Annotated in this window: 51 protein-coding genes; 45 read left to right on the top strand and 6 right to left on the bottom strand. The window is 70.8% G+C overall.

All coding sequences use genetic code 11. The features are described 5' to 3' along the window. Window positions 1-179 precede the first annotated feature (179 nt). The 8 genes from ABZ885_RS06645 (at window position 180) to ABZ885_RS06680 (ending at window position 8,183) form a co-directional block, all read left to right on the top strand. Entirely contained in the window at window positions 180-851 is a 672-nt protein-coding gene (locus ABZ885_RS06645) for a hypothetical protein (protein ID WP_360184087.1), read from the top strand. 95 nt (window positions 852-946) lie between these two features. Beyond that, window positions 947-2,152, top strand: coding sequence for a sensor histidine kinase (locus ABZ885_RS06650; RefSeq protein WP_360184089.1), 1,206 nt, complete (start codon window positions 947-949; stop codon window positions 2,150-2,152). Then, the gene (locus ABZ885_RS06655; protein ID WP_360184092.1) at window positions 2,149-2,829 is read left to right on the top strand and encodes a response regulator transcription factor; all 681 of its coding nucleotides are present in this window, start codon (window positions 2,149-2,151) and stop codon (window positions 2,827-2,829) included. The genes ABZ885_RS06650 and ABZ885_RS06655 overlap by 4 nt, the downstream gene beginning before the upstream one ends. A 143-nt stretch (window positions 2,830-2,972) precedes the next feature. After that, window positions 2,973-3,593: a hypothetical protein gene (locus tag ABZ885_RS06660; protein ID WP_360184094.1), complete on the top strand. Its 621-nt coding sequence runs from the start codon at window positions 2,973-2,975 to the stop codon at window positions 3,591-3,593. Between the two features lie 88 nt (window positions 3,594-3,681). Beyond that, window positions 3,682-4,422, top strand: coding sequence for an NAD-dependent deacylase (locus ABZ885_RS06665; RefSeq protein ID WP_360184096.1), 741 nt, complete (start codon window positions 3,682-3,684; stop codon window positions 4,420-4,422). A gap of 118 nt (window positions 4,423-4,540) precedes the next feature. Continuing rightward, window positions 4,541-5,755: a cytochrome P450 gene (locus ABZ885_RS06670; RefSeq protein WP_360184098.1), complete on the top strand. Its 1,215-nt coding sequence runs from the start codon at window positions 4,541-4,543 to the stop codon at window positions 5,753-5,755. Window positions 5,756-5,776: 21 nt separating this feature from the next. Further along, entirely contained in the window at window positions 5,777-6,775 is a 999-nt protein-coding gene (locus tag ABZ885_RS06675) for an ADP-ribosylglycohydrolase family protein (RefSeq protein WP_360184101.1), read from the top strand. Window positions 6,776-6,824: 49 nt separating this feature from the next. Continuing rightward, window positions 6,825-8,183: a serpin family protein gene (locus ABZ885_RS06680; protein WP_360184104.1), complete on the top strand. Its 1,359-nt coding sequence runs from the start codon at window positions 6,825-6,827 to the stop codon at window positions 8,181-8,183. A gap of 63 nt (window positions 8,184-8,246) precedes the next feature. Here ABZ885_RS06680 and ABZ885_RS06685 read toward each other — a convergent pair whose 3' ends face one another. Then, window positions 8,247-9,347: an ADP-ribosylglycohydrolase family protein gene (locus ABZ885_RS06685; RefSeq protein WP_360184107.1), complete on the bottom strand. Its 1,101-nt coding sequence runs from the start codon at window positions 9,345-9,347 to the stop codon at window positions 8,247-8,249. A 77-nt stretch (window positions 9,348-9,424) separates the two neighbouring features. Beyond that, on the bottom strand, window positions 9,425-10,723 hold the full coding sequence (locus ABZ885_RS06690; RefSeq protein ID WP_360184110.1) for a DUF2786 domain-containing protein: 1,299 nt from the start codon (window positions 10,721-10,723) through the stop codon (window positions 9,425-9,427). A gap of 465 nt (window positions 10,724-11,188) precedes the next feature. Here ABZ885_RS06690 and ABZ885_RS06695 point away from each other — a divergent pair, with 465 nt between their 5' ends. Both ABZ885_RS06695 and ABZ885_RS06700 read left to right on the top strand, forming a co-directional pair. Then, on the top strand, window positions 11,189-11,845 hold the full coding sequence (locus ABZ885_RS06695; RefSeq protein ID WP_360184113.1) for a DUF3800 domain-containing protein: 657 nt from the start codon (window positions 11,189-11,191) through the stop codon (window positions 11,843-11,845). A 176-nt stretch (window positions 11,846-12,021) separates the two neighbouring features. Then, window positions 12,022-14,256, top strand: coding sequence for a hypothetical protein (locus ABZ885_RS06700; protein ID WP_360184115.1), 2,235 nt, complete (start codon window positions 12,022-12,024; stop codon window positions 14,254-14,256). Window positions 14,257-14,304: 48 nt separating this feature from the next. On the opposite strand, the gene ABZ885_RS06705 is transcribed toward ABZ885_RS06700, so the two are convergent. Beyond that, on the bottom strand, window positions 14,305-15,954 hold the full coding sequence (locus ABZ885_RS06705; protein ID WP_360184118.1) for a transporter: 1,650 nt from the start codon (window positions 15,952-15,954) through the stop codon (window positions 14,305-14,307). After that, window positions 15,951-16,832, bottom strand: coding sequence for an ABC transporter ATP-binding protein (locus ABZ885_RS06710; RefSeq protein ID WP_360184121.1), 882 nt, complete (start codon window positions 16,830-16,832; stop codon window positions 15,951-15,953). Before ABZ885_RS06710 ends, ABZ885_RS06705 begins: the two co-directional genes overlap by 4 nt. 247 nt (window positions 16,833-17,079) lie before the next feature. Between ABZ885_RS06710 and ABZ885_RS06715 the strand changes: the two genes are divergently transcribed. From ABZ885_RS06715 to ABZ885_RS06745, 7 genes are all read left to right on the top strand, one after another. After that, window positions 17,080-17,718: a DUF1707 and DUF4190 domain-containing protein gene (locus ABZ885_RS06715; RefSeq protein WP_360184124.1), complete on the top strand. Its 639-nt coding sequence runs from the start codon at window positions 17,080-17,082 to the stop codon at window positions 17,716-17,718. Window positions 17,719-18,140: 422 nt separating this feature from the next. Beyond that, window positions 18,141-18,512, top strand: a complete 372-nt coding sequence (rpsL, locus tag ABZ885_RS06720; protein WP_014144289.1) for a 30S ribosomal protein S12 — start codon at window positions 18,141-18,143, stop codon at window positions 18,510-18,512. 2 nt (window positions 18,513-18,514) lie between these two features. Further along, the gene (rpsG, locus tag ABZ885_RS06725) at window positions 18,515-18,985 is read left to right on the top strand and encodes a 30S ribosomal protein S7 (protein ID WP_030055803.1); all 471 of its coding nucleotides are present in this window, start codon (window positions 18,515-18,517) and stop codon (window positions 18,983-18,985) included. 39 nt (window positions 18,986-19,024) lie between these two features. Next, complete coding sequence (gene fusA / locus ABZ885_RS06730) at window positions 19,025-21,130, top strand: elongation factor G (protein ID WP_360184127.1); 2,106 nt, start codon at window positions 19,025-19,027, stop codon at window positions 21,128-21,130. A gap of 233 nt (window positions 21,131-21,363) precedes the next feature. After that, entirely contained in the window at window positions 21,364-22,557 is a 1,194-nt protein-coding gene (gene tuf, locus ABZ885_RS06735; RefSeq protein WP_313764195.1) for an elongation factor Tu, read from the top strand. Window positions 22,558-22,759: 202 nt separating this feature from the next. Continuing rightward, a complete protein-coding gene (locus ABZ885_RS06740; RefSeq protein ID WP_360184131.1) occupies window positions 22,760-23,689 on the top strand; it encodes a glycosyltransferase family 2 protein in 930 nt (309 codons plus the stop codon). Continuing rightward, window positions 23,686-24,120 carry a GtrA family protein gene (locus ABZ885_RS06745; RefSeq protein ID WP_360184133.1) on the top strand — a complete coding sequence of 145 codons (435 nt, stop codon included), beginning with the start codon at window positions 23,686-23,688 and terminating at the stop codon, window positions 24,118-24,120. The genes ABZ885_RS06740 and ABZ885_RS06745 overlap by 4 nt, the downstream gene beginning before the upstream one ends. Before the next feature lie 94 nt (window positions 24,121-24,214). On the opposite strand, the gene rfbC is transcribed toward ABZ885_RS06745, so the two are convergent. Further along, a complete protein-coding gene (gene rfbC, locus ABZ885_RS06750; protein WP_360184135.1) occupies window positions 24,215-24,823 on the bottom strand; it encodes a dTDP-4-dehydrorhamnose 3,5-epimerase in 609 nt (202 codons plus the stop codon). Continuing rightward, entirely contained in the window at window positions 24,820-25,695 is an 876-nt protein-coding gene (gene rfbA / locus ABZ885_RS06755) for a glucose-1-phosphate thymidylyltransferase RfbA (RefSeq protein WP_360184138.1), read from the bottom strand. The genes rfbC and rfbA overlap by 4 nt, the downstream gene beginning before the upstream one ends. Window positions 25,696-25,778: 83 nt before the next feature. Between rfbA and rfbB the strand changes: the two genes are divergently transcribed. The 28 genes from rfbB to rplO all read left to right on the top strand — a co-directional run bounded on the left by rfbB (window position 25,779) and on the right by rplO (window position 43,611). Then, the gene (gene rfbB / locus ABZ885_RS06760; protein WP_360184141.1) at window positions 25,779-26,756 is read left to right on the top strand and encodes a dTDP-glucose 4,6-dehydratase; all 978 of its coding nucleotides are present in this window, start codon (window positions 25,779-25,781) and stop codon (window positions 26,754-26,756) included. Next, window positions 26,753-27,667 (top strand): dTDP-4-dehydrorhamnose reductase, encoded by a 915-nt coding sequence (rfbD, locus tag ABZ885_RS06765; RefSeq protein WP_360184144.1) that lies wholly within the window; start codon window positions 26,753-26,755, stop codon window positions 27,665-27,667. Before rfbB ends, rfbD begins: the two co-directional genes overlap by 4 nt. After that, window positions 27,664-28,983, top strand: coding sequence for a hypothetical protein (locus ABZ885_RS06770; RefSeq protein ID WP_360184147.1), 1,320 nt, complete (start codon window positions 27,664-27,666; stop codon window positions 28,981-28,983). Before rfbD ends, ABZ885_RS06770 begins: the two co-directional genes overlap by 4 nt. Window positions 28,984-29,075: 92 nt before the next feature. Next, window positions 29,076-29,468: a DUF2304 domain-containing protein gene (locus tag ABZ885_RS06775; RefSeq protein ID WP_360184150.1), complete on the top strand. Its 393-nt coding sequence runs from the start codon at window positions 29,076-29,078 to the stop codon at window positions 29,466-29,468. Beyond that, window positions 29,465-30,241, top strand: coding sequence for a glycosyltransferase family 2 protein (locus ABZ885_RS06780; protein ID WP_360184153.1), 777 nt, complete (start codon window positions 29,465-29,467; stop codon window positions 30,239-30,241). Before ABZ885_RS06775 ends, ABZ885_RS06780 begins: the two co-directional genes overlap by 4 nt. A 9-nt stretch (window positions 30,242-30,250) precedes the next feature. Then, entirely contained in the window at window positions 30,251-31,144 is an 894-nt protein-coding gene (locus ABZ885_RS06785) for a glycosyltransferase family 2 protein (RefSeq protein ID WP_360184156.1), read from the top strand. 361 nt (window positions 31,145-31,505) lie between these two features. Next, a complete protein-coding gene (locus tag ABZ885_RS06790) occupies window positions 31,506-33,326 on the top strand; it encodes a phospholipid carrier-dependent glycosyltransferase (protein ID WP_360184158.1) in 1,821 nt (606 codons plus the stop codon). 491 nt (window positions 33,327-33,817) lie between these two features. Next, a complete protein-coding gene (gene rpsJ, locus ABZ885_RS06795; RefSeq protein WP_012785157.1) occupies window positions 33,818-34,126 on the top strand; it encodes a 30S ribosomal protein S10 in 309 nt (102 codons plus the stop codon). 14 nt (window positions 34,127-34,140) lie between these two features. Then, window positions 34,141-34,788 (top strand): 50S ribosomal protein L3, encoded by a 648-nt coding sequence (gene rplC / locus ABZ885_RS06800; RefSeq protein WP_360184161.1) that lies wholly within the window; start codon window positions 34,141-34,143, stop codon window positions 34,786-34,788. A 4-nt stretch (window positions 34,789-34,792) separates the two neighbouring features. Beyond that, entirely contained in the window at window positions 34,793-35,470 is a 678-nt protein-coding gene (rplD, locus tag ABZ885_RS06805) for a 50S ribosomal protein L4 (RefSeq protein WP_360184164.1), read from the top strand. Further along, window positions 35,467-35,790: a 50S ribosomal protein L23 gene (gene rplW, locus ABZ885_RS06810; protein ID WP_104816576.1), complete on the top strand. Its 324-nt coding sequence runs from the start codon at window positions 35,467-35,469 to the stop codon at window positions 35,788-35,790. Before rplD ends, rplW begins: the two co-directional genes overlap by 4 nt. Window positions 35,791-35,833: 43 nt before the next feature. Continuing rightward, the gene (gene rplB / locus ABZ885_RS06815) at window positions 35,834-36,670 is read left to right on the top strand and encodes a 50S ribosomal protein L2 (protein ID WP_360184166.1); all 837 of its coding nucleotides are present in this window, start codon (window positions 35,834-35,836) and stop codon (window positions 36,668-36,670) included. A gap of 11 nt (window positions 36,671-36,681) precedes the next feature. Then, complete coding sequence (rpsS, locus tag ABZ885_RS06820) at window positions 36,682-36,963, top strand: 30S ribosomal protein S19 (RefSeq protein WP_030055821.1); 282 nt, start codon at window positions 36,682-36,684, stop codon at window positions 36,961-36,963. A 59-nt stretch (window positions 36,964-37,022) separates the two neighbouring features. After that, window positions 37,023-37,370, top strand: a complete 348-nt coding sequence (rplV, locus tag ABZ885_RS06825) for a 50S ribosomal protein L22 (protein ID WP_045304593.1) — start codon at window positions 37,023-37,025, stop codon at window positions 37,368-37,370. After that, window positions 37,370-38,194: a 30S ribosomal protein S3 gene (rpsC, locus tag ABZ885_RS06830; protein WP_360184169.1), complete on the top strand. Its 825-nt coding sequence runs from the start codon at window positions 37,370-37,372 to the stop codon at window positions 38,192-38,194. Before rplV ends, rpsC begins: the two co-directional genes overlap by 1 nt. Window positions 38,195-38,199: 5 nt before the next feature. After that, window positions 38,200-38,619 carry a 50S ribosomal protein L16 gene (gene rplP / locus ABZ885_RS06835; RefSeq protein ID WP_030393299.1) on the top strand — a complete coding sequence of 140 codons (420 nt, stop codon included), beginning with the start codon at window positions 38,200-38,202 and terminating at the stop codon, window positions 38,617-38,619. Beyond that, window positions 38,619-38,843, top strand: a complete 225-nt coding sequence (rpmC, locus tag ABZ885_RS06840; protein WP_063348970.1) for a 50S ribosomal protein L29 — start codon at window positions 38,619-38,621, stop codon at window positions 38,841-38,843. The genes rplP and rpmC overlap by 1 nt, the downstream gene beginning before the upstream one ends. Further along, window positions 38,843-39,115, top strand: coding sequence for a 30S ribosomal protein S17 (gene rpsQ / locus ABZ885_RS06845; RefSeq protein ID WP_030055826.1), 273 nt, complete (start codon window positions 38,843-38,845; stop codon window positions 39,113-39,115). Before rpmC ends, rpsQ begins: the two co-directional genes overlap by 1 nt. Before the next feature lie 102 nt (window positions 39,116-39,217). After that, window positions 39,218-39,589: a 50S ribosomal protein L14 gene (gene rplN / locus ABZ885_RS06850; protein WP_030055827.1), complete on the top strand. Its 372-nt coding sequence runs from the start codon at window positions 39,218-39,220 to the stop codon at window positions 39,587-39,589. A gap of 15 nt (window positions 39,590-39,604) precedes the next feature. Then, window positions 39,605-39,916 (top strand): 50S ribosomal protein L24, encoded by a 312-nt coding sequence (gene rplX / locus ABZ885_RS06855; RefSeq protein ID WP_030055828.1) that lies wholly within the window; start codon window positions 39,605-39,607, stop codon window positions 39,914-39,916. Continuing rightward, window positions 39,916-40,485: a 50S ribosomal protein L5 gene (gene rplE, locus ABZ885_RS06860; protein ID WP_209414071.1), complete on the top strand. Its 570-nt coding sequence runs from the start codon at window positions 39,916-39,918 to the stop codon at window positions 40,483-40,485. The genes rplX and rplE overlap by 1 nt, the downstream gene beginning before the upstream one ends. A gap of 4 nt (window positions 40,486-40,489) precedes the next feature. After that, window positions 40,490-40,675: a type Z 30S ribosomal protein S14 gene (locus tag ABZ885_RS06865; RefSeq protein WP_030393303.1), complete on the top strand. Its 186-nt coding sequence runs from the start codon at window positions 40,490-40,492 to the stop codon at window positions 40,673-40,675. A gap of 271 nt (window positions 40,676-40,946) precedes the next feature. Continuing rightward, complete coding sequence (gene rpsH / locus ABZ885_RS06870) at window positions 40,947-41,354, top strand: 30S ribosomal protein S8 (protein ID WP_030232489.1); 408 nt, start codon at window positions 40,947-40,949, stop codon at window positions 41,352-41,354. 22 nt (window positions 41,355-41,376) lie between these two features. Continuing rightward, window positions 41,377-41,916 (top strand): 50S ribosomal protein L6, encoded by a 540-nt coding sequence (rplF, locus tag ABZ885_RS06875; protein WP_360184174.1) that lies wholly within the window; start codon window positions 41,377-41,379, stop codon window positions 41,914-41,916. 3 nt (window positions 41,917-41,919) lie between these two features. Further along, the gene (gene rplR, locus ABZ885_RS06880; protein WP_209414075.1) at window positions 41,920-42,303 is read left to right on the top strand and encodes a 50S ribosomal protein L18; all 384 of its coding nucleotides are present in this window, start codon (window positions 41,920-41,922) and stop codon (window positions 42,301-42,303) included. A gap of 48 nt (window positions 42,304-42,351) precedes the next feature. After that, entirely contained in the window at window positions 42,352-42,975 is a 624-nt protein-coding gene (rpsE, locus tag ABZ885_RS06885; protein ID WP_360184177.1) for a 30S ribosomal protein S5, read from the top strand. Next, a complete protein-coding gene (gene rpmD / locus ABZ885_RS06890; RefSeq protein WP_030300409.1) occupies window positions 42,975-43,157 on the top strand; it encodes a 50S ribosomal protein L30 in 183 nt (60 codons plus the stop codon). The genes rpsE and rpmD overlap by 1 nt, the downstream gene beginning before the upstream one ends. Before the next feature lies 1 nt (window position 43,158). Beyond that, window positions 43,159-43,611: a 50S ribosomal protein L15 gene (gene rplO / locus ABZ885_RS06895; RefSeq protein WP_209414076.1), complete on the top strand. Its 453-nt coding sequence runs from the start codon at window positions 43,159-43,161 to the stop codon at window positions 43,609-43,611. Window positions 43,612-43,634: the final 23 nt, after the last annotated feature.

Genomic DNA, 43,634 nt, shown 5'->3' on the forward strand with positions numbered 1-43,634 from the left:
CCCGCTACGCCACCGCGGGGCCCGGCGGCACCCCGCCCCCGGCCCCTTCGGCGGTCCCGCACCCGGTCCCCCCCGGGGGGGGGAGACCGGGAAACCGCCCGCCCGGGCGAGGCGGCCGCGGGGTCCGGCGGGGGAGGCTCCTCGGCGTCGGAACGAACGGACGTGGAGGGGAGCCGAGGATGAGGCGGGCACTGGGGGCGATGGCGATCACGGGCGCGGTGCTGCTCGGGACGGCGGGATGCATCTGGGACGACGACGAGCGGCGGGACGTCTCGTACGCGGTGACCGAACCGGTGCGGGTGCTGGTGGTCCAGGGCCACACCGGCGGGGTCACGGTGCGCGGCGGAGGCGGGACGGGGGCGAAGGTCACCGAGCACCAGAGCTTCCGGGACGGGGCGCCGCGCAGCAGCCACGAGCTGAAGGACGGCACGCTGACGCTGACCTACGACTGCGACGACTGCGGGGTCGGCTACGAGATCGACGTGCCGGCCGGGACGAAGGTCCGGGTGACGGCCGAGACCGGCGGGGTGCGGCTGACCGGGCTGGCCGGCGAGGTGGAGGCCACGGTCTCCACCGGCGGGGTGGAGGCGAGCGGGCTGACCTCGCCGACGGCGCTGCTGCGGTCCGAGACCGGCGGGATCGAGGCGTCCTTCGCCACCGCGCCGGGGAGGGTCGAGGCCCGGACCGGGACCGGCGGGGTCCGGCTGCGGGTGCCGGCCGGGGACGCCTACGCGGTGGACGCGAGCACCGGGACCGGCGGGGTGGACGTGGCCGTGCCGCGGCAGCCGGGGGCGCCGCGCAGCATCCTGGCCCGGGCCGAGACGGGCGGTGTCACGGTCGGGAACGGGTGAGCCCGGTGGTGGGCGGGGGAGTGCCCGTCGTCCTGCCGGTGGGGCATGATCTTCTCGGCGGGGGTGACCTCCCCGCGTCCGGGGGAGGGACGACGGTGGGACGAGTGGCGCGCTGGTGGGCCCGGCTGGCCGGGGGCAATCCGTACCTGCTGGACGTCCCGCTGGCGGTGTTCTCGTTCGCGGTCTCGCTCTGGTCGGTCTGGAACGACGAGACGGACTGGCCCTGGTGGGTCTACGCGATGACGCTCGGCACCGCCCTGCCGCTGCCCTGGCGGCGCCGGGCGCCGCTGGCGGTGGCCGCGCTCAGCGGGCTGGCATCGGTGCCGGTGTCGGTGCTCGCCCACTCGGTGATGCCGCAGATCCCGGTGTACGCGGTGGTCACCATCTACACGGTGGCGGACCGGGCCCGGGACTGGCAGCGCGGGCTGCTGCTGGGGATCCTGGTGGTCTCCAACATCCTGGGCACGCACTCGGTGAACGGCGCATTCTTCAGCCTGCTGCTGACCATCGGCACCTTCGTCCTCGGCTCGCTGGTGCGCGAGCTGCGCCGGCTGGCGCGGGCGGAGACGGAACGCGCCGAGGAGGCCGGCCGGCGGGCGGCCAGTGACGCGGCACGGGCGGTGGCCGAGGAACGGTCCCGGATCGCCCGGGAGATGCACGACATCCTGGCGCACGCCGTCTCGCTGATGGTCATCCAGGCCGAGGCCGGGCCGCTGGTGGTGCACCGCGACCCGGAGCGGGCGGTCCGGGCCTTCGACACCATCGCCGACACCGGCCGGGACGCGATGGTGCAGCTGCGCCGGGTACTCGGGGTGCTGAAGGAGGAGGGCGCGGCGCCGGAGCTGGCGCCGCAGCCGCGGCTGACCGAGCTCACCGCACTGGCCGAGCGGGTGCGCGGTGCCGGGCTGCAGGTCGAGCTGGAGCTGGACGGCGACGGGAACGGCGCCGGGAGCGGCGGGCCGGTGCCGGCCGACGTGCAGGCGGCGGCGTACCGGATCGTGCAGGAGGCGCTGACCAACACCGTGAAGCACTCCGGTGCCTCGCGAGCCTCGGTGCGGGTGGTCCGCGCGGGGGAGGAGCTGGCGGTGCTGGTGTCCGACGACGGGCACGGGGTGCGGCCGCGGGCCGACCGGGCGGTGAGCGACTGGTCCGGCGGGCGCGGGCTGGTCGGCATCCGGGAACGGGCGGCGGCCTGCGGCGGGCGGGCCGAGGCCGGGCCCGGGCCGGAGGGCAGGGGTTTCCTGGTGAGCGCCCGGCTGCCGTTGGGTGCAGCGGGCCTGGCGGAGAGGGTGGGCGGATGACGCCGATACGGGTGGTGGTCGCGGACGACCAGGAGCTGGTGCGGGCCGGGTTCGGGATGATCCTGGACGCCCAGCCGGACATCGAGGTGGTGGCCGAGGCCTGCGACGGCGCCGAGGCGGTCGAGGCCGTCCGCGAGCACGGCCCCGACGTACTGCTGCTGGACGTCCGGATGCCGGTGATGGACGGCCTGGAGGCGGCCCGCCGGGTCTGCGCCGAGTACCCGGAGACGAAGGTGATCATGCTGACCACCTTCGACATCGACGACTACGTGTTCGACGCGCTGTACGCGGGGGCGAGCGGCTTCCTGCTGAAGGACGTCCGGCGGGACGACCTGGCGCACGGGGTGCGGATGGTGGCCTCGGGCGAGGCGCTGCTGGCGCCGTCCGTGACCAGGCGGCTGATCGGCGAGTTCGCCGCGCGCCGGCCGGGCTCCCCCGAGCGGGCGGTGCGGGCGCCGTCGCGGCTGCTGGAGCAGCTGACCGCGCGGGAGCAGGAGACCCTGCGGCTGCTGGCGCGCGGGCTCTCCAACGCGGAGATCGCGGCCGAGCTGGTGGTGAGCGAGCACACGGTGAAGACGCACGTCAGCAATGTGCTGAGCAAGCTGGGGCTGCGGGACCGGGTGCACGCCGTGGTGTTCGCGTACGAGGCGGGGGCGGTCGTCGCGGGGGAGGGCTGAGGGCCCCGGCCGGGAGCCCCGCCGCCGGGGCTCCCCCGTGCGGGGGAGGGCCGTGATTCGCCGGTGCGGGCGATCCGCGACGAGGCCCGGGGCGGACAGCATCTGCGGTGTCGGAACGGACCTCTCGCAGACGGAGACAGACCATGACCACCTCCAAGCTCGACCGCCTCACCCCGTTCGCCGTCGTCGGCGGCCCCGCCCTGATGGCGCTGTACGGCGGCATCCGGCTGCTGGACGGCTCCCGGGACCCGGGCCCCGGCTGGATGGCCGGCCACAGCCTGATGTTCGCGGGGCTGCTGCTCTTCGGCGTGGTGTTCGCGGCGCTGCGCGGGCGGCTCGTGCCGCGCGGCGCGGCGGGCCGGCTGGTGGCGGACACGGCCGCGGGGGTGGCCTTCGCGGGCCTGGCGGCCTCGCTGGTGCAGATCGGCATCGACCTGTACGTCGGGGCGGTGGCCGTCGACAAGGCGGACCAGCACCGGCTGTTCGACGCCGTCCAGAGCCGGCCGGGGGTGCTGCCGGCGTTCTACTCGGTCGGCCCGCTGCTCTTCTACGTCGGCCTGCTGGCGCTGCTGGTGGCCGCCTCCACGGGCCGGGCGCGGACGCTGCGCTGGTGGAGCCCGGTGCTGGTGCTGGCCGGCACCGTGCTGGCGTCGGCCGACCTGGCCCTGATCCCGGCGACGGCCGCGCTCTACCTGGCGGCGCTGGCCCCGCTGGCCGGCTTCGGCGGGCCGGCCGGGCGCGTCGCGCGGCTCCGGGCATCCTGAACAGCGGGCCGGTGCGCGGCGGGAGTTGACGCGGTGCGCGCGGAATTCCGGTGGCGGGCCGGCCGTCCGGGCCCGTACCGTCCGGGGCATGAACGCGAAGCGCCCGCTGATCGCCGTGCTCACCGGCGCCGGCATCTCGACCGACTCCGGCATCCCCGACTACCGCGGCCCGAACGGCCTCTGGCAGCGCGACCCGCAGGCCCAGCAGCTGGTCACGCTCGGCCCGTACCTGGCCGACCCGGAGGTCCGCCGCCGGTCCTGGCTGATGCGCCGGGACGCGGGCGCGCTCGCCGCCGAGCCCAACGCCGGCCACCGCGCCCTGGTCGATCTGGAGCGCAGCGGGCTGCCGGTGCGGGTGCTCACCCAGAACGTCGACGGCCTGCACCAGCGGGCCGGGCTGACGGCCCGCAAGGTGCTCGAACTGCACGGCACCGCACGGGAGGTGGAGTGCGTGGCCTGCGGGGTGGCGGGGTCGATGGAGGAGGCGCTGGAGCGGGTCGCGGCGGGGGAGCCGGACCCGTCCTGCCGGGCCTGCGGCGGTGTGCTCAAGCCCCGCACGGTGATGTTCGGCCAGGCGCTGGACCCGGTGGTGCTGCAGCAGGCCGACGTCGTCGCCAGGAACTGCGACCTCTTCATCGCCGTCGGCACCAGCCTCCAGGTCTACCCGGTGGCCGCACTCCCGCAGATCGCCCTGGAGTCCGGTGCGCGGCTGATCGTGGTGAACGGGGAGCCCACGCCGTTCGACGAGGCGGCGGCCGAGGTGATCCGCGAGCCGATCTCCACCGCCCTGCCGGCGCTGGTGCAGCGGCTGCTGGCCGAACACGCCTGAAGCCGGCACCCGGAGGCGGAACCCTCTTGAACCGGAGGCGGAACCCTCTTAAAACGGACCGGCCGCGTGCGTACGATGATCACCCCGGCTCCCCCTCACGGCCAGGAGTGATCGACCGATGACGACGACGGCGAAGTTCGACCCCTGGTCGGCGGCGTTCGTGGCCCACCCGTACGACGCGTACCGCGAACTGCGCGAGCACGCGCCGGTGACGTACTACGAGCCCACCGGCCAGTGGCTGGTCGCCCGGCACGAGGACGTCAGCGCGCTGCTGCGGGACCGGCGGCTCGGGCGGACGTACACCCACCGCTTCACCCACGAGGAGTTCGGGCGGCCCGCCCCCGACCCGGCGCACGAGCCGTTCCACACGCTGAACGACCACGGCCTGCTGGACCTGGAGGCACCGGACCACACCCGGATCCGGCGGCTGGTCTCCAAGGCCTTCACCCCGCGCATGGTCGAGGGCCTGCGGCCGACCGTGCAGCGGCTGGCCGGCGAACTGGTCGACGGCCTGCTCGCGGCCGGCGGCGGCGACCTGATCACCGCCGTCGCCGAGCCGCTGCCGGTCGCGGTGATCGCCGAGATGCTCGGCGTCCCCGCGGCGGACCGGCACCTGCTGCGCCCGTGGTCCGCCGACATCACCGGCATGTTCGAGCTCAACCCGACCGAGGAGACCGCCCGCCGGGCCGTCACCGCGAGCATCGAGTTCTCCGACTACCTGCGGGCGCTGATCCGCGAGCGCCGGGCCGACCCCGGCCCGGACCTGATCAGCGCGCTGATCCAGGCCCAGGAGGGCTCGGACGCGCTCAGCGAGCAGGAGATGGTCTCCACCTGCGTGCTGCTGCTCAACGCCGGCCACGAGGCGACCGTCAACACCACCGGCAACGGCTGGTGGGCGCTGTTCCGCAACCCGGGCGAGCTGGCCCGGCTGCGCGGCGACGTCGACGGCCTGCTGCCCACCGCCGTCGAGGAGTTGATGCGCTGGGACACGCCGCTGCAGATGTTCGAGCGCTGGGTGCTGGAGGACATCGAGGTCCGCGGGGTCACCGTCCCGCGCGGCTCCGAGGTCGCCCTGCTCTTCGGCTCCGCCAACCGAGACCCCGCGCGCTTCGCCGACCCGGACCGGCTCGACCTCGGCCGCACCGACAACCCGCACGTCACCTTCGGCGCCGGAATCCACTTCTGTCTCGGCGCCCCGCTTGCCAGACTGGAGCTCACCGAGTCGTACGGCGCGCTGCTGCGCCGGGCGCCGGGCCTGCGGCTGGTCCGCGAGCCCGAGTGGCGCCCGGGCTACGTGATCCGGGGGCTGAAGGAACTGCTGGTCGAGGTCTGAGAGGGCCGGGGGGAGCCGGGAATGGGCAAGGCGACAGGGGCACTGCTGGGGCTGGCGATCGGGGACGCCCTCGGGCGGCTGACCGAGTTCCGCACGGTCGAGATGATCGCCGCGTACGAGGGCCCGGACTGGCGGCGGCTCCCGCTCCCCGGGAAGGCCCTGGTCACCGACGACACCCAGATGACGCTCGCCCTCGGCCGCGGCCTGCGCAGCGCCCTGGAGCGCGGGCCGCTCGGGCCGCTGCGGCTGGAACGGCCGGTCCGCGAGGAGTTCGTGGGCTGGTGGCGCTCGCCGGAGAACAACCGCGCCCCCGGCCGCACCTGCATGCACTCCTGCCAGCGGCTCTCCGTCGGCCGGCGGTGGCAGGAGGCGAGCGACATCGGCTCCAAGGGCTGCGGCGCCAACATGCGGGTCGCCCCGATCGGCCTGGTCCGCGAGCTCGACGCCCGGCAGCTGGCCGGCGCCGCCCAGCTGCAGTCCGGGCTCACCCACGGCCACCCCACCGCGCTCGCGGCCAGCGACCTCACCGCGTACGCCGTCCGCAAGCTCGCCGAGGGCCTGCCGCCGGCCGGGCTGCTCCCCGTCCTGCGCGCGTACGCGCTGGCCAGCCGCACCCGGTACGACGAGTTCTGGCTCGGCGACCTTGCGGCGCACGCCCACGACCACTCCCCGGAGGAGTTCATCGCCCGCGGCTGGGACGAGTGCCTCGGCGTGCTCGACCGGCTGGCCGCGGCGCTCGCCGCGCCGGACGTCGAGGCCGACCCGTGCCTGGCCACCGGCGAGGGGTGGATCGCCGAGGAGGCGCTCGCCACCGGCCTGCTCTGCTTCCTGCTGCTGCCGGACGACCCGGTGGCCGCCGTCCGCCGCGCCGCGTACTCCTCCGGCGACTCCGACTCGATCGCCTGCCTGACCGGCGCCTTCGCCGGCGCCCACCACGGCGCGTCGGCCTGGCCGGCGGACTGGGTGGAGCGGATCGAGTACCGGGACGAGCTCCTGGAGCTCGGCGCGCTCTGGGACTGAGCGCCCGGGGCGGGTGGAACCGGCCGGGGGCCGGGCACGTCGAACCGCCATGACGAGCCGCACGCACGGAACCCGCGCACCACGGTCAGCCCGCCCCGCCCGCCGCCCCGCGGTCCTGCTCCTCACCGCGACGCTCACCGCGGTCCTCGCCGCACCGCTGCTCACCGGCTGCGGCTCCACCGGCGCCGCCGCGCCCGTCGTGGTCCGCGCCTCGGCGACCGCCGCGCCACCGGCCGCCGACCCGGCGCAGGTCGCCGCCACCGCGGCCGCCACCGACGCCTTCGGTCTGGACCTGCTGCACACCCTCACCGCCGCGCCCGACCGGGCCGGCCGCAACGTGGTGCTCTCGCCGTCCGGCCTGGCCACCGTGCTCGCCATGGTGCTGCCGGGCGCCCGCGGCACCACCGCCGACGAGCTCGCCAAGGCCCTGCACACCGGGCTCACCCCGCAGCAGTACGCCCTCGCCACCGGCGCCCTCGGCCGCGGCGTCCCGCCCACCGACGGGCTCACCCTGCGGCAGTCCGACGACCTCTGGGCCCAGCAGGGCTTCCCGCTGAACCAGGACTACCTGGCCACCCTCGCCACCGCCTTCGACACCGGCGTGCACACCACCGACTTCCGCAAGGACCCGGAGGGCTCCCGCAAGGCCGTCAACGCGGCCGTCGAGAAGGCGACCGAGGGCCGGATCAAGGACCTCTTCGGGCCGGACATGATCAACGCGGACACCCGGCTGGCGCTCACCGACGCGCTCCACCTCAAGGCGAAGTGGGCCTCCCCGTTCAGGGCGGCCGAGACCTCCGACCGGCCGTTCCACCGGCTGGACGGTTCGACGCCCGCCGTCAGCACGATGGCCCAGGCCGGTATGTTCCGCTACGCCGAGGGGTCCGGCGGCATCCTCGGCGAGCCCTGGCAGGCCGTCGAACTCCCGTACGCCGACGGCAGGCTGGCGATGGACCTGCTGGTGCCCGCCCAGGGAGGGTTCGAGGCCTTCGCCAAGGGGCTCGACCAGGCCCAGCTCAAGCTGGTCCTGGACTCGCTGGCCGAGCGGTCCGTCGACCTCACCCTGCCGCGCTTCCACTTCGACACGGCCAACGAACTGACGCCGGCCCTGCGCGCACTCGGCGTCAACGCCGCCTTCGACGACGCCGACCTGGGCGGCATCCCCGGGCCCGGCACGTCCGAGCGGCTGAAGATCGGCGCCGTGGTGCAGAAGGCCACCGTCGAGGTGGACGAGGAGGGCACCGTGGCCGCGGCCGGCAGCGGCGTCAGCATCGGGGTGGCGGGGGCGGCCCCCGCCAAGCGGCCCGCGCAGCTGCACATCGACCGGCCGTTCCTGTTCCTGATCCGGGACACCGGCACCGGGCGGCCGCTCTTCCTCGGCCAGGTCACCGACCCGCAGGCCCGCTGAACAGGGCCGCCGAGCAGGGCCGCTGAACAGTCGCTGTGCAGGCCCGCCGAGCAGGGCGGCGGCCTACCAGGCGGGGTAGCGGCCACCGAGCGCCGGATGGGCCGGCTCCCGGCTGCCGAACAGCACCAGCAGGTCGTCCGCCACCCGCAGCAGCGTCTCGTTGCCCTCCACCGCCTCGGTCCAGGCGGCCGGGAGGGCGGCGGCGCCGAACGCCGCGCCGACCAGGTTGCCGCAGACCGCGCCGGTGGAGTCGCTGTCCCCGGAGTGATTCACCGAGAGCAGCAGCGCCGTCCGGACCGGGTCCGGTTCGGTGGTGGCGGCCAGCAGGCAGTACACGGCGATGGCCAGGCACTCCTCGGCGATCCAGCCGAGCCCGACCCGCTCCACCGCCTCCGCCGACGGCTCGGACTCCTGCGCCACCCGCACCGCCCGGGCCAGCGCCTGCACGGTCTCCTTGGAGCCCGGCAGGTCCCGGATCTGCTCGACGGTCAGCCCGACCGCCGTCCACGGCTCGACCCCGTTCGCCAGCCGCTCGACCAGCGCGGCGAACGCGCCCGCCGCCAGGTAACCGGTCGGGTGCCCGTGGGTGAGCTGCGCGCACTGCGCGGCCAGCCCGAACGACTGCTCCGCACCCAGCCGGGCCAGCCCGAACGGCGCCGAACGCATCACCGTGCCGCAGCCCTTGGAGTGCGCGTTGATCGGCCCCGGCTGCCCGACCGGCGCCGGCGCCTCGAACACGGGGTGGTACGACACCCCGGTGAGGCAGGCGTTGCCCGGCGCCCGCCGCGCGTACAGGAACGGCTGCCGCAGCAGCCAGCCGTCGTACGGGCGGGCGAGCGGCTGCTGGTCCGGCGCGCCCTGGCTCTGGGTGAGCAGCCAGCGCCGGTAGGCGCCGTGGACGGCCTCCGGCACCGAGCCGCCGCCGCCCGACCAGCCCCGGACGAAGCCGCGGATCAGGCCCTCGGCGGTGAACAGCGTCATCTGGGTGTCGTCGGTGACCTCGGCGATCCGGCCGCCGGACGGCAGGCCGGTCACCCCGGCCGGGCCGTACTGCTCCCGGATCTGGTACAGCTGCTGGAACTCCACCGGCCAGCCCAGGGCGTCGCCGACCGCCCCGCCGAGCAGCGCCCCGCGCACCCGGTCCGGGTATCCAGGCTCGGTCACCGTCGCTCCCCCTCGTTCGTCCCGGAGTCCGTTCTATCAGGCCCGCCCGCCGACTCCGGATCTCCCCGGCGCGGGTCTCAGCGCCGGATCTCGCCGGCCCGGCCGTGCAGGGCGGCCCGGTCGGCGGCCGCACGGCCGGCCGCCCAGCCCTCGCCGTCGCTCACCCGGACCCGCTGCGAGACCAGCTTCGGGAACATCCGTCCGACCTCCTGGTCCACCGCCTCGGTCCGCGCCGCCAGTGCGGGCAGCAGCCGCTCGTCCGGCACCAGCTGCTCCTCGGTGCCGTCCTCGCGCAGGTGCCGGCCGGCCGCCGCGTCGCTGGTCGCCCGCTCGGTCGCGGCGGCGAGCCGCTCGCGGATCCGCGCCGCGTACGCCACCAGGAAGGAGTGCCGGAAGGACTTGGTGCGGGAGGCGCCGTCCAGGTGCTGGCGCGAGCCGGCCCGGTTCATCGCGTGCGTGGCCTGCACCAGCAGCGAGGTGTACAGCAGTTCGACGCCGTCCAGGTCGCCGTCGAAGCCGATGATGGTGCAGAAACCGAACTCCTTCGCCCAGACCACCCGGCACCGGTTGGCCGCCGCCACCGCGTCCAGCAGCATCGTCTTCGGGCCCTCGTACGGGTTGTCCACGCCGATCCGCAGTGCCGCCGGGGCGTTCCGGTCCGCGCCGGCGGCCGCCAGCAGCGCCTCGTCGATGCTGTGCTGCGCCATCAGCTGCTGGGCCTTGGCGGTGAGCGCCTCGGCCTCCTCCGGGTAGTCGGTGGACTCGGCCTTCGCCAGCAGCGCCCGGATCCGGGACAGCATCCGCGGCTCGCCCGGCACCGGTCCGGAGTGCTGTGGCCGCACCGCCCGCCCGGGGGCCGGGCCGACCGGGGCGACCGGGGGCAGCCGGCCCCAGGTGCGCAGCAGCTCCAGCACCGCGGTGGCCAGCGCGAAGCGGTCCAGCCGGTGCCGGTGGGCGAAGGCGGCCAGGTACGCCTCGTCGCCCTCCCACCAGAGCGACGTCTCCAGCTCGCGCAGCTGCTCGTGCCAGCGCCGGTCGAGCGCCGCCGCCGGGTGCCGGCGCCCCTCGGCGGCGATCAGGTCGACCGCGAGTGCCAGGTGCACCGGCTTCAGCTCCCGCCGCACCACCCGGACCAGGTCGGCCGGCCGCCACCCCGCCGACCAGCACCGGCCGACCGCGGTGTCCGCGTACCCGAGCAGCGCCCGGCTCACCGCCGGCCACTGGGCGGGGGAGGCCGCCAGCAGCGAGGCCCCGGTGTCCAGTGCGAGGTCCAGGGTCTCGTCCGGCGCGGTCAGCACCGCCCCCACCGCCCGCTCCAGCAGCGGCCCGGCGCTCTCGTCCGCGCCGGTCCGCCCCTGCCGCCTGCCCTTGCCCACGGTGTCGCCCGCTCTCCTCGTACCCGCCCTGCGGTCAGGACAGCCTCCCGCCCATGATGCCGGAGGTCGCCACCGAACCCCGTGGGCCGCCTGGCTGACGACGGGCGGTGCATGCTAACCGGAGTTCGATATTCCGTCAGTTTCGTTACCTGGAGCAGGTTTAGCCGATGTCCATCTACTGCTCTCGGTAGTAGGATCACCGGAGAGCGAGCCCTCCGGTGGTTGTGCGCGGCCGGTGCCTGGGAATCGTCCCGGGCGCCTCTGCAGACTGGGCTCCGCGCTGATCTTGCGAACGTCGTTCGATACGGCGGGCCGCTCGATCGAGAGCGGGTCCGGCTACGTCGTCGTCGGAGTGACGTAGCGCGTTGATGAGCCGACGTGCCCCCGGGAACGCGAAAGCGTGGGGGAGGACCCCGACAGTAGGTGTCGGATGAGGTCAATGGCTCGCGGTGGGGGCCTGCCTTCATGCACCAGCAGCCGGTGGACCGGCATTTCTACCTCGACGACTCGGGTGCGCACGACCAGGGGATCTGGCTCTATGCCTGGATGGGCGTACCGGCCTTGGACGAGGCGTGCTTCTTCGACGAGATCGACACGTTCCGGGCCGGCCTGCTGGCCGAGTACGGCATTCCGGTCGAGTTCGAGCTGCATGCGACCAAATTCCTGACCGGTCACGGTCGCCCTGGGGGCAAGGAGCTGGCGGCCAGGTATCGCAAGCACATCGCCCAGCACATGCTCGACCTGCTCGACGCCCAGCCCGACCTGTCCGTCGGCGCGGTCTTCGCGCAGCGGCCTCTCAGGCACCGCCGGCTCATGGACGAGGCTTTCGCCGGGACGCTTCGGCGGATCAACGCGCAGTTGGAGGCGGCCCGGGAGTACGGGCGGTTGGTGATCGACGGCGACGGCACCAACCCGCTGTACCAGGCCGCGTTCGACGAGGTGCGGCCTGCCAGGATCACCGGATTCAAGTTCGTTCCGGCGCACGAGAGCCAGCCCGTCCAGTTCGCCGACCTCATCGCCTACACCGCGTTCCAGTGGTTGGTCCGGGCTCCCAAGCGGGCCTTCATGCACCACTGGTACCCGGCTCATCTGGCCAAGGCGCACGGCCCCGAGCGGGTCTGAAACCGGCCCGGGACGACGAAACCCCGGCACTTGGCCGGGGTTCGTAAAAGCAGACCTGGCGACAGCGTTCACAGTCGCCCGGACCACGACTCCACTGTACCGCCGCCCGATGGCAAAGGCCATGCCATAGATCCCAGGACTTCTAGCCAATCAGCCCGACAGATGAGGGGATTGCCGTGACTGCATCCATTGAATTCAAGGAGCCAGGCCGTTCCGAACAGCAGACCGGCCACCCGCAGCTGCCGGGGCCGCGCGGGCCGGAGAGCCTGAACTTCGTTCTCAAGGGCGAGGAGTTCACCATCAGCGGCTTCGAGCGCCAGCTCCCGGAGCCCTCCTCCGCCACCGGCCGGGGCAAGCTGGTCAGGGCCGGCCTTACCGACCCCGGGACGGCGCTCGACGACGACGGCTGGCACGCGGTGGCCCGCGCCGTCGTCCACCCCGAGGCCATCGCCGCACTGCTGCGCACCCATGCCGGTTCGGCCACCGCGCTGATCGACGAGCATGTCGAAGGTGCGACGCTGCGCTCGATCCACGCCCGGGTATGGCTCACCGAGCTGTTCCCCGGACTGCAGCCGAGGACCGGTCAAGAGGCGCTGCCGATCCCGGACCCGGTCGTCCGGGGGGTGCTGGAAGAGAGCGAGGAGCGGACGGCCGGGCGGCCCCTGGCCACCGTGTCGTATGTGTACAAGAACCCGCAACACCTGCGGGACCACCTACGGCAGACCATCGCCTACACCCGGGAGGCCAATCCGAACCCCTACGATCAGTCCATCCTCGCCCGACGGATCACCCGCGCGGTGATCGCGCATCCCTGCCGGCTGGAGTTCGAGGACAACACGGAGACCATCCACGTCCTGGTGGTCCGGGACGGCATCACTCGGATCACCAGCGCCTGGGCGCTGCTCGCCGGAGACGACGCCACCCCGGGCAAGATCGCCGACGCCGCCACCGACGCGCTGCTAGCCGAGCGGCCCACCCGCCGGAACGCGGCCGAGCGGAGCCTCAGCCAACGGCACGCGCTGGGCCGCCACGACGAGCTCGAGCAACTCCGCGGCGAGTTCCTGCGGGGGCTCGGCGACCCGCCCACCGACCGGGCGGTGCGGATCGGCCAGACGCTGGTGGTGCCGGCGCAGATCGCAGTGGGTCTGCAGGCCTACCCGGGCGGTGTCCTGCCCGACGACGAGCTCTTCGATGACGCGGTGCGGAGCATCCTCGCCGCGGTGCACGTGGAGTTCAAGGGCTGGGACCTGGCCGCGCAGAACGTCGAGGTCGGCTCCCGGGCGCTCCGTCGGGTCCTGCTGTCCAACTCGGTGCAGCGTGCGGCCGGTCAGGTGGACCTCGCCGACGTCGTGGACCTCGCGATCGGCCGGATCCCGCCGAACCAGGTCTCGAGGGTGTTCGGCGACCCGACGATCCCGCCGACAGCCCTGTGGCGCGCTGTCTGCCTGGTGCACGCCCTGACCAGGAGCGAGCTCTACCGCGAGGTGAAGCGCCACGCGATGGACATCAAGGGCACGCGGGCGATGAAGTACGTCGGCTATGCGGAACTGCTGGGCCCGATTGTCGATCACCCCTGGCGCGCGGCGAAGAAGGCCGTTCTCCAGCAGGCCCGCAACGCCTGGGGCAACGGAGGCGTGCTCACCGACGACGTCCGCAACGGGATGTGGGAGCCGGTGCCGACGGCCCGCTTTGCCGATCTCGTCGGGCCCGCGCTGGACGGCGACCTTGATGCCCGGATGACCCTCGCGGTGGCCGGAGGCGTCGCGCTCATCACCGACAAACTGCTGACCCGGAACGTCGGATCCGCGGTCGGCCGAACCGTCCCCTTCCGCGCGGATGTGCACGCCGTGGTCGCGGGACTGTCGGCACCTGGCAACGAAGTGGGCTTCTGGATCCTGGCACACGCCGCCGACCGGTTCGAGCCGGACCGTCAGGCCAAGAATTCGCTGACCGACGCCCAGCTGACCAGGGCTACCGATCTGACGTCGTACTACACGCACATCGACGTCGACATGGCGCAGCCGGACCGGGTGGCGAGGGACGCGACGGGTGTCGAGATCGCACTCGGCCAGTACCGCGTGGTGTCCGTCTCCGACCCCGTGCTCGCCCAGGAGAAGGAGAACGAGAAGCTGACGGAGGCCGGAGGCAAGCCGCTCTCGGTCAACGAGCAGGTCACGCAGGCGCGGGCGGGTCTGCTGCAGTCCCTGGAGGCCGCTACCGACCACTTGAACAACCTGATGGCCCTCACCGCGAGCAGCACGCTGAACGCCTTCGGTTCCAAGGCCGAGTGGGAGCCACTCCACAAGCTCTCGTCGAAGCTCCAGAACGCCATCTACAACGGTGGCACAACCCTCCCCGGCACCGAGATGTACGAAGGGGACGACCCCTACGAGGACGACGAGGAGGAGTAGGCACGGAGGGTGGGCCCGGCCTCGAAGCCGGGCCCACCCGTGCCGGGCTCAGCGTTCGACGGTCTTGGCGAGGATCTCCGGGATGCGCTCCAGCAGGCGCCCGGCCGCGAGGCGGACGCCGAGGAAGGCGAGCAGGGCGCCGTAGAGCGGGCCGGCGAACAGGAGCGGCCAGGCCGGGCCGCCGGTGAGCAGCGCCCAGCCGAGGTAGCCGGTCACCGGGGTGCTGAGCAGCACGGCGCCGAACATCGAGCCGAAGCTGTTCAGCATCACCAGGCCGGACTGGCCGGGGGCCGCGTTGCGCATCGGGCTGCTGTCGGAGGGCATGGTGTACGGCGCCAGCACGCTGAGCACCGCGCCGATCGCGATGCTGGTGCCCAGCAGGGCGAACGCCACGCCCAGCGCGGGGGCCAGGCCGGCCCAGTCGCCGGTGACGGCGGCCAGCACCAGCGCCAGCACGGTCGTGACCGGCAGTGCGTAGGAGAGCACCGCGTAGGCCCGCCCGCGCAGCTCGTCCCGGGCGTCGGCGGGGGTGAGCAGGGTGGCGGCGACCATCCAGAACGCCGAGCCGTCCATGCCGAACAGGTTGATCATCTGCAGGCCGAGGAACATCCCGGTCGCCGCGATCAGGTAGACGCTGGACCAGCCCTGGACCACCGACAGCACGCAGAGCACCACGGTCATCCCGATGCTGGTGAACACGGCGGCCTTGGCCCGCGGCTCCCGCCAGGCGTAGCGGAGGTGGCGCTGCATCACCGCGCCGGTCCGGCCCGCGGGCAGGAAGCCCCAGCCGCGGGAGGACTGCACCCCGCGCGCCACCTCCAGGGTGGAGGCGTCGGCGGTGACCATCAGCTGCTGGAGGCTGGCCCGCCACCAGCGCAGGAGCAGCACCAGCAGCGCGGCGGTGGCGGCGAGCTGGAGCAGTGCCAGGCCGTAGCGGCCCTCGCCGGCGGTGCGGACGGCGTCCACCGCGCTGACCGGCGGCACCCAGCGCAGCACCGAGGCGATCGGCGCCAGCGGGCCGAGGTCGACGCCGGCGCCGGGCCGGCCGAAGACGCTCTGCGAGCCGAGGTTGGCGATCTGGATCAGCAGGGCGAAGAGCAGGCCGCCGAAGATCGCGAAGTCCTTGCCGCGCCGGCTGGAGAGCAGCCGGGCGTTGCCGGCGGCGACCGCGCGGGAGAGCGTCACCAGGCTGACCACGGCCAGTGGGACGCCGGCCACCGCGGCCGCCGCCGAGGCGGCGCCGTTCGCGCCGGACAGCGCGGCGCCGGTGACCAGCACCAGCGAGACCAGCGGGCCGGGCCCGATCAGCGCGGCCAGCACCGAGCCGCGCAGCAGCGGTCCGGGGCGCAGCGGCAGCATGGTGAGCCGGGTCGGGTCGGAGCTCTCGTCGCTGGAGAAGAGGAAGAGCGGCAGCGCGGCCCAGCCGATCGCGAGCACGCCGGTCAGCATCACGCCGGCGTCCCCGGCGGCACCGGCGCCGCTGTGCCCGTTGAGCAGCGCCATGCCGAGGGCGATCAGGCCGGCGAAGAGCAGGCCGACCACCGCGCCGACGACGTAGAGGGCGGTCCGGCCGGGGCTGCGCCTGAGCCCGTTGCGGAGCAGCCGGAGCTTGAGCGCGACGAGCGCGCGGACCACCGTCCGGCCGTCGGGGACCGGGGTGGGGACGGCCTGGACGCCGGTGGTCTGGGGGGAGCTCACCGCTGCTCGCCCCCGAGCCGGTCACCGTCGGGGTGCCCGTCGCCGGCCGGTGCGTCGTCGGCCGGTGCGTCGCCGGCCCGGCCGGTGCCGAGCCAGCCGAGGGCCAGGCCGTCGTCCTCGCGCACGCCGATCAGGGAGAGGAAGGCCTCGTGCAGGCTGCGGTCGCCGCGGACGGCGTCCAGCGGGCCCTGGGCGATCACCTGGCCGGCGTTGACCACGGCGACCCAGTCGCAGAGCTGCTCGACCAGCTCCATGACGTGGCTGGAGAAGACGACGGTGGAGCCGGCCGCGGCGTACCGCTTGAGCACCCCGCGGATGGTCTGGGCGGAGACCGGGTCGACGCCCTCGAAGGGCTCGTCCAGGAAGAGCACGTCGGGGTTGTGCAGCAGCGCGGCGGCCAGGCCGATCTTCTTGCGCATGCCGGTGGAGTAGTCGGCGACCAGCTTGTCGGCGTCGCCGGCGAGGTCCAGGACGGCCAGCAGCTCCTCGGCGCGGCGGTCCACCTCGGCGCCGGGCAGGCCGCGCAGCCGGCCGTTGTACTGCAGCAGTTCGCGGCCGCTGAGCCGCTCGAACATCCGCAGGCCCTCGGGCAGGATGCCGATCCGGGCCTTGACCGTGACCGGGTCGCGCCAGACGTCGGCGCCGTGGACCAGGACGGTGCCCTGGTCCGGCCGCAGCAGGCCGGTGACCATCGACAGGGTGGTGGTCTTGCCGGCGCCGTTCGGGCCGACCAGCCCGATGAACGCGCCGGCCGGCAGCTCCAGGCTCAGCCCGGCCACCGCGGCCTGGCTGCCGAAGTGCTTCCACAGCCCTTGGATGCTCACCGCCGATCGGGTGCCGGGCACGGGGGCGGGGGACGGCGGCGCTGACGCCTGCATGGCGGCCTTCTCTACTGGTCGGTACGGGTGGTGCGGGCCACAGCCTGCCATTGCCCGGCCAGGCCTGTCGCCCCCTTGATGATCTTCAGTGTGACTCGGCCGAACGGGTGAGACCATCCGGGGCCGGGCGGGTTCCGCGGCGCGTTCTGAGCCGGTCTCCGAAACCGGCAACTACTCAGCACCCCGGATCGTCCTGCACTATGAGAGTCAGTGAGCGCGAGTGCTCGTCGGGTGTCGGAGGTGGCGGATGGGCGGTCAGCCGTGGGGCGAGCAGGACCCCGGCTTCGGGGGCCGGTCTCCACAGGCGTCGCCGGCGCCTTACAACAAGCCGTGGCCGGCCGCATCCCCGTCGTTCGCACCGCAGTCCTTCGGCCCGCAGCCGTCCGGGCAGCTGCACCAGTCGCAGATGCGGGCGGCGCACACGGACCGGGACCGCACGGTCGACGTGCTGAAGGCCGCGTTCGCGGAGGGCCGGCTCACGGCCGACGAGTACGGCCAGCGGTTCGACGCGGCGAGCGCCGCGCAGACGTACGGCGAGCTGGCCCGGCTGGTGGCCGACCTGCCCTCCGGTCCGATGGTGACTCCGATGGTGACGCCGATGACGGCCGCCGGCCCGCCGGTGCCGCAGACGTTCCTGCCGCCGCCGGTCCTGCTGCCGCCGCCGCGGCCGACCAACGGCGCGGCCGTGGCGTCCCTGGTGCTCAGCCTGTTCGGGCTCGGACTGCCCGCGGTGATCGCCGGCCACGTCGCCAAGAACCAGCTGCGCACGCGCAAGGAGGACGGCGATGCGATGGCCACCGTCGGCCTGGTCATCGGTTACGTGGAGTGTGCGATCTTTGGCCTGTTCGTGCTCATCCTGCTCCTCGCGTCCGGAGGGCCGGCCTGACGTCCGCCGCCCCGCCCGGGGCTGCTCCGGTGGCGGCGGCCGTCCGGGTGTGGTAGAGCGGCAGGAGAGCGGTCCGACACCGGGCGGCCGCGCGCGGGACATCCGGGCGACACCCGGTCGACGGCCGCGACCTGCGGCGTTGCATTTGTTTTGACCGCGCCCGATGCGCTAGGTACGCTCTGACCTTGTGCCTGGGGTGTCCCCGGGTCCTTGTGCGTGCATGCACACCGGTCGCCGCGCCAAGCCGGAGCGCCTTTTCGGCGCGCCGCGCGTGAGCGCCGTCGCTGTACAGCTGCCCACGGGATTCCGTGCCGGAATAAACCCAACACACCCGACCGCGTGGGTCGACCACGGGGCCGTGTGCGACGGGAACACCGCAGGTTAGTTCCACCAAGCCTTGGCACACAGAAAACGGAGAAACGGTGCCTACGATCCAGCAGCTGGTCCGAAAGGGCCGGCAGGACAAGGTCGAGAAGAACAAGACTCCCGCGCTGAAGGGCTCCCCGCAGCGTCGTGGGGTCTGCACGCGTGTGTACACGACCACCCCGAAGAAGCCGAACTCGGCGCTTCGTAAGGTCGCCCGTGTGCGCCTCACCAGCGGGATCGAGGTCACCGCTTACATCCCGGGCGAGGGCCACAACCTGCAGGAGCACTCCATCGTGCTGGTTCGCGGTGGTCGTGTGAAGGACCTTCCTGGTGTCCGCTACAAGATCATCCGCGGTTCGCTCGACACCCAGGGTGTCAAGAACCGCAAGCAGGCCCGCAGCCGCTACGGCGCCAAGAAGGAGAAGTAAGAATGCCTCGTAAGGGCCCCGCCCCGAAGCGCCCGGTCATCATCGACCCGGTTTACGGCTCCCCGGTCGTCACCCAGCTGGTCAACAAGATCCTGCTGCACGGCAAGCGCTCCACCGCCGAGCGGATCGTCTACGGCGCCCTCGAGGGCGTCCGTGAGAAGACCGGCTCGGACCCGGTCGTGACGCTGAAGCGCGCGCTGGAGAACGTCAAGCCGGCCCTCGAGGTCAAGTCCCGCCGTGTCGGTGGCGCGACCTACCAGGTTCCGGTCGAGGTCCGTCCGGGCCGCGCCAGCACCCTGGCGCTGCGCTGGATGGTCGGTTACTCCCGCGCCCGTCGCGAGAAGACCATGACCGAGCGCCTGATGAACGAGATCCTCGACGCCAGCAACGGCCTGGGCGCTTCCGTGAAGCGTCGCGAGGACACCCACAAGATGGCCGAGTCCAACAAGGCCTTCGCGCACTACCGCTGGTAGTCCCAACCCCGTCACTAGACAGAGAGAGAACGAGCCACCATGGCTGCAACCTCCCTTGACCTCGCCAGGGTCCGCAACATCGGGATCATGGCGCACATCGACGCGGGCAAGACCACCACCACCGAGCGGATCCTGTTCTACACCGGTGTCTCGTACAAGATCGGTGAGGTCCACGATGGCGCTGCCACCATGGACTGGATGGAGCAGGAGCAGGAGCGCGGCATCACGATCACGTCGGCCGCGACGACCTGTCACTGGACGCTCGACGGCGTTGACAACACGATCAACATCATCGACACCCCGGGTCACGTCGACTTCACCGTCGAGGTGGAGCGTTCGCTGCGCGTCCTCGACGGTGCCGTGACGGTGTTCGACGGTGTCGCCGGTGTCGAGCCCCAGTCCGAGACCGTGTGGCGGCAGGCTGACCGCTACGGCGTCCCGCGCATCTGCTTCATCAACAAGCTGGACCGCACGGGCGCGAACTTCTTCTTCTGCGTCGACACCATCGTGGAGCGCCTCGGCGCGACCCCGCTGGTGATGCAGCTCCCGATCGGTGCCGAGTCGGACTTCCAGGGCGTCGTCGACCTGGTCCGCATGAAGGCGCTGGTCTGGACGGCCGAGGCCGCCAAGGGCGAGATGTACGACATCGTCGACATCCCGGCCGACCTGGTGGACCAGGCCGAGGAGTACCGCGAGAAGCTGCTGGACACCGTGTCGACCGTCAGCGACGAGGTGATGGAGCTCGCCATGGAGGGCGAGTCCGTCCCCGAGGCGCTGCTGATCTCCGCGATCCGCAAGGGCACGCTGAACTCGGACTTCACGCCGATCTTCTGTGGCACCGCCTTCAAGAACAAGGGCGTTCAGCCCCTGCTCGACGCGGTCGTCAACTACCTCCCGTCGCCGCTGGACATCGAGTCCATCGAGGGCACCAAGCCCGGCGACGACACGGTCAAGATCTCCCGCAAGGCGTCGGACGACGAGCCGCTCGCGGCGCTGGCGTTCAAGATCATGTCCGACCCGCACCTGGGCAAGCTCACCTTCGTCCGGATCTACTCCGGGCGCCTTGAGGCCGGCACCGCCGTCCTCAACGCGGTGAAGGGCCGCAAGGAGCGCATCGGCAAGATCTACCGCATGCACGCCAACAAGCGTGAGGAGATCGACTCGGTGGGCGCCGGCGACATCGTCGCCGTCATGGGTCTCAAGCAGACCACCACCGGCGAGACCCTGAGCGACGAGAAGCACCCGGTCATCCTGGAGTCCATGGACTTCCCGGCCCCGGTCATCCGCGTCGCGATCGAGCCGAAGTCCAAGGGCGACCAGGAGCGGCTCGGTACCGCCATCCAGCGCCTGGCCGAGGAGGACCCGTCCTTCCAGGTCAACACGGACGAGGAGACCGGCCAGACCATCATCGCGGGTATGGGCGAGCTGCACCTTGAGGTGCTGGTCGACCGTATGAAGCGTGAGTTCAAGGTCGAGGCCAACGTCGGCAAGCCGCAGGTCGCGTACCGCGAGACGATCCGCAAGGCCGTCGAGCGTATCGACTTCACGCACAAGAAGCAGACCGGTGGCTCCGGCCAGTTCGCGAAGATCCAGATCGCGATCGAGCCGATCGAGTCCGGCGAGGGCTACGAGTTCGTGAACAAGGTCACCGGTGGCCGCGTGCCGAAGGAGTACATCCCTTCGGTCGACGCCGGTTGCCAGGAGGCCATGGAGTTCGGCGTGCTCGCCGGCTACCCCCTCCAGGGTGTCCGCGTCACGCTGCTCGACGGTGCCTCGCACGACGTCGACTCCTCCGAGCTCGCGTTCAAGATCGCCGGCTCGATGGCCTTCAAGGAGGGCGCTCGCAAGGCGTCCCCGACCCTGCTCGAGCCGATGATGGCCGTCGAGGTCACCACGCCCGAGGACTACATGGGCGATGTGATCGGCGACATCAACTCTCGCCGTGGCCAGATCCGGTCCATGGACGAGCGCTACGGTGCCCGCGTCGTGTCGGCGCTGGTCCCGCTCTCCGAGATGTTCGGCTACGTCGGTGACCTGCGCAGCAAGACCTCTGGTCGCGCAAGCTACTCGATGCAGTTCGACTCGTACGCCGAGGTTCCGCGGAACGTGGCGGACGACATCATCGCCAAGGCCAAGGGCGAGTAAGGACCGGCACCAGCCGGCCCTTACCCGAGGCCGCACTGGTCCCGACATTCGGGACGATTGCGAACCCTTAGGCTATTAGGAGGCGAACCCGGGGGAATCCACTCGGACTCCCCCGGGGGCCTCCGCCCCCACCCGCGGGACGGCATGGGGTGCTGCGGCACCGCGTACCCAAACCCGATCAAAGACCAACTGACGTCAGCACGGCGTACAGAACTGTCCTCAGGAGGACTGCAGTGGCGAAGGCGAAGTTCGAGCGGACGAAGCCCCACGTCAACATCGGCACCATCGGTCACATCGACCACGGTAAGACGACCCTTACCGCGGCCATCACCAAGGTGCTGCACGACGCGTACCCGGAGATCAACCCCTTCACGCCGTTCGACCAGATCGACAAGGCGCCGGAGGAGCGGCAGCGCGGTATCACCATCTCGATCGCGCACGTCGAGTACCAGACCGAGGCGCGTCACTACGCCCACGTTGACTGCCCGGGTCACGCGGACTACATCAAGAACATGATCACCGGTGCGGCCCAGATGGACGGTGCGATCCTCGTCGTCGCCGCCACCGACGGCCCGATGCCGCAGACCAAGGAGCACGTCCTCCTGGCCCGCCAGGTCGGCGTCCCCTACATCGTCGTCGCCCTGAACAAGGCCGACATGGTGGACGACGAGGAGATCCTGGAGCTCGTCGAGCTCGAGGTCCGTGAGCTCCTCTCCGAGTACGAGTTCCCGGGCGACGACCTGCCGGTCGTCCGCGTCTCCGCGCTGAAGGCGCTGGAGGGCGACAAGGAGTGGGGCGAGAAGCTCCTCGGCCTGATGCACGCGGTGGACGAGAGCATCCCCACCCCGGCCCGCGCCGTGGACCAGCCGTTCCTGATGCCGATCGAGGACGTCTTCACGATCACCGGTCGTGGCACCGTCGTCACCGGTCGTATCGAGCGTGGCATCCTCAAGGTCAACGAGACTGTCGACATCATCGGCATCAAGGAGACCAAGACCACCACCACGGTCACCGGCATCGAGATGTTCCGCAAGCTGCTCGACGAGGGCCAGGCCGGTGAGAACGTCGGTCTGCTCCTCCGTGGCATCAAGCGCGAGGACGTCGAGCGCGGCCAGGTCATCATCAAGCCGGGCTCGGTCACCCCGCACACCGAGTTCGAGGCCCAGTCCTACATCCTGTCGAAGGACGAGGGTGGCCGCCACACCCCGTTCTTCAACAACTACCGCCCGCAGTTCTACTTCCGTACCACGGACGTGACCGGCGTCGTGACCCTCCCCGAGGGCACCGAGATGGTCATGCCGGGCGACAACACCGCCATGACGGTCGTGCTGATCCAGCCGATCGCCATGGAGGAGGGCCTGAAGTTCGCCATCCGTGAGGGTGGCCGCACCGTCGGCGCCGGCCAGGTCACCAAGATCCTCAAGTAATTGACGATCTAGACCTGCCTGCACCAACAGGCGACCCGAAGGGCCCCGCACACTCCGGTGTGCGGGGCCCTTCGGCCTTCACCAAGCGCTCATCCGGTCTCACGGTGGGCTCACGACCGACTGCTATTCTCGGGCTCGATCCAGCAGGCCGCAGCGAAAGCGGGACCAACTCATGTCAACGGCGCCCCTGTTGTCGGTTGTTATGCCGATCTTCAACGAGCAGGAGGCTCTGCCCCTGACGGCCGAGCGGCTGCGTCCGATCCTGGACGGGCTCGGTGTCGACTACGAGGTCGTCGGCGTCGACGACGGCAGCACCGACGCCACCCCGGTCATCATGCAGAAGCTCCGGCAGGACTGGCCGCAGCTGCGGATCGTCCGGTTCGCGCGCAACTCCGGCCACCAGGCCGCGCTGACCGCCGGCATCCACCGGGCCTTCGGCGACTACGTGGTCTCCATCGACGCCGACCTCCAGGACCCGCCGGAGAAGATCCCCGAGATGCTCGACCTCGCCCGCGAGCAGAACCTCGACATCGTGTACGGCGTGCGCGGCGACCGCGGGACGGACACCTTCTTCAAGCGGCACACCGCCGGCGCCTACTACTGGCTGATGCGCAAGCTGGTCGGCAAGCGGATGCCCAACCAGGCGGGCGACTTCCGGCTGCTCAGCCGCGCCGCCGTCGACGCGCTGAAGGCGATGCCCGAGCACCAGCCGGTCTACCGGCTGCTGGTGCCGTGGCTCGGCTTCCCCAGCGGCGAGGTGGTCTACGTCCGCGAGGAGCGGGTGGCCGGCAGCACCAAGTACCCGCTCTCGAAGATGGTCCGGCTGGCGCTCGACAGCATCACCAACTTCTCCGCCAGCCCGCTGCGGCTCGCCACCTGGCTCGGCCTGCTGAGCTTCGTGGTCTGCATCCTCCTCGCGGTCTACACCACGGTGTCGTACGCCTTCGGCTCCACCGTGCCCGGCTGGTCCTCGCTGTTCATCGGGATGCTCTTCATCGGCGCCGTGCAGCTGATCTGCGTCGGCCTGCTCGGCGAGTACGTCGGGCGGATCTACTCGGCCGTGCAGGCCAGGCCGGCCTACTTCGTCGGCCACGACTCGGCCGAGGACGACCTGCGGGACGGGGCCCGGTGACCTTCACGCGCGAACCGGCCGGCCCGCCCGCGGCCGGCCGGAACACCCGCCGCCAGCTGCCGTCCTTCCTCGTCATCGGCGTCCTGAGCACGCTCTTCTACCTGCTGCTGTTCGTCGTCGCGCGGTCGGTCACCGGCGCGCAGGCCGCCAACCTGATCGCGCTCGCGGTCAGCGCGGTCGCCAACACCGCCGCCAACCGCCGGTTCACCTTCGGGATCACCGGCAGCGAGGGCGCGCTGAAGGACCAGCTGCAGGGCGCGGTGGCGTTCCTGATCGGCCTCGGCCTGAGCAGCGGCGCGCTCGCCCTGCTGGACCTGCTGGTGCCGGACGCCTCGCGGCCGGTCGAGGTGGCCGGGCTGGTGGTGGCCAACGGCCTGGCCACGGTGGCGCGCTTCCTGCTGCTCAAGGTCTGGGTCTTCCGCGGCCGGTGACGTCCGCGCCGCCGGCGCCCGGGCCCGGTGACGCGCGAGGGCCCGGCCGCATCAGCTGCGGCCGGGCCCTCGGCACGTACGGGGAGCCGTCGGATCAGGCGCGGTGGGCCGCGCTCAGGCCGGCGGTGAACGCCTTCACCTGCTGGTAGTCGGGCAGCAGGCCGCTCGCCAGCGCCTCGGCCAGCGACGGCGCCTCGGCGTCCTTGGCGGAGAGCTGCGGCGCGTCGGCCGGCCACACGATGCCGAGGTCCGGGTCCAGCGGGTGCACACCGTGCTCACCGGTCGGGTTGTACGTCTCGGAGCACAGGTAGGTGAGCGTCGCGTCGTCGGTCAGCGCGCAGAAGCCGTGGCCGAGACCCTCGGAGATGTAGACCGCCTTGCGCTCGGTCTCGTCCAGGCGCACGCCCTCCCAGCGGCCGAAGGTCGGCGAGCCGACCCGCAGGTCCACGATGACGTCCAGCACCGCGCCGCGCACGCAGGTCACGTACTTGGCCTGGCCGGGCGGGACGTCGGCGAAGTGGATGCCGCGCACGACGTCCTTGCTGGAGAGCGAGAGGTTGGCCTGGGCCAGCCGCAGCGGGTGGCCGACCACCTCGGCGAGCCGGTCGAAGCGGAACCACTCGGTGAAGTGGCCGCGCGCGTCGCCGTGCAGCTGGGGGGTGATCTCCCAGGCGCCCTCGATGGACAGCTCGTTGAACTTCACCGGGCCGCCTCCTCGTCGAGCAGCGCCACCAGGTACTGGCCGTAGCCGCTCTTCAGCAGCGGCTCGGCCAGCTCGCGCAGCTGCGCGGAGTCGATCAGGCCGGCCCGCCAGGCCGCCTCTTCGATGCAGCCGATCTTGAAGCCCTGGCGCTCCTCTATGACCCGGACGAACTCCGAGGCCTGGACCATCGAGACGAACGTGCCGGTGTCCAGCCAGGCGGTGCCGCGGTCGAGGATCGTCACGTGCAGGTCGCCGGCCTGGAGGTAGGCCTCGTTGACCGCGGTGATCTCCAGCTCGCCGCGCGCGCTCGGCTTCAGGTTGCGGGCGATCTCGACGACCCGGTTGTCGTAGAAGTACAGGCCGGGGACGGCGTAACGGGACTTGGGCTCGGTGGGCTTCTCCTCGATGGAGATCACCTGGCCGTCCTCGTCGAACTCGACCACGCCGTACGCGGTCGGGTCCGCCACCGGGTACGCGAAGACGCGGCCGCCCTTGGCGCCGGTGTGCTCCGAGAGCCGGGTGCCGAGGCCGCTGCCGTGGAAGATGTTGTCGCCGAGGATCAGCGCGACGTTCTCGTCGCCGATGAAGTCGGCACCCAGCACGAAGGCCTGGGCGATGCCCTCCGGACGCTCCTGGACGGCGTACTCCAGCCGCAGGCCGAACTGCGATCCGTCGCCCAGCAGACGCTCGAACTGCTCCCGGTCGGCCGGGGTGGTGATGATGAGGATCTCGCTGATGCCGGCCATCACCAGGGTGGACAGCGGGTAGTAGATCATCGGCTTGTCGAAGACCGGGAGGAGCTGTTTCGAGACCGCTCGGGTCAGCGGCCACAGCCGCGAGCCGGTACCGCCGGCCAGAAGGATTCCACGCATGCGTGCACCTTATGCGAGTCCGGCGGGGCGGGTGAGGCCCGGGTCATGGGGCCCCCGGACGCGACGGTAGACTTCGGCGCACTATGCGCATCCTCGTGACCGGCGGTGCCGGCTTCATCGGTTCTGAATTCGTCCGCCAGCTGCTGGGCGCCGACACCACTGACCAGATCACGGTCTTCGACAAGCTCACGTACTCGGGCGTCGAGGCCAACCTGGCGCCGGTGGCGGGCCACAGCGGCTACTCCTTCGTCCGGGGTGACATCTGCGACGTGGACGCCGTCGACCAGGTCATGCCCGGCCACGACGTCGTCGTCCACTTCGCGGCCGAGTCCCACGTGGACCGCTCGATCGCGGGCGCCGGCCCCTTCGTGCTGACCAACGTCGTCGGCACCCAGGTCCTGCTGGACGCCGCCCGCAAGCACGGCGTCGGCCGCTTCGTGCACATCTCCACCGACGAGGTGTACGGCTCGATCAGCGAGGGCTCCTGGACCGAGACCTGGCCGCTGGCCCCGAACTCCCCGTACTCCGCCTCCAAGGCCTCCTCCGACCTGCTGGCGCTGGCGTACCACCGCACGCACGGCATGGACGTCGTGGTGACCCGCTGCTCCAACAACTACGGGCACTACCAGTTCCCCGAGAAGGTCATCCCGCTCTTCACCACCAACCTGATCGACGGCAAGAAGGTGCCGCTGTACGGCGACGGCGGCAACGTCCGCGACTGGCTGCACGTCTCGGACCACTGCCGGGGCATCGAGCTGGTCATGCGCAACGGCCGCGCCGGCGAGGTCTACAACATCGGCGGCGGCACCGAGGCCACCAACAAGGAGCTCACCGGCCTGCTGCTGGAGGCCGCGGGCGCCGGCTGGGACATGGTCGACTACGTCGCCGACCGCAAGGGCCACGACCTGCGCTACTCGATCGACATCAGCAAGATCCGCGAGGAGCTCGGCTACGAGCCGCAGGTCCGCTTCGAGGACGGCCTCGCCGCGACCATCGCCTGGTACCGCGAGAACCGCGCCTGGTGGGAGCCGCTGAAGACGAAGGCGGCACTGGAGAAGTGACCGCCAACGCCTCCGGCCAGGTCCGCTGGCTGGTCACCGGCGCCGCCGGGATGCTCGGCCAGGACCTCCTCGCGGTCCTGGCCGCCGACCCGGCCGCCGCGGTCACCGCGCTGGGCCGGGCCGACCTGGACATCACCGACGCGGCGGCCGTGCAGGCCGCCGTCGAGGGCCACGACGTGGTCGTGAACTGCGCGGCGTGGACGAACGTCGACGCCGCGGAGACCGAGGAGGAGGCCGCCACCGCCGTCAACGGCACCGGCGTCCGCAACCTCGCCGCCGCCTGCGCCAAGACCGGCGCCCGGCTGCTGAACGTCTCCACCGACTACGTGCTGCCCGGCGACGCCACCGAGCCGTACGCCGAGACCGCGCCGACCGGCCCGGTCAACGCGTACGGCCGCAGCAAGCTGGTGGGGGAGCAGGCCGTCGCCGAGCTGCTGCCCGCGCACGGCTACAACGTGCGCACCGCCTGGCTGTACGGCGAGCACGGCGCCAACTTCGTCGCCACCATGCTCAAGCTGGCCGCCCAGCGGGACAGCCTGGACGTGGTGGACGACCAGCAGGGCCAGCCGACCTGGTCGTACGCCCTGGCGCAGCGGCTGGCCGAGCTCGGCAGGGCCGCGCTGGCCGGGCAGGCGCCGGCCGGCGTCTACCACGGCACCGCGAGCGGCCGCACCACCTGGTGCGGGCTGGCCCGCGAGACCTACCGGCTGAGCGGGCTGGACCCCGAGCGGATCCGCCCGACCACCTCGGAGGCGTTCGTCCGCCCGGCCGTCCGGCCGTCCTTCAGCGTGCTCGGCCACGACGGCTGGGCCGCGGCCGGCCTGGCACCGCTGCCGGACTGGCAGGCCATGCTGGCCACGGCCCTGGAGCGCCCGGCCTTCCGGGCGCTGCGCGACGCGGCGGAGGGGTGAGCGGCGTGCTCGGCCGGCTGACCCGCGCCCTGCCGCCCGGCCTGCTGGCCGTCGGCGTCGGCACGGTGACCCTCGGTGTCGCCTCGTACGCGCACCTGGCGGTGGCCGGGCACGCGCTGGACCGCGAGTCGCTGGCCGAGGTCTCGGTCCTGTGGACGATGGCGATGTCCTTCGGGCTGGGGCTGTTCTTCCCGGTGGAGCAGGAGCTCACCCGGGTGATCGCCGCCCGCGCGGCCACCGGGCAGGGTGCCCTGCCGGTGCTGCGCAAGGCGACCGTGCTGACCGCCGGGCTGCTGCTGGTGGTGCTGGCCGGGCTGGCCGCCTTCTCCGGGCAGCTCGCCGACGTGTTCTTCCACGGCGACCGGACCATGGTGGTGGCGCTGGCCGCCGCCTTCGTCGGTCCGGCCGCCTGCTACCTGACCCGCGGCGTGCTCGCCGGTCTGGGGCACTTCACCTCGTACGGCGTCCAGCTGGGCGTCGACGGGGTGCTGCGGATCGCCTTCTCGGTGGGCCTGATGGCGGCGGGCGTCCATTCGGCGCTCGCCTACAGCCTGATCCTGGCGGTCTCGCCGGTCCTGGCGATGCTGGTGAGCCTGCCGAAGACGCTGCGGGTCTCCCGGCCCGGCCCGGCGATCGGCTGGCGGGAGCTGTGCAGCGGCCTCGGCATGCTGACCGCGTCCTTCCTGCTGGCCCAGTTCGTGGCCAACGCCGCCGTCCTGTCGATCCAGGTGCTGGCGCCCTCGCAGGCCGTCCTGGTCGGTGCGTTCACCGGCGCGATGGTGCTGAGCCGGGTCCCGCTGTTCGTCTTCGGCGCGCTGCAGGCCTCGCTGATGTCGGGGCTGTCCACCGCGGTGGCCACCGGCGACCGGGCCGGCTTCCGCAAGCTGCTGACCAAGACCTGCGCCATGGTCGGTGCCCTCGGCGTACTCGGCGGAGTGCCCGCCGTCGCCCTGGGGCCGTGGATCATTCACGTCGCGTTCAACGCCGACCGGCATGCTCTCGGCCCGGTGGACTTCCTCTGGCTCTCGGTCGGCACGCTGGCGTACCTGCTGGCGACCGTCGTGGGCCAGGCGGTGATCGCCCGGGGCCACCACCGCCGGCAGTTGGCCGGCTGGGCCCTCGGCACCCTGGCGCTGCTGCTGGTCACCTGTCTGCCGGGCGACCCGGCAACCCGCGTCGAGGCCGCATACACGGTGGGACCCCTGGTGGTCCTGGCAGTGATGTTGCTGGCCCTGCGCGGTGGCGGTAGGTTGCCGGGCGCCGGACCCGACACCGCGCGGGCAGCTGTCGCCGCCGACACCGTTTCCGCCGGCTGAGCCGTCGTGCTCCCCCCGGCCCCCCGGAAGGGCACTGTGGCCCCGGCTTCCCCCATATGTGCCTCACCCACGCGTGAAAGGCGTAACCCATCGTGCAGCTGAGTGTGCTGACCTCGATCACCGGCGTGCTGGTGCTCGTGTGGATTCTGGAGCTGTTGCGCCGTCAACAGCTCCGGGAGAAGTACGCCGCGCTCTGGCTCGGCATCGGGCTCGTGGTCGCCCCCCTCGGGTTCTTCCCGCGGGTGCTCGACTCGACCGCCCGCCGCCTCGGCGTCGCATCGGGCGTCAGCCTGGTGCTGTTCGCGGGCTTCCTGCTCGTCCTGCTGGTCTGCGTCCACCTCAGCTGGGAGACCAGCCGGCTGGAGGCCGAGACCAGGACCCTGGCCGAGGACGTCGCGATGATGCGGGCGCACCTGGCCGAGCACCACGACTTCCCGATCGCCCGCGCGAGCGGTGGCGTGACCGACCCCGAGGTGAAGGCATGATCGACGGCAAGCGGGTACTGATCATCCTGCCGGCGTGGAACGAGGCCGAGGGCCTGCCCAAGATCCTCCGCGAGATCCAGCAGAAGCTCCCCGGCGTCGACACCCTCGTGGTGGACGACGGCTCCACGGACAACACCGCCGCGGTCGCGGCCGCGGCCGGCTCCCGGGTCGCCCAGCTGCCGTACAACCTCGGCGTCGGCGGTGCGATGCGGTTCGGTTACCGCTACGCGCACCTGCACGACTACGACGTCGCCATGCAGTGCGACGCCGACGGCCAGCACGACCCGGCGTACGTGCCGACCCTGCTGGCCAAGCTGGAGGAGGCGGACCTCGTCATCGGCGCCCGCTTCGCCGGCGAGGGCTCCTACAAGGTGCGCGGTCCGCGCTCCTGGGCGATGAAGCTGCTGTCGGTGGTGCTGTCCCGCGTGGCCGGTACCCGGCTCACCGACACCACCTCGGGCTTCAAGGCCTGCAACAAGCCGATGATCGAGTTCTTCTCGCAGTGGTACCCGGTCGAGTACCTCGGCGACACGATCGAGAGCATGGTCGGCGCGGCCCGCTGCGGCTTCGTGATCCGGCAGGTCCCGGTCGCGATGCGCGAGCGCACCACCGGCACGCCGAGCGCCTCGCCGATCAAGGCGACGGTCTACCTCGCCCGGGCCGGCCTGGTCCTGCTGCTGGCGATGATCCGCCGGATGCCCAAGCACATCAAGGCCATCCAGCCCGCCTCCCGTACCGCCGCCCGCCGGCCCGAGCTCATCGGCAAGGTCTAGGTCCACGCGATGTCCCGATTCGAGATCCTGCTGCCGTACTACGGCGACGTGCGCCTGATGCAGGACGCCGTCCGCAGCGTGCTGGCCCAGGACGGCGACGACTGGCGGCTGACCGTCGTCGACGACGGCAAGGAGCCGGACGTCCCCGGCTGGTTCGAGTCGCTGGGCGACCCCCGGGTGCGGTACTTCCGCAACGAGCAGAACCTCGGCGTCTCCGGCAACTTCAACCGCTGCGTCGAGCTGGCCGAGTACGAGCACCTGGTGCTCATGGGCTGCGACGACCTGATGCACCCCAACTACCTGAAGGTCGTCCGGGAGGCGCTGGAGCGCTTCCCGGACGCCGGCATGGTGCAGCCGGGCGTGCTGGTGATCGACGGGGACGGCAAGCCGGTCGAGGGCCTGGCCGACGCGATGAAGCGCAAGCTGTACGCGCCGAAGGACCCGGGCCCGGCGCTGATGACGGCCGAGCCGCTGGCGATCAGCCTGATGCGCGGGAACTGGCTGTACTTCCCGTCGATCTGCTGGCGGACCAAGGCGGTGCAGCAGTTCCGCTTCCGCACCGACCTCGGGGTGATCCAGGACCTCGCGCTCATCCTCGACCTGCTGCTGGACGGGCAGTCCCTGGCGCTCACGCCGGAGGTCTGCTTCAGCTACCGCCGGCACGCGGTGAGCGAGTCCTCGGCGACGGCGTTCAGCGGCAAGCGCTTCGAGGAGGCGCGGCGCTTCTTCCGGGAGGCGGCGGACCGCCTCGACGCGCACGGCTGGCACCGGGCCGCGACGGTCTCGCGCCGCTTCCTCTCCTCGCGGCTGCACGCGCTGACCATGATCCCGGCGGCCGGCAAGAAGGCCGGGATGCAGGGCGTCGGCGCGATGCTGAGCCATGTGGCGGGGCGGCGCGCCTGACCGGTGCGCAGGCCGGGCCGCGGTGTGCGGGAGCACGAGGAGCCCGGCTCCTTCCCACGGGAAGGGGCCGGGCTCCCTGCCCTTTCGGGCACCCGTTCTCACCAGCCGGGTATGACACCCTCTTGGGGGTGTGATTACCATGAGTCGCACGCAGAGTGTGATATGTGAACCGGCCGTCCCGCGTGGCGGCCGCTTCCTTGTTCCGGATTGGATACCGCTCCTGCTCAGATCGTCAGCGTGACCTTCACATCCGGTCCGTCCCGAGAACGGTGAACGAAGCTGCGGGGGGACCGCCAAGGGGCCGAGCGGCCTGCCGGATCCCAATTCAGAGCCGGGCTACCAGGGGAAGAGTCGGAGTTCAGTGCAGAGTTCAGCAAAGACCGTCGAAGAACGGCCGGACGGCAGCGGGACGTCCAGACCGGACGGCGCGCCGGCCGGTCGCCGCCCGGACGTGATAACCCGGGCGGGCGCCCTCGCGCTGCGCGCCAGCACCCACCGCCGGTTCTGGCCGCTCCTGCTGGTCGCCGGCTACCTGCTGGAGCTGGCCTACCGCCTGGTGCTGGTCCGCCACCTCAGCTACCCCTCGGTGCACGCGGACGAGGACACCTACCTGGTGCTGGCGCGGGTGCTCGCGGGCCGGCCGACCACCGAGATGCCCGTCGGCGTGGTGATCCCCGGCGGCTACCCGCTGCTGATCTCGCCCGCGCTGCGGCTCTCCGACGACCCGGTCATGGCCTACCACCTGGTGCTCGGGCTGAACGCGCTGTTCAACGCGCTGGTCTTCCCGCTGGCCTACCTGGCCCTGCGCCGGCTGGGCCTGCGCCGGATCCTGGCGTACCTGTTCGCCTTCGCCACCGCGCTGCTGCCGCCGGTCGTCTTCTACTCGCAGTTCGCGATGGCCGACACCGTGCTGCCGGTGCTGGTGCTCTGCTGGCTGCTCTGCCTGCACGGGTGGCTCTCCGACGAGCCGCTCAGGCGCCGCTACTGGTACGCGGTGGGCGCCGCCGCCTCCGCCGCGTACTCGATGGCCACGCACGACCGCGGCGGCGTGATCGTCGCGATCACCGGCGTGGTGCTGGTGGCCGCCCTGGTCTTCCGCTGGGCGCCGTGGCGCACCACGGTGGCCGGGCTCGCCGTCCTGGTGGCCGGCTTCGGCGCCGCCAAGCTGCTGGCCCGCTGGCTGCTCACGCACTTCACCGTGTCCGACAGCACCGTCGGCACCCAGGCGATCGACAACTTCGTCAACCCGGAGCTGCTTCCCCGGACGCTGACCCGCTCGCTCGGCCAGTTCTGGTACCTGATCGTCTCGACCTACGGCGTGGCCGGCCTGGCGATCGTGTTCTGCCTGTTCGCCCTGTTCAGCGGCCGGGTCGACCGGGCCTCCCGGATCGTCGGCACGGTCATGGTCACCCTGATGGCCGGCGTCGCGCTCGCCTCCGCGGCCGCGCTCCCGGACGACGGCCGGATCGACAACTGGGTGTACGCCCGCTACCTGTCGCTGCTGGTGCCGGCGATGTTCGTGACCGGCGTGGCGGTGCTGAGCCGGCTCGGCCGCCGCGCGCTCGGCTACGTGGCGCTGGGCACCGTCGGGCTCACCCTGGCGCTGTACGAGGTCGTCACCTGGTACGCCGGCTCCGAGCTGTACAAGAAGGTGTTCATCGGCTGGGCGCTGCCCGACACGTCGTTCCTGAGCGCCAACTGGTCCGGCCTGCAGATGCTCCGGGTCACCGCGGCGGCGTTCGCGCTGCTGCTGGTCGCCTGTCTGCTCCGGGCCGCGGCCGGGCGCAAGGTGCTCTGGGTGGTCGCCGTCGCGGTCGGCCTGCTCGCCGCCTTCGCCACCGCCACCATCACCGAGCGCGTCTCGTACACGCACGCGAAGGACCGCAAGTTCGAGGCGACCGGCTTCACCAAGTCCGCCGGGCTCAAGCCCGAGGACAGCCTGGTGATCGCCTGGGACATGGAGTGGGGCCTGCGGATGGCGCAGACCTACGAGGTCTACCAGGGCCGGGTCTGGTACCGGGACCCGCGCTGGCAGGAGCTCCCGAAGGACGCGACGGCGATCGTCACCCCGCTGCCGGAGGAGGGCAAGGCGCCGGAGTCCTACTGGAAGGACCACCCGGCCGAGTGGTACGTGGCCAAGACCGACAAGGGCCACGGCTGGATGCTCTGGCGCCGGCGCTGATCCGCGGGCCCGTCGGGATCGGGGCCGGTGAGGGACACCTCACCGGCCCCGATTCGCATTCGGGCTGCTCCATGTGGCAGTATGTCCAAGTTGCTCGGTTGAGTGCCGATGCTGCGCGCCTCCCGCCGGGAGGACCGGAAGCGAGTCCCATGTACTCGTCGTTCCCGTGATGGCCGTTCATGTGTTCACGTGAAGTGTGTGAATGCAGTGGTGTGAAGTCGACACCGCGGCAGCTGCGGGGCGGACGTACGGGAATCTTCCGGGAAGCGTGGGCGGGGCCTCGATCCGGCGCCTGGTGGGTGCAAGACCTCACCGACCCAGTGGGAAATCCGCAGGAGGGCGACCTCGTGTCGGATTTTTTGCAAGCGGGAGTGCGACACGCCCGACCGCGGGGGTCGGAGGTAACCACCCAGGGGCACCACCGGACACAGTCCACCTGGATGAATCCGGCCGTAGAAGCAGCAGACGACACAAAGGACTACTGAGTAGCCATGGCGGGACAGAAGATCCGCATCCGGCTCAAGGCCTACGACCACGAGGTGATTGACTCCTCGGCGAAGAAGATCGTCGAGACCGTCATTCGCACTGGTGCGCAGGTCGCGGGCCCGGTGCCGCTGCCCACTGAGAAGAACGTGTACTGCGTCATCCGCTCGCCGCACAAGTACAAGGACTCGCGCGAGCACTTCGAGATGCGCACTCACAAGCGTCTGATCGACATCCTCGACCCCACGCCGAAGACGGTTGACTCGCTCATGCGTCTCGACCTGCCGGCTGGTGTCGACATCGAGATCAAGCTCTGAGAGGCGCACCGAAGATGGCTAAGCAGATTAAGGGCATCCTGGGCGAGAAGCTCGGCATGACCCAGGTCTGGGACGAGAACAACCGGATCGTTCCGGTGACCGTCGTCAAGGCTGGGCCGAATGTCGTGACCCAGGTCCACACCGCCGACAGCCCGGCCGGCTACGACGCCGTCCAGATCGGCTTCGGCGAGATCGACCCCCGCAAGGTGAACAAGCCCCTCGCGGGCCACTTCGCCAAGGCCGGTGTCACCCCGCGCCGCCACCTGGTCGAGCTCCGCACCTCGGACGCGTCCGAGTACACGCTGGGCCAGGAGATCACCGCCGAGCTGTTCGAGGCGGGTGTCAAGGTCGACGTGACCGGCACCTCCAAGGGCAAGGGCTTCGCCGGTGTCATGAAGCGCCACAACTTCCGGGGCCTCGGCGCCGGTCACGGTGTGCAGCGCAAGCACCGCTCGCCCGGCTCGATCGGTGGCTGCGCCACCCCGGGTCGTGTGTTCAAGGGCGTACGGATGGCCGGCCGGATGGGCCACGAGCGCGTGACCACCCAGAACCTGACCATCCATGCCGTTGACGCGGAGAAGGGGCTGCTCCTGATCAAGGGCGCAATCCCGGGCCCGAACGGCGGCCTCGTCCTCGTCCGCACCGCGGCGAAGGGGCTGTGAGGATATGAGCACCATTGACATCCTGTCGCCCTCGGGCGACAAGACCGGCAGCCTTGAGCTGCCGGCCGAGATCTTCGACGCGAAGGTCAGCGTTCCGCTGATGCACCAGGTCGTCGTGGCGCAGCTCGCTGCGGCCCGTCAGGGCACCCACAAGACCAAGACTCGTGGCGAGGTCCGTGGCGGCGGCAAGAAGCCGTACCGCCAGAAGGGCACCGGCCGCGCCCGTCAGGGCTCGACCCGCGCCCCGCAGTTCGCCGGCGGTGGCGTCGTGCACGGTCCCGTGCCGCGTGACTACTCGCAGCGGACGCCCAAGAAGATGATCGCCGCCGCCCTGCGTGGTGCGCTCACCGACCGGGCCCGCCACAACCGCATCCACGTCGTCACCGACGTGATCGCGGCCGAGACGCCGTCGACCAAGGCCGCCAAGGGTCTGTTCGGCAAGATCACCGAGCGCAAGAACATCCTCCTCGTCGTCGAGCGTGCCGACGAGCTGGGTCTCAAGAGCGCCCGCAACCTGCCGCACGTGCACATCCTGGACGCCGGTCAGCTGAACACCTACGACGTGCTCGTCTCCGACGATGTGGTCTTCACCCAGGCCGCCTTCGAGCGTTTCGTGGCGGGTCCCGCCGCGTCCGCCAAGGCCGTGGCTGCTGAGGGCGAGCTCGAAGGGAGCGCCGCCTGATGGCTGCAGAGATCACGAGCAAGACGTTCACGGACCCCCGTGACGTCCTGGTGAAGCCGGTCATCTCGGAGAAGAGCTACTCGCTCCTCGACGAGAACAAGTACACGTTCGTCGTGTCGCCCGGTGCCAACAAGACCCAGATCAAGCAGGCCGTCGAGGCGGTCTTCTCGGTCAAGGTCGAGTCCGTCAACACGCTCAACCGTCAGGGCAAGCGCAAGCGCTCCAAGACGGGCTTTGGCAAGCGCAAGGACACCAAGCGCGCCATCGTGACGCTGGCTGAGGGCAACCGCATCGACATCTTCGGTGGTCCGGTCTCCTAACGGGGATCGTGATCGTCGATAAGGACGAGGACGAGAGAGCCAAATGGGCATCCGCAAGTACAAGCCGACTACGCCGGGCCGTCGTGGCTCCAGCGTGGCCGACTTCGTAGAGATCACGCGGTCCACGCCGGAGAAGTCGCTGGTTCGCCCCCTGCACAGCAAGGGCGGCCGTAACAACGCCGGTCGGATCACCGTTCGCCACCAGGGTGGCGGACACAAGCGCGCCTACCGCGTGATCGACTTCCGTCGTCACGACAAGGACGGCGTGCCGGCCAAGGTCGCGCACATCGAGTACGACCCGAACCGCACCGCGCGCATCGCGCTCCTGCACTACGCGGACGGCGAGAAGCGCTACATCATCGCTCCGCGTGGCATCACGCAGGGTGACCGGATTGAGAACGGCCCCGCGGCCGACATCAAGCCCGGCAACAACCTGCCGCTTCGCAACATCCCGGTCGGTACGACCATCCACGCGGTGGAGCTGCGTCCCGGTGGCGGTGCCAAGATGGCCCGCTCCGCCGGTGCCGGCATTCAGCTGCTGGCGCGTGAGGGCAAGATGGCGCACCTGCGCATGCCCTCCGGCGAGATCCGCCTGGTGGACGCGCGCTGCCGCGCGACCGTCGGCGAGGTCGGCAACGCCGAGCAGTCGAACATCAACTGGGGCAAGGCCGGCCGTATGCGCTGGAAGGGCGTTCGCCCGACCGTGCGTGGTGTGGCCATGAACCCGATCGACCACCCGCACGGTGGTGGTGAGGGTAAGACCTCCGGTGGTCGCCACCCGGTCTCGCCGTGGGGCCAGAAGGAGGGTCGTACCCGTCGCCCGAAGAAGGCGTCGGACGCTCTCATCGTGCGCCGCCGCAAGACCAACAAGAAGCGCTAGGAGCAGGTCAGATGCCGCGCAGTCTCAAGAAGGGCCCCTTCATTGACGGCCACCTTCTCAAGAAGGTGGACGCGCAGAACGAGGCGGGTACCCAGAACGTCATCAAGACCTGGTCCCGTCGCTCCGTGATCTTCCCGGCCATGCTTGGCCACACGATCGCGGTGCACGATGGCCGTAAGCACGTCCCGGTGTTCGTCACCGAGTCGATGGTCGGTCACAAGCTCGGCGAGTTCGCGCCGACGCGTACCTTCCGCGGTCACGTCAAGGACGACCGCAAGTCGAAGCGTCGCTAAGTCGCCTGAGCTTTAAGCGCCAGAACGACTCAATGACTTACTCCATTAAGGGGACAACCATGGAAGCCAGGGCCCAGGCGCGGTACATCCGCGTCACGCCCATGAAGGCCCGCCGCGTGGTGGACCTCATCCGTGGCCTGAACGCCACGGAGGCCCAGGCCGTCCTGCGTTTCGCTCCGCAGGCCGCCACCGTGCCGGTCGGCAAGGTGCTCGACAGCGCCATTGCCAACGCCGCGCACAACTACAACCACTCCAACGTGGACGACCTCGTCATCAGCGAGGCGTACGTTGACGAGGGCCCGACCCTGAAGCGGTTCCGTCCGCGTGCCCAGGGCCGTGCCTACCGGATCCGCAAGCGGACCAGCCACATCACCGTGGTCGTCAGCAGCAAGGAAGGGACCCGGTAATGGGCCAGAAGGTTAACCCGCACGGGTTCCGCCTCGGCATCAGCACGGACTTCAAGTCCCGCTGGTACGCCGACAAGCTGTACAAGGACTACGTCAAGGAAGACGTTGCCATTCGTCGCATGATGACGAAGGGCATGGAGCGCGCCGGCATCTCCAAGGTCGAGATCGAGCGCACCCGCGACCGCGTCCGCGTCGACATCCACACCGCGCGCCCCGGCATCGTCATCGGCCGCCGTGGCACCGAGGCCGACCGCATCCGCGGCGACCTCGAGAAGCTGACCGGCAAGCAGGTCCAGCTGAACATCCTCGAGGTCAAGAACCCCGAGCTGGACGCCCAGCTCGTGGCTCAGGGCGTCGCGGAGCAGCTGTCCTCCCGCGTCTCCTTCCGTCGTGCCATGCGCAAGTCGATGCAGGGCACCATGAAGTCCGGCGCCAAGGGCATCAAGGTCCAGTGCTCCGGTCGTCTCGGCGGCGCCGAGATGAGCCGTTCGGAGTTCTACCGCGAGGGCCGTGTGCCGCTGCACACCCTGCGCGCGAACGTCGACTACGGCTTCTTCGAGGCCAAGACGACCTTCGGCCGTATCGGCGTGAAGGTCTGGATCTACAAGGGCGACGTCAAGAACATCGCCGAGGTCCGCGCTGAGAACGCCGCTGCCCGCTCGGGCAACCGCCCGGCCCGTCCCGAGGGTGGTCGTCCCGCCCGCGGTGGCGAGCGCCGTGGTGGCGAGCGCGGTGGCCGTGGCCGTCGTCCCGCCGGCACCGAGGCTCAGGCCCCGGTCGCCGTCGAGACCCCGGCCGCCGAGAACACCGGAACGGAGGCCTGACCGCAATGCTGATCCCCCGTCGGGTCAAGCACCGCAAGCAGCACCACCCGAAGCGCCGTGGCGCCTCCAAGGGTGGCACCGAGCTCGCCTTCGGCGAGTACGGCATCCAGGCCGTCACCCCGGCCTACGTGACGAACCGGCAGATCGAGTCCGCTCGTATCGCCGTCACCCGTCACATCAAGCGTGGCGGCAAGGTCTGGATCAACATCTACCCGGACCGTCCGCTCACCAAGAAGCCGGCCGAGACCCGCATGGGTTCCGGTAAGGGTTCGCCCGAGTGGTGGATCGCGAACGTGCACCCGGGTCGGGTCATGTTCGAGCTGTCGTACCCCAACGAGAAGGTGGCTCGTGAGGCGCTGACCCGCGCAGCTCACAAGCTCCCGATGAAGTGCCGGATCATCCGGCGCGAGGCAGGTGAGAGCTGATGTCGGCCGGCACCAAGGCTGCTGACCTCCGCGAGCTGGACAACGAGGGTCTCGTTGCCAAGCTCCGTGAGGCCAAGGAGGAGCTGTTCAACCTCCGCTTCCAGGCGGCGACCGGGCAGCTCGACAACCACGGACGGCTCAAGCTCGTCCGTAAGGACATCGCGCGGATCTACACCCTGATGCGCGAGCGCGAGCTGGGCATCGAGACGGTGGAGAACGCCTGATGACTGAGAACACCAACGAGACGCGCGGTTTCCGCAAGACCCGTGAGGGCCTCGTCGTCAGCGACAAGATGGACAAGACCGTCGTCGTCGCCGTCGAGGACCGCGTCAAGCACGCGCTGTACGGCAAGGTCATCCGCCGTACGAACAAGCTGAAGGCGCACGACGAGGCCAACGCCTGCGGCATCGGCGACCGGGTCCTCCTCGCGGAGACCCGCCCGCTGTCCGCGACGAAGCGCTGGCGCGTCGTCGAGATCCTCGAGAAGGCCAAGTAACGAAGCCGATGTGGTACGGCCGTATGTGCACCGGGTCCCCAGCGGACGCCGGTGTGAGCAGCGGCCGACCCGTCGACTCTCGTTGACGATCAGGAGAAAGCTGTGATCCAGCAGGAGTCGCGACTGCGTGTCGCCGACAACACGGGCGCGAAGGAAATCCTTTGCATCCGCGTTCTCGGTGGCTCCGGTCGTCGCTACGCCGGTATCGGGGACGTCATCGTCGCGACCGTCAAGGACGCGATCCCCGGTGGCTCGGTGAAGAAGGGTGACGTCGTCAAGTGCGTCGTCGTCCGTACCGTGAAGTCGCGCCGTCGTCCCGACGGTTCGTACATCCGGTTCGACGAGAACGCCGCGGTCGTTCTGAAGAACACCGAGGGTGACCCCCGTGGCACCCGCATCTTCGGCCCGGTCGGCCGCGAGCTGCGCGACAAGAAGTTCATGAAGATCATCTCGCTTGCGCCGGAGGTGCTCTAACCCATGGCGAACAGCATGAAGATCAAGAAGGGTGACCTGGTCCAGGTCATCACCGGCAAGGACCGCGGCAAGCAGGGCAAGGTCATCCAGGCCATGCCCGCCGAGAACAAGGTCCTGGTCGAGGGTGTCAACCGGGTCAAGAAGCACACCAAGCCGGGCCCGGGCACTCAGGGTGGCATTGTCACCGTCGAGGCCCCGGTGCACGTCTCCAACGTCCAGCTGGTCGTGGAGAAGGACGGCAAGAAGGTCGTCACCCGCGTTGGCTACCGCTTCGACGACGAGGGCAACAAGATCCGCGTTGCCAAGCGAACCGGTGAGGACATCTGATGTCTGAGACGTCTGTTGAGAAGGTGACCCCCCGTCTCAAGGAGCGTTACAACTCCGAGATCAAGGGTCAGCTGCAGGAGCAGTTCTCGTACGAGAACGTCATGCTGACGCCCGGCCTGGTCAAGGTCGTCGTCAACATGGGTGTCGGCGAGGCCGCTCGTGACAGCAAGCTGATCGAGGGCGCGATCCGCGACCTGACCGCGATCACCGGTCAGAAGCCGGCCGTGACCAAGGCTCGCAAGTCCATCGCGCAGTTCAAGCTGCGCGAGGGCCAGCCGATCGGCACCCACGTCACCCTCCGTGGTGACCGCATGTGGGAGTTCCTGGACCGTCTGGTGACGCTGGCCCTGCCGCGTATCCGTGACTTCCGTGGTCTCTCCCCGAAGCAGTTCGACGGCCGTGGCAACTACACGTTCGGTCTGACCGAGCAGGTTATGTTCCACGAGATCGACCAGGACAAGGTCGACCGTCAGCGCGGTATGGACATCACCGTCGTGACCACCGCTCAGACCGACGACGAGGGCCGGGCGCTCCTGCGTGCTCTGGGCTTCCCGTTCAAGGAGGCGTGAGCCAATGGCGAAGAAGTCCCTCATCGCGAAGGCCGAGCGGAAGCCGAAGTTCGGCGTCCGGGCCTACACCCGGTGCCAGCGCTGCGGCCGTCCGCACTCGGTGTACCGCAAGTTCGGCCTCTGCCGTGTGTGCCTCCGTGAGATGGCCCACCGCGGCGAGCTGCCGGGCGTGACCAAGAGCTCCTGGTAGTCCAGGACCTCGCGGTAACGCCATAGCGAAGCAGGTGTGCCCGATCCCACAGAGCCTCTTTTTTGGGGGCTGCGTACGGAATCCCGTAAGGTAGTGAGGTCGGGCCCCCTGTCGCGGAAGCTCCATAGCTGCCGTCGACCCTCTTCGGAGGGCTCGCACCCAGTCTTACGACGCCGCAGGTCCCCTGCGTCTGTGCCCCTGCCGCACTCCTCGGAGTGCGGCAGGGGGACCTGGCGCGGAGAAACCACGGCGAGAGAGGCCTGAGGCCATCATGACCATGACCGACCCCATCGCAGACATGCTCACGCGTCTGCGTAACGCGAACTCGGCGTACCACGACACCGTGGCGATGCCGGCCAGCAAGATCAAGGCGCACGTCGCCCAGATCCTGCAGCAGGAGGGGTACATCTCCTCCTACAAGGTTGAGGAGCCGGTTGAGGGCGAGGTCGGCAAGAAGCTGACCATCGAGCTCAAGTTCGGCCCCAACCGCGAGCGCTCGATCGCTGGCATCAAGCGGATCAGCAAGCCGGGCCTGCGGGTCTACGCAAAGTCCACCAACCTGCCGAAGGTTCTCGGCGGCCTGGGCGTGGCGATCATCTCCACGTCCTCCGGTCTCCTCACCGACAAGCAGGCTGCCAAGAAGGGCGTAGGCGGAGAAGTTCTCGCCTACGTCTGGTAATTCGGGAAACGGAGGTACAGCAATGTCGCGCATTGGACGGCTGCCCATCCCGGTTCCCGCCGGCGTGGACGTCACCATCGATGGCCAGGCGGTCTCGGTGAAGGGCCCCAAGGGCTCCCTCACCCACGTTGTCGCCGCGCCGATCGAGATCGGCAAGGGCGAGGACGGCATTCTGGCTGTCACCCGCCCCAACGACGAGCGTCAGTCGAAGGCCCTGCACGGCCTGACCCGCACGCTGGTGGCGAACATGATCACCGGCGTGACCGCGGGCTACCGCAAGTCGCTGGAGATCAGCGGTGTTGGCTACCGAGTTCTGGCGAAGGGCTCCGACATGGAGTTCCAGCTGGGCTACAGCCACCCGATCCTGGTCGAGGCCCCGGAGGGCATCTCCTTCGTGGTCGAGTCGCCCACCAAGTTCCACGTGGACGGCATCGACAAGCAGAAGGTCGGCGAGGTCGCCGCGAAGATCCGCAAGCTGCGCAAGCCCGACCCGTACAAGGCCAAGGGCGTCAAGTACGCGGGCGAGGTCATCCGCCGCAAGGTCGGAAAGAGTGGTAAGTAAGCGATGAGCGTCTCTGTCAAGATCGGCAAGGGCAACGCCTACAAGAGCGCCGCTCGCAAGCGCCGCGCGATCCGCGTTCGCAAGCGCGTCGTCGGCACCGAGGTGCGTCCGCGCCTCGTCGTGACGCGCTCGAACCGCCACATGGTCGCCCAGGTCATCGACGACGCCAAGGGTCACACCCTGGCGTCGGCGTCCACTCTCGACGTGTCCATCAAGGGCGTCGAGGGCGACAAGACCGAGCTGGCCAAGAAGGTCGGGAGCCTGGTCGCCGAGCGCGCCAAGGCCGCCGGCATCGAGTCGGTCGTCTTCGACCGCGCGGGCAACCGGTACGCCGGCCGCATCGCCGCTCTGGCCGATGCTGCCCGTGAGGCCGGGCTCGACTTCTAAGCCGCTCGTCGGCTCAGTCGACGGACGTAATCGAGAGAGGTAATTCCAATGGCTGGACCCCAGCGCCGCGGTAGCGGCGCCGGCGGCGGCACCGGCGGTGGCGAGCGGCGCGACCGTAAGCGTGACGACCGGGGTAACGCCCCCGCCGTCGAGAAGACCGCTTACGTCGAGCGCGTCGTTGCGATCAACCGTGTCGCCAAGGTTGTCAAGGGTGGTCGTCGTTTCAGCTTCACCGCGCTGGTCGTGGTGGGCGACGGTGACGGCACCGTGGGTGTCGGTTACGGGAAGGCGAAGGAGGTTCCGGCCGCCATCGCCAAGGGCGTTGAGGAGGCCAAGAAGACCTTCTTCAAGGTCCCCCGCATCCAGGGCACCATCCCGCACCCGATCCAGGGCGAGAAGGCTGCCGGCGTCGTGCTCCTGAAGCCGGCCGCCCCCGGTACCGGTGTTATCGCCGGTGGCCCGGTGCGTGCCGTGCTGGAGTGCGCGGGCATCCACGACATCCTGTCGAAGTCGCTCGGCTCCGACAACGCGATCAACATCGTGCACGCCACCGTGGCTGCTCTGAAGGGCCTCGTCCGCCCCGAGGAGATCGCCGCCCGTCGTGGCCTGCCGCTGGAGGACGTGGCTCCCGCCGCTCTGCTGCGGGCTCGTGCTGCAGGGGTGAGCGCCTGATGGCTCGCCTGAAGATCACGCAGACCAAGTCCTACATCGGCAGCAAGCAGAACCACCGCGAGACGCTGCGCTCGCTGGGTCTGAAGCGCATGCACGATGTGGTCGTCAAGGAGGACCGTCCCGAGATCCGCGGGATGGCCCAGACCGTGCGTCACCTCGTCACGGTCGAGGAGGTGGACTGAGATGGCTGACTCGCCGATCAAGGTGCACAACCTGCGTCCCGCCCCGGGTGCCAAGACCGCCAAGACCCGTGTCGGTCGTGGTGAGGGCTCCAAGGGTAAGACCGCCGGTCGTGGCACCAAGGGCACCAAGGCCCGCTACCAGGTTCCGCAGCGCTTCGAGGGTGGCCAGATGCCGCTCCACATGCGCCTGCCGAAGCTGAAGGGCTTCAAGAACCCGTTCAAGATCACGTTCCAGGTCGTCAACCTCGACAAGCTGGCCGAGCTCTACCCGCAGGGTGGCGAGGTCACGGTCGAGGACCTGGTCGCCAAGGGCGCGGTTCGCAAGAACTCCCTCGTCAAGGTGCTCGGCACCGGCGAGATCTCGGTTGCGCTGCAGGTGACGGTGGACGCCGTCTCCGGCTCCGCCGCCGAGAAGATCACCGCCGCCGGCGGTACCGTCACCGAGCTCGTCTGAGCCCGCTGACCCCACACGAGCCC

It is taken from the genome of Kitasatospora sp. NPDC047058 (genome assembly GCF_040643935.1).
Lineage (GTDB): Bacteria > Actinomycetota > Actinomycetes > Streptomycetales > Streptomycetaceae > Kitasatospora.

Excerpts from the sequence above, each read along its gene's own strand:
- ABZ885_RS06645 (WP_360184087.1), top strand. The coding sequence starts at position 180 with ATGAGGCGGGCACTGGGGGCGATGGCGATCACGGGCGCGGTGCTGCTC.
- ABZ885_RS06655 (WP_360184092.1), top strand. The coding sequence starts at position 2,149 with ATGACGCCGATACGGGTGGTGGTCGCGGACGACCAGGAGCTGGTGCGG.
- ABZ885_RS06660 (WP_360184094.1), top strand. The coding sequence starts at position 2,973 with ATGACCACCTCCAAGCTCGACCGCCTCACCCCGTTCGCCGTCGTCGGC.
- ABZ885_RS06665 (WP_360184096.1), top strand. The coding sequence starts at position 3,682 with ATGAACGCGAAGCGCCCGCTGATCGCCGTGCTCACCGGCGCCGGCATC.
- ABZ885_RS06670 (WP_360184098.1), top strand. The coding sequence starts at position 4,541 with ATGACGACGACGGCGAAGTTCGACCCCTGGTCGGCGGCGTTCGTGGCC.
- ABZ885_RS06675 (WP_360184101.1), top strand. The coding sequence starts at position 5,777 with ATGGGCAAGGCGACAGGGGCACTGCTGGGGCTGGCGATCGGGGACGCC.
- ABZ885_RS06680 (WP_360184104.1), top strand. The coding sequence starts at position 6,825 with ATGACGAGCCGCACGCACGGAACCCGCGCACCACGGTCAGCCCGCCCC.
- ABZ885_RS06695 (WP_360184113.1), top strand. The coding sequence starts at position 11,189 with ATGCACCAGCAGCCGGTGGACCGGCATTTCTACCTCGACGACTCGGGT.
- ABZ885_RS06710 (WP_360184121.1), bottom strand. The coding sequence starts at position 16,832 with ATGCAGGCGTCAGCGCCGCCGTCCCCCGCCCCCGTGCCCGGCACCCGA.
- ABZ885_RS06715 (WP_360184124.1), top strand. The coding sequence starts at position 17,080 with ATGGGCGGTCAGCCGTGGGGCGAGCAGGACCCCGGCTTCGGGGGCCGG.
- rpsG (WP_030055803.1), top strand. The coding sequence starts at position 18,515 with ATGCCTCGTAAGGGCCCCGCCCCGAAGCGCCCGGTCATCATCGACCCG.
- fusA (WP_360184127.1), top strand. The coding sequence starts at position 19,025 with ATGGCTGCAACCTCCCTTGACCTCGCCAGGGTCCGCAACATCGGGATC.
- ABZ885_RS06740 (WP_360184131.1), top strand. The coding sequence starts at position 22,760 with ATGCCGATCTTCAACGAGCAGGAGGCTCTGCCCCTGACGGCCGAGCGG.
- rfbA (WP_360184138.1), bottom strand. The coding sequence starts at position 25,695 with ATGCGTGGAATCCTTCTGGCCGGCGGTACCGGCTCGCGGCTGTGGCCG.
- rfbB (WP_360184141.1), top strand. The coding sequence starts at position 25,779 with ATGCGCATCCTCGTGACCGGCGGTGCCGGCTTCATCGGTTCTGAATTC.
- ABZ885_RS06780 (WP_360184153.1), top strand. The coding sequence starts at position 29,465 with ATGATCGACGGCAAGCGGGTACTGATCATCCTGCCGGCGTGGAACGAG.
- ABZ885_RS06785 (WP_360184156.1), top strand. The coding sequence starts at position 30,251 with ATGTCCCGATTCGAGATCCTGCTGCCGTACTACGGCGACGTGCGCCTG.
- rpsJ (WP_012785157.1), top strand. The coding sequence starts at position 33,818 with ATGGCGGGACAGAAGATCCGCATCCGGCTCAAGGCCTACGACCACGAG.
- rplC (WP_360184161.1), top strand. The coding sequence starts at position 34,141 with ATGGCTAAGCAGATTAAGGGCATCCTGGGCGAGAAGCTCGGCATGACC.
- rplD (WP_360184164.1), top strand. The coding sequence starts at position 34,793 with ATGAGCACCATTGACATCCTGTCGCCCTCGGGCGACAAGACCGGCAGC.
- rplB (WP_360184166.1), top strand. The coding sequence starts at position 35,834 with ATGGGCATCCGCAAGTACAAGCCGACTACGCCGGGCCGTCGTGGCTCC.
- rpsS (WP_030055821.1), top strand. The coding sequence starts at position 36,682 with ATGCCGCGCAGTCTCAAGAAGGGCCCCTTCATTGACGGCCACCTTCTC.
- rplV (WP_045304593.1), top strand. The coding sequence starts at position 37,023 with ATGGAAGCCAGGGCCCAGGCGCGGTACATCCGCGTCACGCCCATGAAG.
- rpsC (WP_360184169.1), top strand. The coding sequence starts at position 37,370 with ATGGGCCAGAAGGTTAACCCGCACGGGTTCCGCCTCGGCATCAGCACG.
- rplP (WP_030393299.1), top strand. The coding sequence starts at position 38,200 with ATGCTGATCCCCCGTCGGGTCAAGCACCGCAAGCAGCACCACCCGAAG.
- rpmC (WP_063348970.1), top strand. The coding sequence starts at position 38,619 with ATGTCGGCCGGCACCAAGGCTGCTGACCTCCGCGAGCTGGACAACGAG.
- rpsQ (WP_030055826.1), top strand. The coding sequence starts at position 38,843 with ATGACTGAGAACACCAACGAGACGCGCGGTTTCCGCAAGACCCGTGAG.
- rplX (WP_030055828.1), top strand. The coding sequence starts at position 39,605 with ATGAAGATCAAGAAGGGTGACCTGGTCCAGGTCATCACCGGCAAGGAC.
- rplE (WP_209414071.1), top strand. The coding sequence starts at position 39,916 with ATGTCTGAGACGTCTGTTGAGAAGGTGACCCCCCGTCTCAAGGAGCGT.
- ABZ885_RS06865 (WP_030393303.1), top strand. The coding sequence starts at position 40,490 with ATGGCGAAGAAGTCCCTCATCGCGAAGGCCGAGCGGAAGCCGAAGTTC.
- rpsH (WP_030232489.1), top strand. The coding sequence starts at position 40,947 with ATGACCATGACCGACCCCATCGCAGACATGCTCACGCGTCTGCGTAAC.
- rplF (WP_360184174.1), top strand. The coding sequence starts at position 41,377 with ATGTCGCGCATTGGACGGCTGCCCATCCCGGTTCCCGCCGGCGTGGAC.
- rplR (WP_209414075.1), top strand. The coding sequence starts at position 41,920 with ATGAGCGTCTCTGTCAAGATCGGCAAGGGCAACGCCTACAAGAGCGCC.
- rpsE (WP_360184177.1), top strand. The coding sequence starts at position 42,352 with ATGGCTGGACCCCAGCGCCGCGGTAGCGGCGCCGGCGGCGGCACCGGC.
- rpmD (WP_030300409.1), top strand. The coding sequence starts at position 42,975 with ATGGCTCGCCTGAAGATCACGCAGACCAAGTCCTACATCGGCAGCAAG.
- rplO (WP_209414076.1), top strand. The coding sequence starts at position 43,159 with ATGGCTGACTCGCCGATCAAGGTGCACAACCTGCGTCCCGCCCCGGGT.